A 57298-nucleotide genomic window follows, 5' to 3' on the forward strand; every position below is an offset into this window, starting at 1 on the left:
GGTCTGACGCCTGCCCGGTGCCGGAAGGTTAAAAGGAGAGGTGCAAGCCTTGAATTGAAGCCCCGGTAAACGGCGGCCGTAACTATAACGGTCCTAAGGTAGCGAAATTCCTTGTCGGGTAAGTTCCGACCTGCACGAATGGCGTAACGACTTCCCCACTGTCTCCAGCATCGACTCAGCGAAATTGAATTCCCCGTGAAGATGCGGGGTTCCTGCGGTCAGACGGAAAGACCCCGTGCACCTTTACTATAGCTTCACGCTGGCATTCGTGTCGGCATGTGCAGAATAGGTGGTAGGCTTTGAAGCGGGAACGCCAGTTCTCGTGGAGCCGCAATGTGAGATACCACCCTTATCGTCATGGATGTCTAACCGCGGTATAACAGTACCCGGGACAGCGTGTGGTGGGTAGTTTGACTGGGGCGGTCGCCTCCCAAAGAGTAACGGAGGCGCGCGATGGTGGGCTCAGACCGGTCGGAAATCGGTCGTTGAGTGCAATGGCATAAGCCTGCCTGACTGCGAGACTGACAAGTCGAGCAGAGACGAAAGTCGGTCATAGTGATCCGGTGGTCCCGCGTGGAAGGGCCATCGCTCAACGGATAAAAGGTACGCCGGGGATAACAGGCTGATGATGCCCAAGAGTCCTTATCGACGGCATCGTTTGGCACCTCGATGTCGGCTCATCACATCCTGGGGCTGGAGCAGGTCCCAAGGGTACGGCTGTTCGCCGTTTAAAGTGGTACGTGAGCTGGGTTTAGAACGTCGTGAGACAGTTCGGTCCCTATCTGCCGTGGGTGTTGGAATATTGAGAGGAGCTGTCCCTAGTACGAGAGGACCGGGATGGACGAACCTCTGGTGGACCTGTTGTGGCGCCAGCCGCAGTGCAGGGTAGCTAAGTTCGGACGGGATAACTGCTGAAAGCATCTAAGCAGGAAGCCTCCCTCAAAACCAGTATTCCCTATCAGAGCCGTGGAAGACCACCACGTTGATAGGCTGGGTGTGGAAGCGCAGCAATGTGTGAAGCTTACCAGTACTAATAGCTCGATCGGCTTGATCGTTCTCATTTACCTATAATCGCAGCACCAGGTGCTGAAGATCATCAAAAGACCAGTTCACGAAATACAACAGACAGGTTTGTTTGATCTGGTGGCTATGGCGAAGTGCCCAGAACCCGATCCCATTCCGAACTCGACCGTTAAACACTTCAGCGCCAATGGTACTGTGTCTTAAGGCACGGGAGAGTAGGTCGCCGCCAGATCTAACAAGCCTGTCAAAACCCTTCTCAATACAAAACAACAAAAGCCCCCGAAGCAGAAATGCTCCGGGGGCTTCTTGCGTTCAAAAAACCAAACGCACCACAAACAAAAAACCAGACGCACACCAGAAAAGGACCAGTGAAAAAGAAAGCAAAACACGCCCAAAAACGCAGAGAGCCGTCAGGGGGAAGTGCGCATCCCAAGGTGCGCTCCGGTTGCCCGACATCAAGCTGTTCGAGATGAAAAGCCGTTGGCAAGCAAAAACAACAACGAAACAATCACGGCAAGCAGGGCCATAACGACCCAGAGCACGAAGCCACCAAACCAGTAGAGCAGCCCGCCACCGACGAGCGGTGCGAGCGCAAAGCCGAAGACGCTGAATGAAAAGGCGCCAAAATAACTGCCCTTCATTTCAGGCACGGCCAGGCGGTCGATGATGATGCTCATTGTGGGAAACAGGATGGCCTCGCCAAGGCTGAGAACGACCATGGCGGCGAGCAGTGCATAGGGCGGATCGACCGGCGTTAGCGCAAAGCCAAGAAATCCTGCGGCGAACAAGGCGACACCGATCATGGCACGCAGGAACGGGGATATTCCGGCCGTCAGCTTGAGCAGTGGAAACTGAAAGATGACGATGGTGGTCGCGTTGGTCCCGATCAGAAACGCGTACAGAGTGGCGATATCGACGACGGACTGCTGTTGAAGATACTGCACGAGACCCGCGTCGATCTGGCCGTAGGCAACTGAAGCGAGCAGCCCGGCAATAACAAAGAGCACAAATGCGCTGTCTCGCCGCAAAACGTTTATGACGTCACCGAGCGTGAAATTGCCGGCCATCGCCGATCCCTTTAGCGGGCGCTCGATATTGAATACCACTGCCGCTGCGGCGAGATAGGCCGCATAGATCGCGCCGACCAGCAAAAATGTCGTCTGTTGACCTGTCAGGCCCGCGGCCGCACCGAGCATCGGCCCAAGGGCGGCGCCGACATTGAGTGCGAAATAGCGTACGTGCAGAGCCATATCCTTGACCTCGCGGTCCTCGACCATGTCTGTCATCAGCGCGCGACCGGGGTCTTCGACCATGGGGCGTGCGAATGCCTGCAGCAGTGTGCCGGCAAACAGCAGAGCGAGGCTGTCGGCGGTGCCCAGAATAATCATTGCGAGGACTGAAAGAGCCAGACCGACGGACATTATTTTCCTGCGGCCGAGCTTGTCGGAGTGAATAGCCCCGAGTTTCGTGGACACCCTCGGGTTAGTTTTCCTGCTGTCGTTCGAACTCGACGGGTGACAGCATCCCGTTCCGGACGTGCTTTCGTTTTGGGTTGTAGAACATTTCGATGTAGTCGAACACGTCCTGCCTTGCCTCTTGGCGTGTTCGATAGGTTCTGCGCCGTATCCGCTCACGCTTGAGCAGATTGAAGAAGCTTTCTGCCACAGCGTTGTCGTGGCAATTCCCCCGTCGGCTCATTGAATGCTCAAGATTGTGATGCTTGAGAAATGCTGCCCAGTCCATGCTGGTGAACTGGGAACCCTGGTCGGAATGAATCAGGACCTTGTTCTTGGGCTTTCGACGCCACACTGCCATGAGCAAAGCCTGCAACACGACGTCGGTTGTCTGGCGGCTGTGCATTGACCAGCCGATGACACGACGTGAGAACAGGTCGATGACAACGGCCAGATAGGCAAAGCCTTCCTGGGTTCTGATGTAGGTGATGTCGGTCACCCACGCCCTGTCTGGAGCCTCCACATCGAACTGGCGGGCCAAGGTATTGTCGACCACGATCGAGGGCCTGCCGCCATAGGAGCCGGGCCGTCGCTTGTAGCCGATCTGCGCCTTGATCCCGGCAAGCCTCGCAAGACGAGCAATGCGGTTGGCACAACTGGTCTCTCCCTGATCGAGAAGGTCGTCATGGAGCTTGCGGTAGCCATAGACCCTGCCGCTTTCCTTCCAGGCATTGCTGATGAGCTCCGTCTGACGTGCATCTTCCAACGCCCGCTTGCTCAGCGGATTCTTCAGCCACGCGTAGAAACCGCTGGGTCGGATGCGCAGGCAACGGCACATTGCCCGAACCGTGAACTGCTGGCGATGCTCGGCAATGAACGCGTATCTCACTTTGCATCCTTGGCGAAATACGCGGTGGCTTTTTTTAAGATGTCGCGCTCCTCGGTGACGCGCGCCAGTTCCTTCTTCAGTCGCCGGATCTCTGCTGTTTGATCCACATCGTCCGATCCCGAGGGCTTAGAGAACTTCTTTTTCCAAGCATAGAGCGAATGCGGGCTCACGCCGAGACGCTTCGAAACCTCCGCAACGGGGTATCCCCGCTCGGTAATCTGCGCGACCGCATCACGCTTGAACTCATCACTGAAATTGCCAGACCGCATCATGGCCTCCTTGCCTCAAATTTAGGGAAGAAGGCGTCCAGAAATCTAGGGGCTATTCAGAGAGATACCCGACATAGAAGCCGAAAATGACGCCAGCAGCAGTGGCCAGAGCCAGAAAGAGACCGACTTCAAATTCATTGAGACCGAACTTCCGATACAGAAGGATGGCCAGAAAGGGCCAGATCATGAACAGCGCGAACCGGCCCGCAAATGTCGAGAGGATCACAAGCCAAATTGTAAGATTGAACTGGCGAATTGCGGCGAGCATGTCTGTCGGCCCTTGTTCACTCCGACGAATCGCGCCGGCACGTGCGAGCGGCACGTTAGTGCTGTTGGCAATGGCGGCAAACCCGATTAATGCGGGTAGCAAAGGCGCCATCAGACGAGGTTAGAACCATGCCACGCTTCCACTCCTACGATCCGGCGCAGGGCCATGGGCTGCCCCATGATCCGATCAAGGCAATCATAGCGCCGCGACCGATCGGCTGGGTGTCTTCAATCGATAAGGAAGGTCGCGCTAACCTCGCGCCCTACAGTTTCTTCAACATGTTCTGCTCGGCGCCCCCGATCCTGATTTTCGGGAGTGAGGGACGCAAGGATTCCGTGAACAACATCGAAGCGACGGGTGAGTTTGTCTATAATCTGGCCACCCGGCGCCAAGCCGAGGCGATGAACATAAGCTCGGGTACTTTTGCTCCGGATGTCGACGAGTTCGAAGAAGCCGGGCTGGAAAAGCTAACCTCGAATGTCGTGGAGCCACCGCGGGTTGACGGCGCGCCGGCAAGCTTTGAATGCAAGCTGCTCGAAATCAAGCCGCTCGTGGATCTGGATGGAAACCGGCTGGCGCCCGAACTTGTGATCGGGCAGGTGGTGCGGGTCCATATCGACGCCGATTACCTCACCGATGGACTCTTTGATATTGAAAAGGCAGGGACAATTGCCCGGTGCGGCTATCGTGGCGACTATGTGGAGGTAACGTCGGTCTTTGAGATGATGCGCCCGGTGGTTGGACGGTAAGACTTCATTAAGCGCTGTGGCTAAGCTTGCCCCCATCCTGTCCAAAATTGGTCGTGATCGTGCGGCAGGACAGGAAATCGATACAGTTTCTCCAAATCATCACGGCTGCAATGAAAGTTTCACGTCGCCATTTTATGGGCACTGCTGGTGCGTTTGCGCTGGCCGGAGGCCTGTTTCCTAGCGCAGCGCAGGCCGTTTCCCTCATGGATCCGTTCAATCTGCCCACGGCGGTCGATGGCGGCGTCATGAAAATGGGGGATGGTATCGCCTATGCTGGCGGACCGCGTGGCAAGCTCGATGTCTATGTGCAACAGAACCCCAAGGGCAACGCGCCGGTCGTGATGTTCATCTATGGCGGCGGCTGGAGTCGGGGAGAGCGCTGGGAATATGATTTCGTAGGGCGCGCACTTGCATCGCGGGGTTTTGTTACGGTCATTGCCGATTACCGGTTGGTACCGGAGGTCACCTATCCCGCCTTCCTCTATGACATTGCGGTTGCGGCCAAATGGGTCGAGGACAACATCACCACTTTCGGGGGCAATCCCGACAAGCTGTTTCTGGCCGGCCATTCGGCCGGGGCCTACAATGCAGTGATGCTAGGTCTCGACCCCACCTTTCTGCGTGAGGCGGGATCGACGCTCAAGGTTCGCGGCATTGCCGGGCTTGCGGGGCCCTATGATTTCTATCCGTTTGAATTCAACGAAGTGCGCGAGGCATTCGGCTATGCGCCCAACCCTGAGGGCACACAGCCGGTTCGGCTTGTGACGCCATCGGCGCCGCCAATGTTTCTGGCAGCGGGAAATCTCGATCTGATCGTCAAGACCGATAACACGACGGCATTGGCCGCCAAATTGCGCGAAAACAACGTGCCGGTTGATGAGCGCTATTACGACGGGATTGGGCATATGGAGATCGTTACGGCTCTGGGCGCGATGCTGCGCTGGCGCGCGCCGGTTCTTGATGACGTTGTGAACTTTTTCGCCAGCCTGGGTGCGCTTGACGCTTGAGGGCATCGAACCGTTTTGGAGCCAGAACGCATGAAACCATGTGCCCCCTTCAAACGTAACAAGAGGCATGGGTCTTAAAACGCGTGCCCTTGTATGGGCGGGAGTACTTATTTTGGTGGCAATTTCGGGACTTTTCGGAATTGCTAATGCGTTTTCGCCCGTCGGCATTTTCAACGCACTGGTGCCCAAGGATGGCGGCGTTACAGTCGAGCGCAATATGCCGTTCGGTGTTCACCCGCGGCAAAAGCTCGACATCTATCGGCCTGCCAATGATGAAACCGGGCTTCCGGTCATCTATTTCAGCTATGGCGGCGGTTGGGAAGCCGGTGACAAGCAAGAGTACGGCTTTGTCGGTCGGGCTCTGGCAGCACGCGGATATGTGACGGTCATTGCCGACTATCGGTTGGTGCCTGAGGTCGTGTTTCCCGATTTCATCGCCGACAACGGGTTGGCCGTCCAATGGATCGCCGACGCCATTGGAAGCTATGGTGGGGATCCGGGCCGAATGGTTCTCATGGGGCATTCGGCGGGAGCCTACAATGTCATGATGTTGGCACTCGATCCCGAGTTCGGGGTCGATGTTTCAAATGTCAGGGCCATAGTGGGCCTGTCGGGGCCGTATGACTTCTACCCGTTCGACGTCTCGCAATCCCAGAATGCGTTCGGCGATTTTCCGCAGCCCGAGCAGACCCAGCCGGTCAATCTCGTGTCGGGAGGCCTGCCACCGGTGCTTCTGGGCCATGGAGACAAGGACGAGACGGTTTTTCTGCGCAATTCGGTGGCATTGGCCGAAAAGATGACCGAGAACGGGGTCGACGTTTCGCTCAAAGTCTATGAAGGGGGCAATCACGCCGATACGCTCGTGTCATTGGCGATGCCGCTCCGCTGGCGATATGGGGTACTTGAGGACGTGCTGGCGTTTCTCGACGACCACACAGTCTCGATCCGGATTCGCTAGCGTTTAAGAAAGCGCTCCAGGCGCTCAAGTCCAACAGCGATTTTTTCGGGCTTTGCGGCAAAGCACCAGCGCAACCATCCTTCCCCTTCAGGTCCGAAGGCGCTACCAGGCGCCAGGCCCAGCCCGTAGTCGGCGACAAGGGCTTTGGCGGTTGCCATATCGTCCCGCTCACCGTCGATGCGGAAAAAAGCGTACATGGCGCCACCGGCATCGGGAATGTCGATGCGGCCCATTTGTGACAGGCCATCCAGCAGAGTGTAGCGAGACGCTGCCAGGCCGGACTTGAGCGCGGCGATGGTTTCCTCGCCCCTTGGATCAGTCAGCGCAGCCAGACCGCCCTTCTGGATGAACGATGGGGCACAGGAGGTGTTGTACTCAATGACTTTCGGCACGTCGGGCATTATTGCCTGAGGAAGGGTCAGCCAACCCAATCGCCAGCCGGTCATGCGCCAGGACTTGGAAAAGGAATTGACGCGAATGATACGGTCTTGAGGTTCGGCATGTCGGAGCATGGAGGGGGCGGCATTGCTGCCATCAAAAACAAGTCGTTCGTAAACCTCGTCGGTCAGAACCCAGATGCCGTGCCTGCGGCAATGCTCAAGGATCGCCTTTTGCGTTTCCTCATCGAGAGTGAACCCGGTGGGGTTGTTGGGGGCGTTGACGATCACCATTCGTGTTTCGGGGGTGATCGTGTCGAGCAATCGGTCGAGGTCCAGCGACCATTTGCCATCGACAACGCTCAAGGGAAAGCGAACGATGTCGGCTCCCAAAAGCCGTGGTGCTTCGGCGATGTTTGGCCAGATGGGGGTGATGACAACCACCCTGTCTCCAGGCGAGACGATGAGCTGGTTTGCAATCATCAGGGCCGAGACACCCGAACCGGTGATGGCGATCCGCTCGAGACTGGACGCTATGCCTTGCAGCTTGCTTTCATAAGAAGCAACGGCCTCGCGTAGTTGCGGTAGGCCAAGATTGTGGACATAGAAGGTTTCACCCTCGGCCAATGCCTTTTGGGCTGCTTCGCGGATGAAGGGTGGCGTTACTTCATCTCCCTCGCCGAACCAGAATGCGGCGATGTCGGTTCGGCCCATGCCGGCATTGGCGATGTCGCGGATGCGCGAGGACGAGAGGGCCGAAACCTGAGGCCGAGCAGTGGCAGACATAAGAGGACTTTCGCTCAAGCATTGGACTGACGGCGAGCACCGATAATGGTGGCGGCGACAACACCGATGGCAACGATTGCGATGATGATGGTGGCGAGCGCGTTGACGTCTGGCGAAACGCCGAGGCGGATTTTCGAGAAGATCACCATGGGCAGCGTGGACGACCCCGGCCCTGAAACAAAGCTCGCGATCACCAAATCGTCCAGAGAGAGCGTGAAAGCCAGAAGCCAGCCCGCAATAAGCGCCGGGGCGATGATGGGCAAGGTAATATCGAAGAACACTCGCAAGGGCGTTGCGCCCAGGTCCATCGCCGCTTCATCGAGCGAGCGGTCCATATCCACGAGGCGCGAGCGGACGACGACGGTGACATAGGCCATGCAGAAGGTGGAGTGGGCGATAGTAATTGTCGTAAAGCCGCGACCGCCGGGCCAGCCGATCAGCGCTTCCATGGACACAAACAGCAAGAGGGACGAAAGGCCGGTGATCACTTCGGGCATGACAAGAGGCGCCGAGACCATGCCGGTCAGCGCCGTCTTGCCGCGGAACGTTCCGATCCGGGTGAGAGCGATACCGGCCAGCGTGCCGAGCACTGTGGCAATGGTGGCGCTGACAGCGGCAATCTGCAGGCTCAAGAGCCCAGCGGCCACCACCTGCGAGTCATTGAACAGCGATGCGTACCAACGCAGGGAAAATCCGGTCCACACCGTGACCAACCGGCTTTCGTTGAACGAGAACACAACAAGCGAGACGATCGGCGCATAGAGGAACACAAATCCGATGATCGCTATGATGATGGTGAAATATCCGCGCCTCATGCCTCTTTCTCCACAACGGCGTTTTGCGCACGGCTGAGGAGCATGATCGGGACCACGAGGATCACCAGCATAACGATGGCGACGGCCGAAGCGACCGGCCAATCTCGATTGGCAAAGAACTCGTCCCAAAGCACGCGTCCGATCATCAACGTATCGGCACCACCCAGCAGCGAGGGGATGACGAATTCACCGATGGCGGGGATAAAGACCAGCATTGAGCCGGCAATGACGCCGGGCATCGAAAGTGGAAGCGTTATGGTCAGGAATGTCATGAAGGGCCGCGCACCGAGATCGGCAGAGGCTTCGATAAGGCTCTGATCGAGTTTGACCAGCGCAGTGTAGATCGGGAGGATCATGAAGGGCAGGTAGGTATAGACGATACCCACAAACACAGCCCCTTCGGTCTGAAGCATGGTAATCGGCTCATCGGTGATGCCGAGCCCGATCAGAGCGTTGTTGATGATGCCGTTGCGGCCCAGAAATCCCATCCACGCATAGACCCGCAAAAGAAATGACGTCCAGAAGGGAAGGATGACGAGCATGAGCAGCAGGTTGCGGTATTTGTCGTCGGACCGCGCAATGAACCACGCCATGGGGTAGGCGAGGACCAACGAGATGACCGTCGAGATCGCCGCGATGCGAACCGAATTGATGTAGGCGTTGGCGTACAGCGCGTCCTGCAGGATGAACAGGAAGTTCGAAAAATGCAGCGTGATGGACAGGGATTCGTCGGCACCCCAGATGAACATGGGCAGATAGGGCGGCTGGCCCAGCGCAAAAGCGCTGAGAGCGATCTTGAAGACGACGAGCAACGGGATCAGGAAGAATATCGCCAGCCATAGGGAGGGGCCCAGAATTACCGCGCTGCGTCCGGAAATCCCCAGCCGGCGCAGACCGTTGGTGATGAATGTCCACGCCCTGCGCCGGGGAGATGTGAGACCGCCCGTGCTCATGAGGTCAGCACCGCCCCGGCATCGGGCTCCCAGGAGATGAAGACCTTTTCGTCCCAGCTGATGGATTCCGGATCATAGCGTGAGACATTGGTCTGCGAGACATGGATGCGCTTGCCGCTGTCGAGCACGATGCGGAAGACGCTCATGTCACCGAGATAAGCCACGTCCTCAACCAGCCCATGGGTGACGTTGGCATCACCATCGGGGCGTTCGCGCGACAGCACCATCTTTTCTGGTCGGATGGCGTACCAGAGGGTCTGTTCGGGCGCGCAATCGACACCGTGAGAGACATAGATATCGCAACCGGCCTCGACCGAGGCATCGATACGGATGTGATCGTCCTCGTCTTCTGTGACCACCCCTTCGAACATGTTAACTGATCCGACGAACCCGGCAACGAAGCGGGAGTTTGGGAACTCGTAGATCTCCTGTGGTTCACCGATCTGGGCGATCTTGCCGTCGTTCATCACCCCGATGCGGGTCGAAAGTGTCATGGCTTCTTCCTGATCGTGGGTCACCACGATGAAGGTAACGCCAAGGCTCTCCTGGATCTTGACCAGTTCGTACTGGGTTTCTTCGCGCAGCTTCTTGTCAAGCGCGCCGAGGGGCTCGTCAAGGAGGAGCAGCTTGGGGCGCTTGGCCAGTGAGCGCGCCAGAGCGACGCGCTGGCGCTGGCCGCCCGAAAGCTGGTGCGGCTTGCGTTTGGCGAAGGGCTCGAGACGGGTGAGCTTTAAAAGCTCTGCGACACGGTCAGAAATGTCGGACCGCGCCATCCCCTCACGCTTGAGGCCGTAGGCGATGTTGTTTTCAACACTCATATGCGGAAAGAGCGCATAGGACTGGAACATCATGTTGATGGGGCGCTGATAAGGAGGGACATTGGCCATGTCCTGACCGTCGATCTCGATGGAGCCCGTGGTGATCGATTCGAACCCGGCCAGCATGCGCAAAAGTGTCGACTTGCCCGAGCCCGATCCTCCGAGCAGGCAGAAGAGTTCACCCTTGTAGATGTCGAGAGACACATCGTCGACGGCGTAAACGTCGCCGAATGTCTTTGTGACGTTGCGAATGCGCACAAACGGTTTGGCGCCCGCATCACGCCAGGGGCGCGCATCGGCGGCGATCTGAGGCTTTTTCAAAAGAGGATTTCCCCATCCCCGAACAACGGAATTGGCAGGGCACCACAATGTGCCCTGCCATGCAAGTTTGGTCGCTCAGACCCCGGTCTTGATCCGAGTCCAGGCGCGGGTCAAAAGCCGGTCATATGACGGTGAGCGGGCCTTGAGCGGGAAGAGATTGGCCATCACTTCGTCAGTCGGATAGATCGCCGGATCCCCAAGAACTTCGGGGTCGACGAGTTCGTCGGCGGCCGCATTGGGGTTGGCGTACCAGACATAGTTGGTGATGTCGGCAGCGATCTGGGGCTCGAGGATGAAGTTGATGAAGGCGTGAGCCGCTTCAGGGTTCGGCGCATCGGCGGGAATGGCCATCATATCGAACCAGATCGAGGCGCCCTCTTCGGGAATAACGTAGGCAATCTCAATGCCTTGGTCGGCCTCGGCGGCACGATCGGCGGCGATGAAAATGTCACCGGAATACCCCACGGCCAGACAGATTTCACCATTGGCGAGATCGGAGATGTACTGGGAGGAGTGGAAGGAGCGGATATAGGGACGGATCGAGCCGATCAGCTGCTCGGCTGCTTCGAGATCCTCAGGGGCTTCGGAGTTGGGATCAAGGCCGAGATAGTTGAGCGCGGCGGCGACCATTTCGACCGGGGCGTCCAGGATCGAGATGCCGCAATCGGCAAGCTGGGCGGCGATTTCGGGGTCAAAGAGCAGGTCCCAGCTTTGAAGCGGGCCGTCTTCGCCCAGACGTTCGGTGATCGCGCCGATGTTGTAGCCAATGCCGGTTGTACCCCACATGTAGGGGACCGAGTATTGAGCGCCGGGATCGTGGGCATCGACGATGGCCATGATGGCGGGGTCGAGGTTTTCGAGGTTCGGGATCTTGGACTTGTCGAGCGTCTGGAATAGGCCTATCGGAATCTGGCGCTCAAGGAAAAAGCCTGACGGAACAACAACATCGTAGCCCGATGAGCCGGCCAGCAGGCGGGCTTCGACGATCTCATTGGAGTCGAAGACGTCGTAATTGGTGGCGATGCCTGTCTCGGCGGTGAACTTTTCGAGCGTGTCTTCGGCGATGTAGTCGGACCAGTTGTAGATATTGACAGTCTGGTCCTGTGCAACGGCCGAGGTGGCCAGCAGGGAGGCGGTAACACTGAGGAAAATCAATGGCTTGTGCATAGTGACGGAGGTCCCCTTCCGATAAGAAAAAGAGATGGTGACAATGTCGTGCGACTGCTCCGGAGTTACCTCTTGGCGGCGTCAACCACACGGCACTCCCTTCGCCGCTTCACCAATCGAGTACGAGGATCAAACCCCGCGCGCGGACCCGACCGCTAGGCATAAAAAGGTCAATTTCCGCATTACAGGCAAGCGCGATCCCTGAAAAGCGAAATTATCGGCAATGGACGCCTCAAGCGCCAAAATCTTTCCATGCCGGCACCACGAGGTCAACATGGCGGCAAAAGCGGTGGACCAAGGCGAACGGGACCACAAGATTGCGAAACATTGACACCTTGATGACATGGCATGAAAACGCCCCCGCGACGCATGTGGTCGCAGGGGCTGAAATCGTGCACTGAAACTTTGCTCTAGTCGGCTTCGTTGGCTGGCTTGGCGTTGAGCTGGCCGTATTTTTCCACGCCGATCTTGTCGAGGAGGTCGAGTTCGGTTTCGAGGAAGTCGGTGTGGCCTTCCTCATCGGTCAGCAACTCTTCGAACAGGCGCTGGGTGACGTAGTCGCCGAGGTCGTTACAGATCTTGCGGCTCTCGCGGTAAGACGCGATGGCGTCGAGTTCGCCGGCCAGATCGACCTCGAGCACTTCCTTGATGTTCTGGCCGATGCGCAAGGGTGCGACGCGCTGAAGATTGGGATGGCCCTCAAGGAAGATGATGCGATCGATGAGCTTGTCGGCGTGATGCATCTCTTCGATGGATTCGGCCCGCTCCTTTTCCGCGAGGCGTTTGAAGCCCCAATCGTCGAGCAGGCGATAGTGAACCCAATACTGGTTTATGGCCCCCAGTTCGAGAAAGAGCGCTTCGTTAAGCCGCTCGATGATCTTTGCGTCGCCTTTCACTTTCACCTCCTTGGCGCGTGGACTTGCGCAGGGTTTTCATTCTGGACCTAACGTCTACCAGATTGGCGGCGTTCCCGGCCAGTTTGAGGTGATAAGTTTCGGTGACCTTGCCGATAATGTCCACAATGTTTGGCACGCAACCGCAACATTGTCCGCGCTTGCCCAACTCGCGATAGATGTGGGCAGGCACGACAAGCTGCCAAGGATCCTCGTCGAGAATGTCGACGACGATGTCCTCGATGTCAGTTGTCGATATCAGGTTGCACTGGCAAACAAGCATGGCTAACGCAATGTGAGGGCTACACTCAGGTTTGCCCTATACATACGATCCCAAAGGTGATTGTCAACGTCAGCTTTCGTCGCAGGCGTGCAGAACGGTGTTCACTCCCCTGTGTCGTCCGGCGCCTTTGGTGCTTCAGGCTTGCTCTTGTTCCAGGCGATAAAGAAAATATAGACAGCATAAGCGGCCAACCCGCCAAAGATCAGCGCCCAGCCGAAATTGCCGTGATAGATGTCAACGGCGGCGATAATCGCAGGAATGACAACCACCAGGACGCGGCGCCACATGGGGCGAAACCAGGGGTGGTCGGCGTCGTTGTTCATAGTGATCTCCTAACTGTCCACACAACTTGGCGGACATTTATGCTTTATCCCTCGGGGTTGAGGTAATTTGAAAGCGTTTCGGCGCGCCGGGCGGTTTCATCGAGCATGCAGCTTGCGTGAGCAATGGAGCGCATGGAGCCGTTGCCCCACATGCCATACTCGAAACCGCAGCTTTGATCGCGATAGGTAATCCAGGTCCTCTGGGCTTGTTGAAGCGTGGAGAACAGATCGGTTTCGAGGGTTTGCTGGAGCCTTGTGTAATTGGCGTTGAGTTGGCTGTCCCACCAGGCGGTTTCTCGCGCCATGCACTCGACCATGCCAATTGTTGTATAGCCATCCTCCTCAGTGTCCATGCACACATTGGAAGCGGCACCAACGCATTGGGTCTGCCTGCGGACCTCCTGCGGGTTCTCGGCGGCGCGTTTGGGATCGGAAAGTTCGGCAATGCAGCCGGTCATCAGATCGGCGTCGGCGGTGGTGAAAGTCGTCGCATCCTGCGCGGTGGCGGGCAGGGCGATCAACAAGATGGCGGCAATGGCCAGCGGTTTCATAGGGCGTTTCCTTTTGTCGTCGGTTCGGCCGTTGCGGTTTTCAGTGCGGCGTGATGCGGGCGACGAGCCAACGGGCGTTGGAAAAATATTCGCGATGGAGCAAGAGGCCGATCGTTCCGATGGTGACAATAATGGCCAGCCAGCTTGAAACGAACCACGCCACCATGGGAATGGCGAAGTAATAGGACCGGATGCCCGAATTGAAGCGCTGGGCAGCCATGGCGTTGATCCGCGCTATGGTTCTTATTTCTTCGGGCGGAGCGGGCTTGGCGTGATCGAGCGCGCCGATAAGGATGCAGAAGTGGTTGAACTGGCGCAGTGACAGGGTGAACGCAAGAAACGCGTAAACGAACAAGAACAGCAAGACGACATTGTGGAGCTGCAGATCGACCTCGGAATAGGCGGGACCGAAGGTGATGGATGATAGCGCGGGCAAGAATTCCTGCAACTGCCCGATGACTGTAAAGAGCGCGAGGATCAACAGCGCGGTAGTCGACGCAAAAAACGAGACCGAGCTCATAATATTGCCCGACAGGATTGCATCGAGCGGTGTATCGCGGCGCGATGCCTGGGTGACCCAGTTGAACCGCTGCTCGTTCATCAATGCCGACAGCGAAGGGCGGCTGCGGTCCAGCAATCTGGACGCTAGGCCGTAGGAATAGAGCGCCAAAAGCGGAAGCATGGACGCGAAAAGCGCAAAGCCGTTTATCTGCACCAAATCATCACTCCCATGCCTTTTGGTCAGACGATAACCGCTGCGTTGCGTCGTGGCGACAGCAAATCATCGCAAGGGGAATCAGGATTTGAGCCGTGCGGGTGGAAAGGTGTATGGGCTCCGGCTTTCTCCGGGGACGTTCTGATGCCTGATGAATTGCATCAGTCGGCGCGGCGGTCCAAACACCGCAGCAGGAACATGACAAACAGGACGGTGGTGGCAAGGGAAATGACCGTTGCAGGAAGCGGGGAGAGGGCAGTAGGCGAAATTCCGGTCATTTCGCCGATCCAGAAGGCGGGCACAATGGCGGCCAAGTAGCGCCAGGGCGGGGCAAACAGCGCGGCCAGGGGCGCGAGCAGAGCCAGATTGATGAGCTTGGTCAGGGCGAGGCCCTCGACCTTGTTGGCGGCAAAGGCGAGAAGGAAAAGGGCCGAGAGAACGGCATGACCCGCAGCTATGATCGCCATCAGAAACGGCGTTGTCCAAAGCAGGGCGGGCAACACGAAAAATCCGATGCTGACTGAAACGATCACAGTGAGCACGATTGTTACGACGAGGCGGTAGGCGATAATGCCGTTCCGGCCAATAGGGGTGGTTTCGAGTACCATCAAGACGGCCTCGTCGCGGTCGTCAAGCAGCATGAAGCCGGTGACCCAGCCAAGCATGGCTCCGGGCATGAGGACGGCAAGGGCGCCGAGCAATCGGGCCATGCCCGTAATCCCGAATGTTTCGGATGCCGCGGTTTCGGCCAGCGGACCGAAGACCACGATCAACGGAACGGGCAGCATGCTCATGACGATGCCGATCATGAGCATGGGGTCACGCGACACATTGAGTGCGTCGGCGCGCAACAGGCTGGCCATGGTTTTTGGGGAGAAGGCGCTCATTTTCTGCCCAATTCGGTTTCGAGGGCGCGGTGGGCGTAATAGAGCGCGGCGGTGGCTGCGAGCGCGGCGGAAGCGAGCGCGAGCCCCAGGTTAGGGCCTGTGGCACTGCCATGGCCCAGGGCTGCGAGGATCAACAGGAACTGTGCCACGGGAGGGAAAACGAGCAGGACTGCAGGCAGGGGATCGAGAAGCGCCAGTCCCGAGGGGGCAAGCGCCGGGGCCAGAAACAGTGCCGAGCCGAGGAGGTAGGCGTTGACGGAGTTGAAGCGCAGGGCGATGGGCACACCGATTCCAATGTAAAACATAGAGGTGAGGGTGACGCCGGTCACAAGCAGCGGCCAATTCACGGACCCCGATTTTGCCAGCGTAAGAACGATGACCGCGGCCAGCGCCAATGCGGTGAGTGTTATGGTTTTGGCCAGCAGATAGGTGCGAGCAGAGACTGGGGAGATGGCCAGCGCGGCACGGATCCCTTCGCCCTTTTCCAGCAGCATGAGTCCGCCAAGGAAGAAAAAGCCCAGCGCTGAAGGATCGGAAAAGATTACCAACGCCAGCACCCAGGCGGGCAGGTATGGGCCGGCGAAAAAGAGGAGCGCGGCGTAGAGCGCGATGACCGTGCCGTATGCGGCGTGAATGCCGTAACGGTATTGCAGCCGCAGATCGTGGACCAAAAGGGCACGGAGCGCACTCATTTGCCGCCGCCGGCTACGGCAACAAAAATATCGTCAAGGCTGGCTTCGCGCGTGTGGAGCGAAACGATATCACCGGTTTGCAACAGGTCTTGGAAGGCGGCATTGCCTGCCAGCCCCTCCATGGCGAAATGCTCGGTTGTCAGTGCGCCATTGCGACGGGCAGTGGCCACAAGCTCGGGCTTTCCAAACTGCGCCATAAGTTCTGCGGGGCGGCCTTCCAAGGCTATGCGGCCATCGACAAGAAAGCCGACGGTATCGCAGATTTCGGCGGCTTCGCTCATGTTGTGGGTGGTGAGAAACACCGTCTTGCCGCGGTCGCGGAGTCGGGCAATGAGATGGCGCGTGGTGCGGGCGCGGGCAGGGTCCTGCCCGGTGGTTGGCTCGTCCAGAAACAGCAACGGGGGATCGTTGAGCAGGGCACGGGCGAGATTGAGCCGCATCTTCATACCCTTGGAAAAGGTCTCGATCCTTTGATCGGCGGCATCGCGCAGATCGACCATATCGAGAACCGTATCTGGTGACAGCGGTGCATCGGCAAAAAGCGCTGCGAAAAGAGCGAGGTTCTCGCGCGCGGTGAGCCGGCCATATAGCGCCGGCAATTCAAAGCTCACGCCGATGCGTTCGTAAAAACTACGCCCCGAATGAGCGGGCGCTTCGCCGAAAACCGTTGCTGTGCCGCCAAAGCCCACCAGCAGGCCCATGAGGATTTTCTGGGTGGTCGACTTGCCAGAGCCCGACGGTCCCAAAAGGCCATAGACCGAGGCTTCGGGGACCGTAAGGGAGACGCCGTTGAGGGCCGGGCCCGGCGCGCCCTTATAGCTGAAGGTGAGCCCCGAAACCGAGATCATGGCGCGGTGGCCGTCAATTTCTGGACGAACATCTCGCGTAACAGCGCGCAGCTGGCTGAAAACTGGCTGGCGCTGAAAAGGTTTTGTTGCAGAACCAGGCTGACGAGAAGGGTTAGGATGGCAGCGATATCGTGCGGATCGACCGGTCCGATCAGACCCTTGGATCGGAGCCCGTCACAGAATTCCTGGATGAAGAGGAGGTCCTTTTCCTCCTCATGGGCCATGCGCTCGGGGGGCATTTTACGCAGCAGCGCTGCAAAATCGTCTGGGACGGAGGCGATGGCGACTAGGGGATCGGATCTGAGCTTTTCGACCAGCAGATCGAAGAACCGGCCCGCGCGGTCGGTGACAGGGCCATCGCATTGGGCAAAGAAGGCGAGGGTTTCGGCCTTGTGCATCTGGTCGCGCTGATCGGCGATGGCCAGAAACAGTGCCTCCTTATGCTCGAAGAATTTATAGAAGGTGCCTTTGGCGACTCCGACGTCCCTGCAGACATCATCGACGCGCATGCCGCGTAGACCATATTGGGTGAAATGCGCAAGGCCGGCAGCGAGAAGCTGGGACCGGATCAGTTCGTTATCGGCGGCCGTGAAGTGACGAGGCATGATAATTCGCTATGACGAATTTTGTCACTCAGTCGTAGCATGCACGGACGCCACTTGCAAGGCGGCGCCGGTGGCCGCATGTGTCCGCTCAGCCGACCGTGCTGGGATACTGGCGATGGAGGCCTTCGATGCCGGCCAGCACGTCGGACGACAAGGTCAGATAGTGGGCGTCGATATCGGTCTTGAGTTGTTGCATGGACGTGGCGCCGATAATAACCGAGCCTATGAAGGGGCGGGTCAGACACCAGGCGATTGCCATCTGGCAGGGATCGAGGCTGTGCTGTTGCGCCAGCTCGATATAGGCCTTTGTGGCAGCCTCGGATCGGGGATTGAGTCGCCACATGGCGCCGAGCGCGCCGCGTGTACCTTCGGGCATTTTGCCATCATTATATTTGCCGCTGAGCAGCCCGGCCGCGAGCGGAGAGTAGGCCAGCAGGTCGATATCCTCAAAGGCGCAGACTTCGGCGAGGTCGTGGTCGAAATGGCGGCGGAGGAGATTGTACTCGTTCTGGATGGTCGCCACCCGCGGCAGGCTGTGAGCCTCGGCAATTTTGAGATATTCGGACGTGCCCCAGCTCGTTTCGTTGGAGAGGCCGATGGCGCGAATCTTACCGGCCTTGACCTGGGCATCGAGGGCTTCGAGCACCTCAGCCATGTTGTCCCTTACGACACGAGGGTCTTGGCCATAGGGATCGAAGGTCCATGATTTGGAGAAATTGTAGTGGTTCCGGTTGGGCCAGTGGAGCTGATAAAGGTCGATGTAATCGGTCCTGAGGCGCTTTAGGCTGGCGTCCAGGGCGAGGACGATTTCCTTGCCGTCTATGGGACGTCCGTTCCGAATCCATTCATGGCCGGGGCCGGTAATCTTGCTGGCGACCACCCAATCGGCGCGGCGGCCATTGGCGGCAAACCAGTTGCCGATGATGGTTTCGGTCGAACCCTGAGTTTCGGCGCGGCCAGGAGTGGAATAAAGCTCGGCGGTGTCGAGGAAATTGACGCCGTTATCGAGCGCATAGTCCATCTGCGCATGGCCTTCGGCCTCGGTGTTCTGTTCGCCCCAGGTCATGGTGCCGAGACAAATCCGGCTCACGGAAATGCCGGTGCGGCCGAGCGTGCGCTGTTGCATGTGGAAAACCCAAAGTGCTTGAAAATTGCAAAGAAACGGAAGGGACAGAACCTCTGACCCATGTGTAACCGGACCGGAGCGAAAGTGCAATCTGGGGGATGAGCGGGCTGTGGCCGGCACCTGTCAAAAAAATGTCGTCTAAGCGATCACAAGGGGTATGCAAACGCAATTTGCGCCCCTATATAAGCGGCGTCCAAGCGGTTCGCCCGGCGCACCGCACACGTGATGGACATCATTGGCGCGGGGTGGAGCAGCCCGGTAGCTCGTCAGGCTCATAACCTGAAGGTCGCAGGTTCAAATCCTGCCCCCGCAACCAATATTTTCAAGGACTTAACCCAGATGGCGGTTAGTCCTTTTTTTATGTGTCCGCGCTGTGTCCGTAAATCAGGGGCGCTCTGTTCAGATGAACCGGGGTTCAAGCGTCATCCCGATCTGCTTTGCACCGTCAAGTTTTTCTGGCTAGGGTGCCTGAGACTATCGGGGGGCCTATGGCTGATAATAACAAAAACAATGGCGATCTTGCTTTTACCGCTGACCTTTTCAAGGCGGCGGACAAGCTTAGGGGCAATCTGGAGCCGAGCGAATATAAGCACGTTGCGCTTGGGCTGATCTTTCTCAAATACATATCTGATGCCTTCGAGGCTCAGCGGGCCAAACTGCTCAAGATTGATAATGCTGATCCCGAGGAGCCGGAGGAATACATCGGCGACAACGTCTTCTGGGTGCCGAAAACAGCCCGCTGGTCGCATTTGCAGGCAAATGCGAAGCGCCCCGAAATCGGGCTGTTGATCGATCAGGCTATGGATGCCATCGAGAATGAACCCTCAAATGAAGGCTTGAAGGGCGTTTTGCCCAAGAATTACGCTCGACCCACGCTCAACAAGACGATGCTTGGCGAGTTGATTGATCTCTTTTCCAACATCGGCATGCACGACAGCACAGACAAGGCACGGGACGTTCTCGGGCGGGTCTATGAGTATTTCCTGTCGGGCTTTGCCGGTTCAGAGGGCAAGCGTGGTGGTGAGTTCTTTACACCGCGTTCGGTGGTACGCACTCTGGTGGAAATGCTCGAGCCGTTCCAAGGGCGTGTCTATGACCCATGTTGCGGTTCGGGCGGCATGTTCGTGCAATCGGAGAAGTTCATCGAGGATCACGGCGGTCGGCGCGATGCGATCTCGGTCTATGGGCAGGAGATCAATCACACCACTTGGCGGCTGGCCAAAATGAACCTCGCGGTTCAGGGGATCGATGCCGACATCAAATGGAACAACGAAGGCAGCTTTCATCGGGACGAGCACCCGGATTTGAAGGCCGACTTCATCATGGCCAACCCGCCGTTTAATATCTCGGATTGGGGCGGCGAACGGTTGGCTGAGGACGCACGTTGGCGCTTTGGCACTCCGCCCAAGGGCAACGCAAATTTCGGCTGGCTGCAGCATATATATCATCACCTTGCCCCGCGTGGGACGGCGGGCGTGGTGCTTGCCAATGGTTCAATGTCATCTCAGCAGTCGGGGGAAGGCGAAATTCGCAAAGCGATGATCGAGGCGGACGCTGTCGACTGTATGGTGGCGCTTCCCGGTCAGTTGTTCTACTCGACACAAATTCCGGCCTGCCTCTGGATACTGGCGCGGGACAAAAGCGCAAATGGTCACCGCGACCGACGCGGCGAAATCCTGTTTATCGACGCGCGCAAGCTTGGTTTCATGGTGGACCGGGTGCGGCGGGAATTTTCGCCCGGCGACATTGCAACGATTGCGGACACCTACCACCGTTGGCGCAACAAGGATCATGCCGAGGCTTACGCTGATGAACCGGGTTTCTGCAAATCAGCGACACTCGATGAGGTACGACAACATGGCCATGTGCTGACGCCGGGGCGCTATGTTGGGGCGGCGGACGCCGAAGATGATGGAGTGCCGTTCGAGGAGAAGTTCGCAGAACTACGGGAAAAGCTGCAAGCTCAGTTTGTTGAGGGACGGGCATTGGAGGAGGAGATTGCGCAGGCATTGGGGCAACTCGATGCCTGACACGTTCACTTTGAAAGAAATTTGCACCCTGATCACGAAGGGTACGACCCCGACCACCGTTGGCGGTCATTTTGCGGAGCACGGTATCAACTTTATCAAGTCTGAGAGCCTTGCCTATGACGGAAGTATCGATACGGGCAAGTTTGCATTTGTGGATCTTGCAACACACCAGATGCTCAAGAGGTCACAGATCGCAGAACACGACATTCTCTATTCCATCGCCGGGGTCCATCTTGGCAAATGTGGATTGGCCACAGCAGCAATGCTCCCAGCCAACACCAATCAAGCTGTTGCAATTCTTCGAGTGGACCCTCAGAAGGCGTCACCAGCATATATTTCGTACTTCTTGCGCAATCCCAAATTCGTGCAAAGCGTGCTGAACAGCGTCGCTCAGTCGGCTCAGCCCAACGTCAATCTTGGAGATATTGGGAGATTTCGTGTTCCAAGGCTGCCGTTATCGGCGCAGATAGAGATAGCCGACATCCTCGGCTCCCTCGACGACAAGATCGAACTGAACCGGCGCACCAATGAAACCCTCGAAGCGATGGCGCAGGCTATTTTTCGAGACTGGTTCGTCGATTTCGGCCCCACACGCCGCAAGATCGACGGCGCGTCCGATCCTCTCGCCATCATGGGTGGAGTGGTCACCCATCCCTTCCGCGCGCAGGAACTGGCCGACCTGTTCCCGGATCGGCTCGGGGACAACGGGCTGCCTGAGGGGTGGACGCTAGGGCATTTAGAAGATGTTCTGGAACTAGCCTATGGCAAGGCTTTGAATAAGAAGGACCGTCGCCAAGGCTCCTACCCGGTGTATGGCTCCGGTGGCATAGGTGGTTGGCATGACACTGCCCTTGTTCAAGGACCGTCCATCATCGTTGGCCGTAAAGGCACGGTGGGAAGTCTCTATTGGGAGGACCGCGATTTCTATCCTATCGATACCGTATTCTTCGTAAAGTCCCAATGGCCAATGGCATACTGTTTCTACCTGTTGCAGACATTGGGGTTGCACAACATGAACACGGATGCCGCCGTACCCGGCCTGAATAGAAACAATGCCTATCGGTGCGAAACTCCGATTGTTGGGCCAGAGATCATAGGGGCGTTTCAAAGCATCGCTGGACATTTGCGGCAGAAGATTGCGGCAAACAATGAGCAAGTCCGAACCCTCGCCAACACCCGCGACTTGTTGCTCCCCAAACTGATGTCCGGTGAAATCCGCCTTCGCGACGCCGAGAAGCTGGCGGAGGACGCGGCATGAGCAGCTTGACCGATATCGATAAACGGTATCTGGAAAAGTTGTTTGGCATGCCGTCTGGCTACGTTCTCGACTATAGCGATGCTACCTATGGCGAGTTCTTCGGTCGCCACAACATCGATATTCACGGCAGGAAATATCAGACCTATGGGACCTCCAAGGCGAAAAAGATGCGCGCATTCTGGGAGCAAGAGCCAGACAAAATTGTAGCGCCCGTTCTCAATGAAATGCTCACTGCCCATGAGGTTGATTGCGACCTGAATGACAAGCCGCTCGATAAGCGTCTTTTCGAAAAGTGCAGTGAGATCATCACGAAAATATCGGGTGGATCGATAACCACCACGACTGAAACAGTCGATGCGTTCCTTGAGAGGGAATTCACAATTCCCAATCTCGACAGGCTACCGGTTGAACCGATGGTTGCTTCGATCATTCAGGCGCGTTTGGCTGAGGCTCGGAAAGCACTCAATGCGGGCGCTAGTCTTTCGGTCATCTTCTTGTGCGGAAGCGTGCTCGAAGGTGTTTTATTGGGTGTAGCACAAAGCAATCCTGTCAAGTTTAACAGATCGTCTGCCAGCCCGAAAGACGAGCACGGCAAGGTCAGACCGTATCATCAGTGGACGTTGTCTCAGTTTATCGACGTCGCATGCGATGTTGGAATTTTAAAGCTGGACGTCAAAAAATTCAGTCACGGATTGCGGGATTTCCGGAACTATATTCATCCTTACGAGCAGATGGCGTCGGGCTTCGCACCCGATGAACATACGGCAAAAGTCTGCTTTCAAGTGCTGAAGGCTGCGCTAGCCAGCGTTGCAGGGACGCGCTAGGCGCGCAGAGGGGATATGAGCGACGAAGTTACTCAATACATCCAGCCGGAGACGAACTTTTCCCACACTGGCTTTTCCGAGGCGCTTGTCGAAGATGCTGCTGTCGCGATCCTGACCCAACTTGGTTACGATTTCCGCCCCGCAACCGAAATAGCGCCCGATGGCACGGCTCCGCTCCGCACGGCCTATGCAGACGTTGTGTTGGAGAGCGTGCTGGCGGACGCGGTGGCCCGCATCAATCTCGATGTGCCGTCCGAGGCACGAGAGGCCGCGATCCGGGAAGTTCTCCGAAGCGAAACGCCTTCCCTGATCGAAGAGAACCGGCGCATCCATAAGCTGATAGCCGAGGGCATCGACGTCGAATTTGCTGCCGGGGATGGCGCGTTTCGTGGTGCGAAAGTCTGGTTGATCGATTTTGACGACAGCGAGAACAATGACTGGCTTGTCACGACCCAGTTCACTGTGGCTGAGAACCGCCGGACGCGACGGCCCGATATTATCGTCTTCGTCAACGGGCTTCCGCTCGGGATCATAGAACTCAAGAATGCAGGTAATGAACAGGCGACCATCGAGAACGCTTATCGCCAATTGCAGACATACAAGTCGCAAATTCCCGGTCTGTTTCGTACCAATGCCGTGATGGTGGCATCCGATGGGATGTTAGCACGCATCGGCTCGCTGACAGCCGATGAGGATCGGTTTATGCCTTGGCGCAGCGCGACCGGCGCTGCTGACGATTTCACACCACACGGCCCCCGTGAGATGGAAACGCTGTTGCGGGGGGTGTTTGACCGCGAACGGTTCCTTGCGCTGATCCGGGATTTCACAGTCTTTGGTGATCGCGGCGATGGGCCGATAAAGATCATCGCGGGGTACCACCAGTTTCACGGCGCACGAAAGGCACTCGACAGTGCCGTAGAGGCTTCGCGGCCCGACGGTGACCGCAAGATCGGCGTGATCTGGCACACGCAAGGATCGGGTAAGAGCCTTCTCATGGCCTTTCTCGGTGGTCTGGTCGTGCGCTCGGAGGCGCTGGAAAACCCCACCCTCGTTGTGCTGACCGACCGTAACGATCTCGACGACCAGCTTTATGGCACTTTCAGCCTGTGCAAGGATTTGATCCGCCAGACACCACAGCAGGCCAATAGCCGGGACGAATTGCGGCAGTTGCTCGACCGCGCATCAGGTGGAGTGATTTTCACGACGGTGCAAAAATTCTCGCCGGAGAAGGGCGAGGAGACATTCCCGGTACTGACTGACCGGCGCAATGTCATTGTCATGGCCGATGAAGCCCATCGCAGCCAATATGGTTTTGATGCGCGCCTCGACACAAAGACCGGTCAGCGGCGATATGGCTTTGCCCACTATATCAGGCAGGCACTGCCCAACGCCTCCTTTATCGGGTTCACCGGCACACCCATCGAGGCCGATGACGTCAATACGCCTGCGATCTTTGGCAACTACATCGACATCTATGACGTCACCCGAGCCGTCGAGGACAAGGCGACGGTGCCAATCTACTACGAGAGCCGTCTTGCCCGCATTGAACTGGACGATGAGGAAAAGCCTCGGATCGATGCAGAGATAGAAGCAATCCTTGAAGACGAAGACTTAACTGCACAGGAAAAGCAAAAGGCCAAATGGACGACAATCGAGCGTCTGGTCGGCGCTGACAAACGCCTCAAGCAGATTGCTGCCGATCTGGTTCAGCATCTTGAGACCCGCATCGAAGGCATGAACGGCGGCAGGGCAATGGCCGTCTGCATGAGCCGCCGCATATGCGTCGAACTTTACAAGCACATCATAGCGTTGCGTCCAGACTGGCATTCCGATGATGATGAAGAGGGCGCGATCAAAATCGTGATGACGGGGTCGGCCTCCGATCCCGAGGACTGGCAGCCGCATATCGGGCCCAAGCGCCGCCGCGATCTTCTGGCCAAGCGCGCCCGCAATCCTGATGACCCGCTCAAGCTGGTGATCGTCCGTGACATGTGGCTGACAGGCTTTGACGCCCCGGCGATGCACACGATGTATATCGACAAGCCCATGCGCGGCCACGGGCTGATGCAGGCCATCGCTCGCGTCAACCGCGTGTTCAAGGACAAGGCGGGCGGGCTGGTTGTCGACTACATCGGCATCGCCAGCAACCTCCAGAAGGCGATGGGGCAATACACAGCCTCGGATCGCTCCAAGACCGGCATTGATGAGGAAGAAGCCGTTGCCGCGCTCAAGGAACAGTTCGAGATCGTGCGTGCGATGTTTCACGGGCACGACTACTCGCTCGGCATCACCGGCACGCCTCAGCAACGGCTTGTGGCTCTCGCGGATGCAATCGAGTGGATAGGCCAATGGCTCGATGAACAGTCACAGCGCGAGGAGACCATCGAAGGCAAGAAGAGGGCGCGGCGGCGGTTCAATGATGCAGTGCTGGCCCTCAGTGTTGCTTATGGCCTCGCATCGGCCAGCGATTATGCCAAAGCCGTCCGCGACGATATCGGGTTCTTTCAGGCCGTTCGTGCTGCGTTTTCGAAAACGTCTGTAACTGGCAAGCTGACCAGCAGCGCCAAGAATTTCGCTATCGACCAGTTGATGAATGCTGCAGTTGCCAATGCCGAGATCGTGGACGTCCTGAAAGCTGCGGGCATCAAGTCGCCCGACATATCGATCTTGTCCGAGGCTTTTCTAGCTGAGGTCCAAACAATGGAGCGCAAGAACCTAGCGCTTGAAGCCCTCAAAAAGCTCATCAATGGCGAAATCACAAGCCGGTCGAAATCCAACGTCGTTGAAGCCAGGACGTTCTTTGCGCGACTTGAGGAAGCAGTCGCCCGCTACCACGCAAACGCCATTTCCACGGTCGAGATGATCCAGTTCATGATCGACATGGCCAAGGACATCCGGGCGTCGGTGGCGCGCGGAGACGAGTTAGGACTATCCCAGGAAGAACTCGCCTTCTATGACGCACTCGCGGCGAATGACAGCGCGGTGGAAGCGATGGGAAACGAGCAGTTGAGGATCATCGCTTCTGAACTGGTTGAAAGCATGCGGGCGTCGGTGACAATCGATTGGCACAAAAAGGTCAGCGCCCGCGCGAAAATGCGAACGCTCGTGCGCCGCATACTCAAGAAATATGGCTACCCGCCCGATCTTGAAGCGGAAGCGATCCATACAGTCATTGCGCAGGCAGAGGCGCTGTTGCGGGAAGTATCCCCGGCGACGGCACCCTAAGGTTGAGGTATGGCCCAATGAGATTTTTCCAGATTGCAGCGGTGGCAGTGGTGTTCTTCTGTACTGTGGTTCCCGCATCGGCTGAACAAATCTCTCGTTGTGTGTTGGAGGTATATTCCGCAACCTTCTTGGACGAACCGTGTAACTTTTCAAGCGGTCCAGACGGCAGTTTCACGATGGGCGTCGGCAACACCGAAAAGGAAGTGTCTCTCTATTTCGTCTATCTAACCGTCGATGAGGACGACCCAAACGCGGGCTTCGCCTATTGGAACGGCTTTCCGCCAGAAAATCGTGCACATGATCAGCTCGGTGCGCTGGAAAGGGAAGGGGCGTGCTGGGTGAATGAATTCGTCCGCATTTGCGCTTACCGATGAACCTGGGTTCATCAGTCAGAAAGCACGCGATAGACAGATGCGCGGCCAATGTTGAGTTGGCGGGCGATCTCGGTTGCCCCCAAACCCTGCTGCCTTAGTTCTACAATCTCGACTTTTCGATTGCGTACCGTCGGCTTACGCCCCTTATACTTGCCCTCTCGCTTCGCCTTCTGGATGCCCTCGCGCTGGCGCTCCAGCATCATTTCTCGTTCGAACTGCGCCATTGCTCCAAACATCGTCAACATGAGCTTGCCCGTAGGCGACTTTGTGTCGACCTCGCTGCCGCCGAAGTTGAGAATGCGCAGACCAACTCCTTTGCGCTCCAACTGGTCCAGAATTGCAAGAAGGTCGGCGGTGGACCGTGCAAGGCGATCCAGCTTTGTTACAACGAAGGTATCGCCATCACGAACAAATCCCAGCGCATTTTCAAGCTCGGCACGCTGCGAAACAGACGATACCTGCTCTTCGAAAACTCTCTCCACCCCTGCGAGCGCCAAATCTCGTCGCTGAGCCTCCAACCCTGCAACTTGGTCAGCCGTTGATGTACGCGCGTAACCCACCAGCATTATTCGCTCCTGTCTCTTTAGCATCTTAGATATTATAAGACATTTGTCTCACAATGTCATAACTATGTGTATGAGACGCTGTGCGAAAAATTGGCCATGTCTCGCTAGACCCCGCCCTATCGAGAACCGACAGCTACTCTGAGCCAGAAGACCTTTAAGTGGAAACGGCAGGCTGGGAGCTTGTGTGGTTTGCGTTCACCGTCCACTATTGCTCGGGGGGGAAATTCATGCAGTTCAAGAAAAACGGTCCAGACATTCCCGAGCGCCTACTGCAGGCCCATGAGGACGGGCGTGTAGTTTTCTTTTGTGGGGCTGGTATTTCATACCCGGCGGGTCTTCCCGGGTTTAAGGGCCTCGTCAAACGCATTTACAACGAACTGCGGCTGCATCCTACTGCCGTCGAGCAAACTGCCTTAAAGAATAAGGCCTACGACACGGCAGTTGGTCAGCTCGAAAGTAGGGCGGTGGGAGGTAGGTTCAAGGTCCGGAAAGCAATCGCCGACGTACTGACCCCTAGGTCTACAGCACCGCGAGCGACATCCACACACGAGGCGCTGCTCACACTGAGCAATGGTGGGGACGATCGCTGTCGTTTAATTACAACGAACTTCGACCGACTTTTTGAGGAGGTCATTCAGCGCCGACGCTTAAGCCTAGAGACGTACCGTGCACCCCTTTTGCCAATCCCGAAGCGCCGCTGGGATGGCCTCGTCTACTTGCACGGCTTATTGCCGCAGACAGCAGACCCATCGGAGATGGACCGTCTGGTCGTTTCAAGTGGAGATTTCGGGCTCGCCTATCTCACCGAAAGGTGGGCTGCCCGGTTCGTCTCAGAGTTATTTCGAAACTACATCGTTTGTTTTGTTGGATACAGCATCACTGATCCAGTCCTCCGCTACATGATGGACGCACTGGCTGCTGACCGGATGCTGGGAGAGGCTCCGCCAGAGGTATTTGCCTTTGGCAACTATGGGCGCGGGAAGGAAGAGCAGGCCGCGAATGAGTGGCGTGCAAAAAACGTCACTCCCATACTCTACCAAAATCATAACAATCACGCCCACCTTCATGGCACCTTGAGCGCCTGGGCTGAGACATATCGCGATGGGATCAGAGGACGAGAAAGCATCGTGGCTCGCTATGCGCAATCGAAGCCGCTCGGAAGTACTCGACAGGACGACTTTGTGGGTAGAATGCTCTGGGCCCTTAGTCACCCTTCTGGCATCCCCGCAAAGCGGTTCGCAGAGTTGGATCCCGCTCCGCCGATCGATTGGTTGGATACCTTTGCTGAGACACGTTTCCTGCACCGCGATCTCTCGCGCTTCGGCGTTTCACCAAACGCGGAAGAAGACGAAAAACTTTCGTTCAGCTTGATTGCCAGACCAAGTGCCTATTCGCATGCTCCCTGGATGCGGCTAATACAGCGATCATTCGACCGTTATTCTCAGTGGGACGATGTCATGACGCAGGTCGCGCGGTGGCTACTGCGCCATCTCGACGATCCGCAGCTTTTGCTCTGGGCGGCAGGTCAAGGCGACGAGGTACATGAACAATTCACGTTTCTTCTAAAGGGCGCCTTAGAGAAGACACCGCCGTCGCCACCTATGCGCAAGTTATGGCAGCTCGTTCTGTCAGGGCGGCTACACACCGACTTCACTAGGCGGAGCTTGTATGACTGGGCGAAGCACCTAGCTAGCAGTGGACTTACGGCGTACTTGCGCCTGGAGCTAAAGGAGTTGCTCGCGCCACGGGTCCGGCTGCGCAAGCGCATTCAATGGCCGTCAGATGACAGCAATGACGGCGAACAGCGGAATGAGTATGTTCGTGATCTAGTCGATTGGGAGATAGTGCTAGCGGCTGACTATCCACACTCCGCCTTGAAGCACCTAGCCGACGGTGAGGCATGGCAAAATGCTCTCCCCGAGCTACTTTCGGATGCAACAGAGCTGCTGCGCGATGCGATTGACTTAATGGCGGCGTTGGAGGGTGCGGACGCGCGTTCGGATGGCTCTCACTGGCATCAGCCATCCATCAGACCCCACGCACAAAACCGAACTCATCATGATTGGACGGCACTCATCGATTTTGCGCGCGACGCATGGCTTGCGAGCGCAGACCGTGCGCCCGATTTGGCTGCGCGAGAGGTTAGTCGTTGGCTGGACATTGGCTATCCAGTATTTCGCAGGTTGGCGTTTTACGCGGCAACCGAAAAGCCTTCACTGTTCCCGCCCGAGTTTGGCTATCAGCTATTACTGGCTGACGATGCATGGTGGCTCTGGTCAGTCGAGACCCAACGAGAGACATTCCTACTTTTGGCTTCCGTGGCAGAACGTCTGCCAAAGAACAATGAGCCGTTGCAAAGAGCAATTCTGGAAGGTCCGCCGCAACGCATGTTCGTCGACGATCTTGAGCGAGAACAATTTGAAAGAATTTCTGAACGTGAAATATGGCGGCGTCTCACAACTTTCCGAGATGTTGGCGGCCAACTTATTCGCGACGCCGCTATCGCACTCGAGAAGCTGTCCGAAGGCCATCCCGACTGGGGAGCGGCGACGGAGAGAGATCATTTCCCGGTTTGGATTGAGAGCGGCAATAGCTGGCGGGAATACGAAACCGTGCCTGCAAGCCGTCGAGAAATGGAGCAGTGGCTGCAGGAGCACTCGGAGGTGGACGACCTCCATCGCGAAGACGACTGGCGCGAGCGGTGCCGCCTTGACTTCCCCCGCACCGCTACCGCTTTAATTGCCCTGTCGTTAGCAGGTACATGGCCGACTGATAGATGGCGACAAGCGTTGCAAGCGTGGTCGGAAGCAGATTTGGTTGGGCTGTCATGGAAGCACCTCGGCCCCGTGCTCGCCGGGGTGAGTGACGATTTCGTCTCCACTCTCAGTCGTCAGCTTGCTTGGTGGCTGAAGGCGGTAGCGGGCAATGCGAGCGCGGACCCAAAGCTTTTCTTTACGCTCGTCGACAAGGTGCTTGCCGCTTCGGTTGATGAGGACGAGGAGGAGGACGAGGAGGAGGACGAGGAGGTTGGAGGGCGACATGATTTCATCACGCAAGCTATCAATCACCCGGTAGGTCTGCTTACAGAGGCCATTCTCGAACGATGGTACGCATCGGGGCTTGAGGATGATCAGGGCTTGTCCGACGCCTTCCGTGGGTATTTCGATCGGCTTTCCAGTTCGGAGCCTCCTTTTAGGCATTCCCGCCTTCTGCTTTGCGCGCACGTAATCACGCTGTATCGGGTCGACAGCAAATGGACAAAAGAACACCTACTTCCGCTCTTCGACTGGCAGACGAACCCGGTATCTGCCGTCCGAGTGTGGAAAGGCTTTTTGTGGTCTGCTCGTATATACTGGCCGCTTCTGGACGCCATTCGACAGCCGTTTTTACAGACCGCTCTGCGCTACGAGGCACTGGACGAGCATGCTGAACGATATGTCGCCTTGCTAACCTATGCTGCGCTTGAACAAAGCAACATTTTTTCGAGAAGGGAGCTGGCCGCGGCCACGGCGGCTCTCCCGGTTGAAGGCCTCGAACAGGTCGTTCAAACGCTCGTAGATGCTCTCCAAAGCGCGGGGCCGAAAAGCGCGGAACAGTGGCAGAACCGTATCGAGCCTTACATAAAGCACATTTGGCCGCAATCGCAGAACGCACGGGTGCCCCGGATTTCGAACGCATTTGCTCGGCTGGCTATAGCTGCAGGTGCGCAATTTCCGGCTGCGGTCGACACCCTTAGCGACTGGTTTCTGCGATCGGAGAATATCGATTTCACGCTGCACCGCTTGTCTGAGGCAGGTCATCCAGAGAAATTTCCGGAAACTTCCTTAGCTCTGATGGATGCTGTGGTTCCCGATCAGCCGGCATGGTCCGCCAACGAGTTGAGGAATTGTCTCGCCTCTTTGAAAACTGCGCGCGCCGAACTGGCCGACGACGCTCGCTTTGTTCGCTTAGTGCCCGACTCGAAACTCTATGAGCAATTGCAGTGCCTTGCGATCCGCCGTGTTAGGATTCGGATGTGTGCGATGAAGATCCACGCCTGGGCGCTGGCGACCGATCTTTCCCAGTCTTTGGCCAAGCGCCGACAGCGTCCCAACCAGGCAAAGGTGCGCTCGACGACCCAGCGGCGCGGTAAGAGCTCGAACCCCTTGGCAGTGTCGGAGCGTTTGACGATTTGCAGATCCCAGCGGCCTATCTTGGCCAATGAACCGCGTAATTTGGGGCCAGCATAGCCACCATCGGCGAAGACATGACGCAGCCAGGGAAAGCTCGAACGGATCGATTGGAGCACGGTGGCAGCACCGTCCCGATCCTGGACATCGGCACTGTGGACGACCAGCCCTACCATTAAGCCCAGCGTGTCGGTGACGATATGGCGCTTGCGACCCTTGATCTTCTTTCCTGCATCATAGCCCCGGACCCCGCCGCTTTCGGTGGTCTTGACACTTTGGCTGTCGATCACGCCCGCCGAGGGTGAAGCCTCACGCCCTTCGCACTCGCGGGCTATCATCACCAGGTGATGGTTGATGATGGCGAGCAAACCGCTGTCACGCCAGTCATAGAAATAGCGCTGCACCGTCGATGGTGGCGGAAACTCTCCTGGCAGCAGGCTCCATTGGCAACCGCTCGAGGCCATGTAGAGCACAGCATCCATCACGGACCGCAAATTCGTGGTCCTCGGTCGACCGATAGATCGCGCAGGCGGCATGAGGGGCGCGATGATCGCCCATTCCTGGTCGGTCAGATCGCTTGAATAACGACGCCCACGTCGCGCATACTCGTGTCGGGCAGTTTCGGTCCAGGCCATTGTGTTCTCCGTTCAGTCTCGCAACCGAACTGAATCACAACCTGCTGAAACTGCTCAACTCTTTTCGGGTTGGGCTCTTAGAGACAGCCATTCGCCAGAGGGGGTTGGCTGTATAACGGGCTTCGTCGCAATCACTGTCTCGCTTATCACTATCGCAAGAACCAATGCGGTTTCGGCATCCGCGAGTATATCTCTCTGCGCGGCTTCTCGTGCCAGCCGACATTAAAGGCGTTGTCCAAGCTGAAAAAAGTCAGGCGGTGATAAGACAGTTTGTCGTGAATGTACCACGCGAGCTGTTTCCAGCTATCGCGCTCAGTCGCATTCGCGTTGAAAGATGGGATTACGACGCAGGCTGCGGCACCTTTATGACCAGCCGCATCGCGGTGGTCCCATATATGGTATGCGAAATTCTTTTCGTTTGATGCGCACTTCAGCCCGTTGCGCGCGCCAAAGTCATTTAGTCTCGCCGACCGAAAGCCAGACCGAACTACGATAGGGCCGAACTTCGCGGCCAAGGGCTCAAGGATTTGTTCGCACAATTGCGTTCCTGTCTCGATAGCGAGATCAGGATCATCGGGCACGTTGAGGATGCCGTATGCAGCGCCAATTTCAGAGTACAAGAACTGCCGCATGTAGAAATGCTCAGACAGCCTCACACGCCCCAGTTTTTCAAGCTTCCAAAAGATATCTTTCATGTCGATAGGATAGCTTAGACTATTGGCTATTCTGTGTTTTTTCGCGGTTCAGCGCGCCCCTTAAAGCTGGCCGCCTGCACCTCCGACAACAGACCGATGCACCCGGGTTCAATCATCGAAGAATGACTTCACCTCGGCCCAGTCCAAGCCTGGAAGTGCGGGATATGGGCCGACATATTTCCCAAGCGAAATTTGCCGTGCATTCATGTCAGGCAGGCTGCTCGTCACCATGTGGTCTTCGCCCTGGCTGTCGATTGGGACGATGACGGGCTCGCCATCAGCCCGAGCAGCGACGTAGTATACGGCACCGGAACGCGAATAGCTGCTGCCCCAGGCGCCTACCATATTGCATCCTATGATGTCCCATTGGCCAAACCCTCGGGCACGACAACGTACTGCGGAGAAATTCTCCTGATCGAAGAAGAAATTTCCTTCGTCGCGATCCAGCCGCTGGATGTAGTTTAGTTCGACGGCGTCGCTGACGCGGTTTCTGTCGTCGCGCGTTGCCGCTTGAATGTCGTCCGGTTCGATCTGCAGCCAATCTCGCGAAAGAGCATCACAGCGGTGGTCCCACCCCTTATCCCACGCATATGCCATCCATTTACTGGCCTCGACGCCGAGTTCCTCACTCAAACTGTCAGCCGCCAACTGTTCCTGCTCGCGCTCCCAGGCGATTTGTTCATTGATGTCCCCTCCAGCAAACGCTTGCTGCGCCTCCTGATAGATTTCATCGTATCGTACGAGTGTTTCACAATAGGCAGCCAGGGAAGATGGGCGTTCAAGCACCACAAGGCTGGCGTCGGTTGAGATAGGGGCACTGGTCTCGTCTGGAAGCTCGTCGGCCCTCATCGCAAGGACGGCATCTTCGACGGCTGTGGCGTTTTCTGGCCCCTCGTCGGTAGCTCCATCTTCCGATAGTGGGGACATCCACTCAGCGGCGATTGGCATAACAAAGATGCTCGCCAAGACAACAAGCCAACCTTTCCCCCGTTGCCCCCGCCTAAATATTCCCAGGAAGAGACCGTAGAAAAATGCCAGAGTGCTGACGAAAGCTATAGTGATACCAAGAATATGCATTGGCGCCCCTCAAAACCGTATTTTTTATACTATACACTCTGAAAAGCGGTAGTTCACCCCTCTATGCCGTAAGTCCCCGCCGTATTTTAAGTACGGCATGGACACCAAAGCCCGCGTCGGCCTTAGAATTCAGGCTATTCGAAAAGAAAGATTTGGCTCCCAGGCGGAGTTGGCTGAGGCTATCGGTCGAAGTGTGGAGACCGTCTCCGCGATCGAGCGTGGGAAGAGCCTGCCAAACTTCGAAACGCTCGAACGACTGGCTCTTGCCTTGGACGTACCGATTGAGCTACTCCCCGAAAATGGGACGCTGACGTAAGCTACGAATTGTTGTCTGCTGGTCTTCGACGATGGAGATCAGAGATGTCGAAACGAAAGCAGCATTCGCCCGAGTTCAAGGCGAAGGTCGCCCTGGAAGCATTGAAGGGCGAAGAGACGGTATCGGAATTGGCGAGCCGGTTCGGTATCCACCCCACGATGATCCACCAATGGAAGCGGGCGTTACTCGAAGGGGCATCGGGTGTGTTCGAGCGTGGCGGGCGCAAAAAGCCAGAGATTGACGATGAACAGGTCAAGGATCTGCACGCCAAGATCGGAGAGCTGGCCGTCGCCAACGATTTTTTGTCACGAAAGCTCAAGCCCTGGGGCGGGAAGTGAGACGGGGGATGATAGAACCTGATCACCCCGTTCTCTCGATTGGCAAGCAGTGCACGCTGCTGTCGCTCTCGCGTTCCTCGTTCTACTACACGCCGAAAGGCGAGACCGAGATCAACCTCGCGCTAATGCGCAGGATCGATGAGCAATTCCTGGAGACACCCTTCTTCGGAGTCCGGCAGATGACCTGGCACCTGCGCAATGAAGGGCACCTGGTGAACGAGAAGCGCGTGCGGCGGCTGATGCGGCTCATGGGGCTGATGCCAATCTACCAGAAGCCCAATACCTCGAGACCGGCCAAGGGACACAAGGTTTGGCCGTATCTTCTAAAGGGATTGAGGGTGGAACGTCCGAACCAGGCCTGGGCTGCGGACATCACGTATCTTCCGATGCGCCGGGGCTTTCTCTACCTGGTGGCCATCATGGACTGGCACACCCGCAAAGTCTTGGCCTGGCGCATCTCGAACACGCTGGAGGCAGACTTCTGCATCGAAGCATTGAACGAGGCGGTCCACAAGTTCGGCCCACCCGAGGTCATGAACACCGATCAAGGCAGCCAGTTCACGTCCTTTGCCTGGACCGATCGGTTGCGACGAATGGGAGTGCGCATCTCCATGGATGGCAAGGGGCGGTTCCTCGACAATATCTTTGTCGAGCGGCTCTGGCGCACCCTCAAATACGAATGCGTCTATCTGCACGCTTGGGAAACTGGATCACAGGCTCGTGCTGGCGTCCGCGACTGGATGGAATTCTACAATCATCGACGCCCTCATTCCGCCCTTGGCGGTAAACCGCCTGCCGTGATCTATTGGCAGCGCATTGAGCAAAACCAACCCGACCAGCAGGTGCAACGAGTAGCTTAATTTACGCCGAAATCTGTCCAGCGATTGGGGGGTAGCTCAGATACGCGAGTTCTTTCATTTGCCCGAGAAGGATCTTTCGCCGCGAAGGGACGCAATGGTGGCGCAAATCAACGCTAAGCTCCTAGCGTTCTCGGAGCAGAAACTGGAAACAGCGCTTGAGGTCATCAGTGCACTGGAACGCGCGCGATAGTCGCGGCGATGTGCCAATATAAGTCCCCCTATGGCTGTGACATCCATTGCCAAATTGCCGCGCAAACAGTTGGCCGTAATTAGTTCGTGAGGAAACGCCAGCGCTGCAAAAGAGCAGGGTCATACCTTCGCGCGCATTCACTGCGGATCGTGGTGGAAAGCACAGGGTTTATTTTGCCTGCATGCTGAATTGCTGATCGATAAACGTAGGCGTCTATGTGTTCTGATACCCCATGTGCTGCTGTCCAAGATCTAAGATAATTGAGCAAATGCAGCACTGCAGCCTCCCGGCGCTCTGGTCTCACCCAGGATGATGTACGCGTTAGCTTTACCAACTGCTTGGTCCTCTCCTGGAATTTTTTTCGTGCCTTTTCAGAGGGGGAGATGTTGGTCGTTCCGCGCCGTTTCCGTATCTGGAAACCAAGGAAATCAAATCCGTGGTCATATCTTCGGACCTTCTTATATGGGTGCTTCAGCCTGAAATAGCCGTACGAACAGCGCTCAAGTGAACGCTCCAAGGTTCTCTGCACCGCTTTCACATCATGCTTCGTATTTCCCAGCACGGCGATGTTATCGGCGTAGCTGATGAAGGCGTCCTTGCAGTCTCCCAATGCGACTGCATCGGTCAGCAACAAGGCTACAATGAACTCAGCGATTGCTGATGAAAGAGGTGAGCCTTGGGGAATACCCGCACGGCTTAGAAAGGTTAGGCTGACAGGATCCGTCCTGGGGATAGTGTGGACATTGTCAACGATGTTGAACGTGTCCGCTAGGACGGTGGAAAGAATGACTTCCGTAGGTAGTGGGAGCCATTCCGAAATGGCCGTTGCCGCATCCATACCGCGGCGAAGGCGACCATCAGGGGCAGCGCCGACGTGCAGGTAGAATTCGCGAATATCGCACTCAAGTGCGAACTTTGCCGAACCTTCCACAAATCGGTCTGCAATTTCTAAAGCCGCACGGTCCCTGCCCAACCGTTCAAACTGAGTTGGACGCAGGTGAGGCTCGATAAACGGCCGAAGTGCCATGACGCAAAGATATTGGCGTGCTTTATGGCGAAGGCCAAAGCTTAAAATTGGTCGATAGCCGCGACCGCCCTCCTTCTTCTCAATTTTCAACCTGACTATCTCGTCATCAGCCTGCCAAACGTCTAGTTGATCGGCAAGCTCCACCAAGAAGGTCCGGTGCACTCGATACTTTGGCTTCAGCCGTCTATTGGCCATATGCAGCGCAACCAGCTTGGCTGCGCGCGAGCGCATGAGGACCCGTTGTTTTTGCATGGCTTTCCCATGTTTCCCGCGTTCGACATTCTTTCGTAGGCTCTCGATCAGCCGGCCGGTCTGCTTATATGCCTGGCGTATCGCAAAGCGCGCGCGTTGATCGAGGTTGCTCGGACGTGGTGCACCCGGGTTCATCATTCACCTCCAAAGGTGATTGCTGAAAAAATTAAGGGTAGGGAAGTGGAGCTCAGCGCTTGGAGATCGGCTGAATTTCTTGCTCGGCCAACCATTGTTTAAAGCGGTCGACGTTGTAAAGGACGCGATGCCCCATCCTGGCAAAAGGTGGCCCTTTCCGGGCAGTGCGCCATTTCGCGAGGGTGGTGGGATGCACCCCCAAGCTTGAAGCGAGCTCCTCTGTGGTCACATAGCCTATAAGAGCGCCGGATGTTTTATGGGCAATAGGTTGCCGTCTGTTGGTATTCATTGTCGTTAGCCAGCGTTTTGTTGGTACTGACTAAACATCTACTGGCCGTGATTGGCGTTGGCACGGACATTGTTGTCTGCACTGGTGTCCGTAGTGTTACTCCAGCGTCCGCTTTGCGCGCCGCGCTACCATGCGCTCTTCGTCACGGCGTGATCCCTTTTCTATCTTCCCTTCTGCGCCGTCGCTTTCTGCGTCTGTCCTTACAAGCTCATCTTCTTTAAAGAGCCGGTCGACACCTCTTCGGTTGCTCTCGTTGTCGATGGGCAGCTCGTCATAAGCCTGATATCTTGTCATCCCTTCATTATTGGCCATGAGCTTCCGTACGCCCTCATAATCGGCACGATGTATGGCCGGCCTGTTGAATTTCCCGGTTCCATCCTTCATTTGGTTTCGTTCTGAGTTGGTCGCGGTCCGGACCTCTTCGGCAAAAGTTACACACCTTCGCAATGCCCATTGGGGAATGCCGTCGGACGGTCTGGTAAGGCCGTCGCCGCTGGGGGCGTCTGAAATCGCATGGCCTATAGCCGCGACAGCGTGGAGGACGTCCTCAATCTCGTTTGCGAATTCAAAACAGGCTTGCATAGCCCATTCTGGGATTTCGTTAGTCCATCGAACTTCCCCGTTCGCCTGACGTTTGCCTAGTCCTGATTTGCCTATGGCTATTGCCGCATACCGGATGTCTCCGGTTTCTCCCCATAATCTGCGCGCGTCCGAGTAAGCATCCCTGTCGAGCGCTCCCTTTGCTCGCGGCCCATGATGTTTTTCATCTTTCATCGCTGCTCCCCCCGGGTACTATCGCCCCTTGCATTTGAGTATACCTGCCCGACAAGTTCCGTTGCTGCCCGCAGGGGATCATCGGCCAGGTGAGCGTATCTATGGGTCGTCTGAGACTGTGTGTGACCAAGCAGGGCCCCGATGAGCGGAAGTGAGGCGCCTTTTCCCACCAGCAGTGACGCGTAGGTGTGCCGAAGGTCGTGAATTCTGACATCAAGAACACCGTGGGGTATGTTGGTGACGAATTGCTGTGCGGCAGATAGGACTTCGGCTATTTTAGGCTGCCGCTGGAGCTCTTGTTCCAGCGTTCTGATAAGCGCCGCGGACTGAGGATGCGCTCTCCATAAAGCAACCGTTGCCTTTTCACGCACTGATTGCCAACTGCGCTTGATATCGGTGAGCGATTGGTCAGGTGTACGACCTGGAAAGACAAAGCGTTGGGACGTTTGCTCAGATTTGACCCGCCTGAGCAGCTTGAGGGTTTCGGTACTAATTGGCACGCGGTGCTGTCGCTTCTGTTTGGTATGGTGCGAGGGCTTGGTCCAAATGCCTGCCTCCAGGTCAAACTCTCGCCATTCGGCTCGCAGCACCTCACCTTTGCGGGCGCCAGTCAGCATCAGCAATCGTATCGCGTCGGCGCTGACACGCTCGGATAGGCTGCCCAGAGCGTCTGAGATGGCTTTCATTTCCGCGTCGGAAAGGAACCGCTCCCGAGGGTGCTCCAAATTCTTCCGCACTCCAACCGCAGCGTTCTTTTCAATCCACCCCCAGCGAATGGCCAGGTTAAGCGCCTTTCTCAGAACCTCAATGGTGCGGTTGGCTCTAACCGGACGGTCCTGCGATACCCAACGATGCAAGGCGTCGACATCATGAGGTGCGAGCTCTTCCACTTTGATTTTTCCCATCCGGGGGAGGATCAGTTTTTGCCACATCGCATCGTCGTCCGCCGCAGAGCGCGCGCGCTTGCTGGGCAAGTGTTCTTGAGCGTATTTCCGATACAGGTCGTAGACCGTCGGTGCGGTACGTGCCCTATCCTTTATTTCTAGTGGATCAATGCCTTGATCGATATTGCGCCTCAGTTCGGCAGCGTACGTCCTGGCTGCCGATACCGACCATTGGGGATATTGCCCAAGAGTGGTCCGGCGCTCCCTGCCGTTGATGCGGTAGTTCAGAACAAAGGATTTTGCTCCGGCCTGTGTAACTCGAAGTCCGAAACCGCTAAATCCATCGCAATAAATTATGCGACTGCCTTTGCTAGGCGGCTCCGCGTTCTTGGCAATCTTGTCGGTAAGCCTATCTGCCATGTGTCCGCACTATGTCCGCCAATAGTTGACCATCTGATGCGCTACTATGCCAACTGACGCCATTTGATGCCAGCAAATTTCACTATTTTACTCAACTGTGTAAGTGAAAATCGCTGTTATTGGGCGACCTCCCGGCCAGAGATGGCTGCGGGCTCATAACCTGAAGGTCGTAGGTTCAAATCCTACCCCCGCAACCAAATTCCTACGCGTTTCCAAACCCTTAAGTGCCGCCCTCCGGGGCGGCGTTTGCGTTTGCGCAGCCCGTGGAAGCACTGTGGAAGCAAGAGGGAAGGAAGTCCTTCATATCGCTTCGTAAATCGGTGCCTGCGATCAAGCGCTCTCCCTTGTGCCATACCCTGTGACAACTCAAAGATCGAACACGTCACGCACCTGTTGCCTGATCTTGGCGGAGTCGATCGCGCCGTCTAGGCGGTTCTCTGACGTCACAAGGCGTTCGCCTTTATCGTTCTCGGCGCCGTTCGGCTCTAGCCCCAACACCTCGTCGTACCAATTGAGTTTCTTCGCCCATCTGCTCACGTAGGTCGGATCCGACAACATCCCTAGATGCTCCCAATAGACCGTCACGCCCGTTGCCGGGTCTTCGGCCGTGAAGTCAGGATAACGCTCGATCCCGTCGGCACCGCGAAGTGCCTTCTCGTATTGATAGTCTATGCCCTCCGCGTTGAGTGCATCCGCCACCACAACCTCTGAGATCGAACGAACAAGTTCGCCCCGTGCCGTGCGATGGATCAGGCCACGTTCAAGGAACGCCCCACTCGGATCGGCCAGCATCTCCGGCGCAGCAAAGAGGTTAGTGTAGCGTCGTGCGACCTCCGAATACCTGGAGGATGTGTATGTTCTGAGGTCCGAGGGTTGCCCCTGCACGAACAGGACGACGCCGTCGACCTGACGGGTCAGGGCGGTGTAGATCAACTCCCTGCTCAAGATGAAACAGGGCTGCGGTATCACGACGAACACCCGGTCGAACTGGCTGCCTTGGCTCTTGTGAACGGTCAGTGCATAGGCGAGTTCGAGGGCCACGGTGCCATCGTCTCCGAAGTCCCCCGGCCAATAGACGAAGGTCCTTCCTGGCTGCGTCCCAAATTCCACGTCTAGACGCTCTGGCGTTCGCCCATTCCAACGGTTGCCGAACCGCGTCTCACCTACGACAATTCCAATTTCTCCGTTCGATACCAAAGCCCTCTCGCGGCCGAGTACGCCTCTCAGGGCATTGGTGGTCGACATCACCTTGTCGCCGTAGATGATCCGCTCCGCTCCATTCGGGCGCGGGGTGCGTGGGCGGCGCGCTTCCGCAAAACGTAGCGCTTGCTTCCGGAAACGCTCGTGGAGGAAGCGGTTTAGTTCTTCGACCCCGTGTCCCTTGCCACGAACGGGTGTCAGCAATTGCCATGCCTCGCAGCGCTCCGACGCCCCCAGCCGGTTTCTTTCCGGCCACGCTGCGTTGAAGAAGACGCCGCTCTCACTGGCGACACCCCCGAGCGAGACCCCGAAGCCTCGTTCGTCCTCGTCGGTTGCGATTTCCGGGACGTGTTGGACGAGTGCCTCCAAAAGCTGGTCCTTAAGTTCCTCATCTGTCTGCCAGCAGCGAACTTCGACATGGCCGTCGGTCTCGCCGAGGGTCATGCGAGCCCAGATCTCGTCGGCTCCGGGATCTGGCGCTTCGTCGGTGAACCACGAAGCCAAAAGCAAGTCGTCACGACCTTTGTTGCCTTTGCCGGTCTGTCGGCGATGTACCGTCAGCTCTGTGTAGCCGGGCCCCACACGAGGGAACGGTGGCTCTCTATCGCTGTCCCATGGCCGGAGCACTCTCGCTAGGTCCACGAGAGGCCGCCCGGCCCCGATCGGCGGGAGCTGTCTGTGGTCGCCTACAAGGATGACCCGCTTCGGCCCCTTGAGCGCATCGAAGACTGCAGCAAGCATGTCTTCCGTGACCATCGAAGCCTCGTCGATGATCACGGTCCCAGCGCTCTCGACTTTTGGGGCGTTCGAGAGGCGATACTGCTGCGTCTCCGGGTCGAAGCGATCGGGTAGCAGGAATTGCGCGATGGTCAGAGCCTTCAGCCCCTCAATGTTCCTTTGCATCTGAACTCGTGCCTTGCCTGTCGGTGCAAGCAGCAGGATTCCGTCGCCGCGCACTTCCGGCAGATCGCAAAGCATCTGGAGTAGCCGAGTTTTGCCTGTCCCGGCAGGTCCAAGGAGCAGCGAAAAACGCGCCGAAAAGAGTTCTTCGAGCGCGGCTGCCTTTTCCCTCCGCGCCAACTCCTCGACCGCAGTCTCGTCATGGTCGTCGGGCATTTCGCCAAGCGACTGATTGACAAGGTCTCGCCACGCGTGACCCGTCTCATGTCGCCGGCCTTTCCTGCGTCGGCTCACCTGCTGGCGAAGTAGATCGTCAATCTTCTGTCTTTGGCCGAACTGCCAGGCGCGGGTTCCATCTGACAACGATGCGTCGACGATCACTGGTGCCATGACTGGATCCAACAGCGGCAACAAGTCCGTGCTGGGCCGACAAGGCGGGTCGAGTTCGAGCTCTCGGATCCCCTGCAGAACCTGATCGACAGGCAGCAAAGTGTGGCCCCTCGCCTCTGCTGTTGATTTCCGCTGAGAAGTGACCCGGTTCAGGGAGATTTTTCCACTGAGAAGTGACCCATGTTTGAACGCTATCCTGCTCGTTTTGGGCGGGAGATTTAGGAGTGTTGGACATGGCGTTTTTGAGCGTTATCCGGCGCTGGCATTTCCGGGACGGTTTATCGATCCGGGAGATTGCGCGGCGCACGGGCCTGTCCCGGAATACCATTCGCAAATACCTTCGGACCGATACGGTTGAGCCGAAGTTCCAGGTTCCAGATCGGCCAAGCAAGATCGATGCTTTTGCCGAGAAGCTGTCAGGCTGGCTGAAGGCCGAGAGCCGCAAGCCGCGCAAGCAGCGGCGCACCATCAAGCAGATCCATGCTGATCTGGTGAGCCTCGGTTTCGAAGGCTCTTATGGTCGTGTGGCGGCCTTTGCCCGTCGATGGAAAGAGGAACGCCAGCGCGAGCAGAATGTGAGCGGCAGGGGCGTTTTCGTTCCTCTTGTTTTTGAGCCTGGCGAAGCTTTCCAGTTTGACTGGAGCGAGGATTGGGCACTGATCGGGGGCGAGCGGATCAAGCTCCAGGTCGCCCATACCAAGCTCTGCTACAGCCGGGCCTTTATTGTGCGGGCCTATCTGCTCCAGACCCACGAGATGCTGTTTGATGCCCACAACCATGCCTTCCGAGTTCTGGGCGGCGTCCCGCGCCGGGGCATTTATGACAACATGAGGACGGCCGTGGACAAGGTTGGCCGTGGCAAGGCACGTCAGGTCAATGCCCGGTTCTCGGCCATGGCCAGCCACTTCCTGTTCGAGCCCGAGTTCTGCAACCCCGCTGCCGGTTGGGAAAAGGGTATGGTGGAAAAGAACGTGCTCGATATGCGGCACCGGCTTTTCCAGCCCTTGCCACGTGCAAACTCGCTCGATGAGTTGAACGTCTGGCTCGAGCAGCGCTGTGTGGCTCTATGGGAAGAGATTGCTCATGGCGCGGAACCGGGTTCGGTTGCCAATTCCTGGTGCATCGAGACGCCGTATCTGATGACCGTGCCGCGGGCCTTTGACGGGTTCATCGAACATACCAAACGGGTCTCGCCCACCTGCCTGGTTCACCTCGAGCGCGTTCGCTATAGCGTTCCGGCCTCGTTCGCCAACAGACCGGTCAGCGTCAGGGTCTATCCGGACCGCATTGTCGTTGTCGCTGAAGGCCAGGCGATCTGCGAGCACAAGAGGATTATCGAGCGGCATCATGGGCAGGGTCACACCGTTTATGACTGGCGCCATTATCTGGCGGTGATCCAGCGCAAGCCCGGTGCCCTGCGCAATGGTGCACCCTTTGCCGACATGCCCGATGGATTCCGGCAACTTCAGCGCCACCTTCTGGGCAAACCCGGTGGCGATCGTGAGATGGTCGAGATCCTGGCTCTGGTTCTCCATCACGACGAACAGGCGGTGCTGGCCGCGGTCGAGATGGCGCTGGAGGCCGGGGTGCCCACCAAGACCCATATCCTCAACCTGTTGCACAGGCTGATCGATGGCAAGCCGGGAACGGTGCCGCCAGTCAGGGCACCGCAGGCCCTTGTGCTGGGCAAGGAACCGCAGGCCAATGTCGAGCGCTACGATACCCTGCGCGCGGACAAGGAGGTGCGCCATGCGTCATGATCCGGCAAGCGCGGCCCTGATCATCATGCTCAAGAGCCTCAAGATGGCAGGCATGGCCCAGGCAATCAGCGAACTCACCGAACAGGGATCTCCGGCCTTTGAATCGGCCGTTCCGATCCTCTCACAATTGCTCAAGGCCGAGATGGCTGAAAGAGAGACGCGATCCATTGCCTATCAGCTCAAGGTGGCGCGCTTTCCAACCTACAAGGACTTGGCTGGCTTTGATTTTGCCAGTAGCGAGATCAATGAGGCCCTGGTGCGCCAGCTTCATGCCGGCGCCTTTATCGACAAGGCCGACAACGTGGTGTTGGTGGGCGGGCCGGGAACCGGCAAGACCCACATCGCCACGGCACTGGGCATTCAGGCCATCGAGCATCACCGCAAGCGGGTTCGCTTCTTTTCGACCGTCGAACTGGTCAATGCGCTGGAGCAGGAAAAGGCCCAGGGCAAGGCCGGGCAGATCGCCAACCGGCTCATCCATTCCGATCTGGTGATCCTTGATGAGCTCGGATATTTGCCCTTCAGCGCTTCAGGAGGAGCATTGCTCTTCCATCTGCTGAGCAAGCTCTATGAGCGCACCAGCGTCATCATCACCACCAATCTCAGCTTTGCCGAATGGGCCAGCGTATTCGGCGACGCCAAGATGACGACCGCGCTGCTCGACCGGCTGACCCATCACTGCCATATCCTCGAGACCGGAAACGACAGCTTCCGGTTCAAAAACAGCTCGGCCCAAACCGTCAAAACCAAAAAGGAGAAAACACCCGGCTTGACCACCTGACCAATCCCAAATCATATCCATGAGGCGGGTCAATTCTCGGTGAAAATACCGGGTCACTTCTCAGCAGAAATCAACACCGGAAGAACTTCGGGACGCAAATGCGGATGGCGCGCCAGCAACCCAAGAGCAACCATCATGTGCGTCTTACCACCACCCATGGCTTGGGTAAGCTCGAAGACCGCTTGGTCTGATTTCCCGGAGAGACGCAGCATGCCCTCCTTGAAGAGCTGCTCCATTCCGTGCGTTACGAAGTTACGGGCAAAAAAGTCGCGCCCGTCACCATTATCAGCGATCAAGTCAGCGAGGTTTTCGATGCCCTCAGCCATCCGATAATCCTTGATCACCGGATTGAATGTGCAAGCTTGCTTGACTGTCTTGATCACTTGGACTGCTCCCCACGCTTCGTCTCTTCCGCAGCGTTTGGGACCGTATGACCGTGGCGACCGCAATAGTCCAAGATCATGACTTCGACCATGTTGGCCAGCGACCGATGCTCTTGTTCGGCCGCATTCCGCAGCGCGTCCTTGAGGGTTGGATCGAGCCTCAAAGTGAGCGTTGCCGTCTTGTTGCTGGCCATCATGGGGATCCGCATGTGCTGCAAAAGTAATGCAGAGTGCAGTATCGCACGCTAGCGCGTCACGGGAAAGCCCTGAAACCTGTATGGATTGATCCCTTCCGCTCATCCCGCAAGCGCATCTTTGAGGGACGCAGCCACCGCGTCGGCAGCCATCCGCACAGGTTCCGCCGCGAGATGGGCGTAGCGGGCGGTAGTCTGGACTTGCGTGTGGCCGAGGAGCTTGCCGATCATCGGCAAACCCTGACCCGAGGCCACGGCCGTGGACGCGAAAGTGTGGCGCAGGTCGTGGATGCGCACGTCCTTGACACCAGCGCGGGCGCGCACGCGCTGCCAGAAGGGCTGCAGATCACTCAGGCGCTTGCCCGGCAGGGTGCCGAAGATGACCCACGGGTTGCCTTCGATGCGCTGGGCGTTGCGGAGCAGCTCGACGGCCGGCTGTCCGAGATGGACGACCTTGGCGCCCGACTTGGAGTCCGGCAGGCGCAGAACACGCTCGGCCAGATCGACGTGCGCCCATTGCAGCGTCATGATCTCGTTCAGCCGACAGCCGGTCAGGATGAGCAGGCGGGCGGCGAGAATGGCCGAGGGCAGTTCGATCCCCTCCGCCTCCATCTCGCGCAGCACCTCACCGATCCGGCGCAGTTCCGCCGCGCTGAGAAAGCGCTCGCGCTTCTCCTCGGGGTACTTCCGGATGTGCTTTCGCGGGTTGGTGCCATCCGGCCGCAGCCCCCACATCTCGGCGAGGCTGAACATTTTCGAGACCACTTCGAGGCAGCGGTTTGCCTGATAGGGGATGTGGCGCAGGTCGTGGTGGAACTTCGCCACGTCTGCCCGGGTGATGCCCGTGACCGTGATCTGCCCGAGCGCGGGCAGGATGAAGCGTTCGAGGTTCCGGCGATACTCCTTGGCCGTGCTCGCCTTCACGCGGATCGCGATGTGCTCCTTGTCGAACCGCTCGGCCAGCTCCTTCACCGTGATCGCCTTGCGCCCCGCGTCCCGCTCGGCGGCGGGGTCCGCGCCATTACGCGCCGCAGCGACAATGGAGATGGCGCGGTTGCGCGCCTGCTCGCAGGTCAGGACCGTGCTGGGCCCGAGGCTGATCCGCCGGGATCGGCGTCCGGCGCGATACTGGACCACGTAGCCCTTGCGCCCGCTCGGCAGCACACGCAACCCGAAGCCAGGGATCTCACTATCCCAGACGAAGTATTCGGCGGAGCGGGCTTCTGCGGCGTCGACGAGGCGTTTGGTGATCCTGGGCATGGCGCTCTTCGGTGGTTCTTTCGCCGTTCCACAGTGCTAAAGCGCGGGCGACAGTCAACGAACACATTGAAATTGCGAAGAAAAAAGAAGTGGCTCGCATTTCCGCGCAGGGCGTTTCGGCGCACTGGCGCGCGAAATCGACGAGCCCAGCGAATCAGAACGCAGGTTCCGCACCCCGTGGACCGCTGTTAGGCTCGGGGAAAAGAAACTGGCGATCCGATGGCTTCCAAGACCACCCTCAATGCGAAGAACCTCGAAGCGCTGGGCGCCGAGCGCCTGGCGCAACTATTGATCGAGGTCAGCACCGGCAACGCGGCCGCCAAGCGCAAGCTGCGGCTCGCGCTGGCCGGGGCCCAGAGCCCGAGGGAGGCGGCGCGGGAGATCACCAAGCGGCTGACCAGCATCGCCCGCGCCCGCAGCTTCATCACCTGGAAGAACCGCAAGGCGCTGGTCACCGATCTCGAGACCCAGCGTCGCGCCATCGTCGAGCAGATCGCGCAGGCCGATCCGGACGAGGCGCTGGCGCTCATGTGGCGGTTCATCGCGCTCGCCACGCCCGTCTTCGAGCGTTGCGACGACTCCAGCGGCACTGTCATCGGCATCTTCCACCAGGCCTGTGCCGATCTGGGGCAGCTCGCGGCAACGGTCCGGCCTGATCCGCAGGCGCTCGCCGGCACTGTTCTCGATGCGCTTCAGGACAACGGCTATGGCCAGTATGACGGCCTGATCGGCATCATGGCACCCGCGCTCGGCGACGAGGGGATGGCGGCCCTGAAGGCGATGGCCGAGGATCTCGGTCGCTCGCCTGTGCCGGTTCCGCCGAAGGACCAATGGAAGGCGGTGGGCTGGGGCCCAGGCGGCACCAGCTACGAGCACGAGATGCGGGCGCGCGAGCGCGCGACCACTGTCGCCATGGCGCTCAAGGACATCGCGGACGCGCAGGACGACGTCGACGGCTTCATCGCACAGTACGATCCGAAGACCCGGAAGGTGCCGCAGATCGCGGCCGAGATCGCGCAGCGTCTCCTCGCGGCCGGCAGGGCGGTCGAGGCGCTGGAGTTCCTCGAGCGCGCGGAGCTCGGCGACGGGTTGCGGGTTCCGCTGGCTTGGCAGGACATTCGGCTGCAGACGCTGGAGGCGCTGGGTCGCGGCGAGGAGGCGCAGACGTTCCGGTGGGACTGCTTCGAGCGCACGCTCTCCGACAGCTACCTGCGGGCCTATCTCAAGCGGCTGCCCGACTTCGACGACATCGAGGCCGAGGAGCGAGCGATGGCGCACGCCATGGCCTATCCGAGCCTTCTTCACGCCCTGCAGTTCTTCCTCGACTGGCCGGCGCTGGATCGCGCCGCCGAACTCCTCGTGGCCCGGCACGATGAGATCGACGGAGATCACTACGAGTATCTCGCCCCCGCGGCGGAGGCCCTGTCAGAGCGTCATCCGCTGGCCGCGACGCTGGTGCTCCGCGCGATGATCGACTTCACGCTCACCAGATCCCGGGCGAAGCGGTATCGCTATGCCGCCGAGCACCTGGTCTCCTGCGCCCGGCTCGCGCGGGACATCCCGGACTTCGGGGCGTTCGAGACGCACGACGCTTATGTCGCCCGGTTGAAGGAGGAGCACGACAGGAAGTTCGGCTTCTGGTCGCTCACCGCCGCCTGATGGTCCTTCTGCCGACTTTGTAGTTGCGAAGATGTACGGCCGGTTTGTATTCAGTGCGTGAGGTTCAAGCAGTCGAGAGGCAAGAGAAAATGGAAATCGAACAAGCGCTTATTGCTTCCCTTGAGAAAGCAATGAAGGAAACAATTGATGAGAAAATTGGTGATGCAGTAAAGGATTTTGAGCTCAATGTCGGCTATATGCATAGCGCGCTCGCTCAGAATCTAGAATCGGGCGCAAAGTCTGCGATGAAGGAAGTCATCGAGCAGCAAGTCGATTTTTCGCGGCTCATCACAAAAGAGCTCATAACCACGGCCATGGCTGCTGCCATTAAGGAGATCGTGGAAGAACAAGTCGACGTTTCGAAGTTGATCACACAGGATCTGGTCAAAGGAACTCGCTGAATGGACTGATCAGCGGTCGGACCAGTGTGTCACGAAGGCCATTTTGTGGTCGCTTGACGTGCTACCGGAAAATCAGGTCTCGGCCCCTTGGAAGCATTGTGGAAGCACGAGGCCGAAAAGCGCGGCGTAATTCCGACAGATTGTGCGAAGCGGAGCCCCGGCTCCGGGATCGGCAAGTGTCGGAAACTGCGCAAGAACTCGCGTTGCCGAGTGATTGTTCATGTTTCGTTCGACACGACTCATAACCTGAAGGTCGCAGGTTCAAATCCTGCCCCCGCAACCAAAAACAAAAACCCTCGCTTGGAACCATCGGTCAGCGGGGGTTTTGTTTTGTGCCGCCGTACAAGCTGCCACTTCAATAGAATTGATCACCTAACTTTGCTGGTCCAAACCGTCACCTCGGTGGCGGTAGTGTCATAACAGCAGCTGCTTGTCGTCTTACTCTTAAGGTGCTGTCCGAGCAGTCGGGGCCTCGGCGGTCGCACCGCCATGCATGGCGTCGTTCCATTCGGCCAGAAATCGAGCACGTTTGGCTTGATCGAGCGTGACCAGCAGGGCCGGGCTGAGGTTTATTGGTCTGTAAAATGTTGCTCCGCCAGATTGGTCGGCGGCAATTACGCCCGCGGGTGGCGGTCGGTCGAAGCCGAAAAAGAATGAGGATTCCGCGGCGACGCCCTGACCTCGAGAGCTGAGCAGGTAATCAATGAAGCGCCCTGCGGCATCGCGATTTGCGGCATGGGGTGGAATGAGCGCGGCGCGCGAGAGCACGATTGTGAAGTCGTGGGGCAGGACGATCCCGATGGGCGCTCCGTCCCTCTTGCGTCCGTAGGCGTAGGACCCAAGTAGATTGTACCCGATCAACAGTTCGCCGGTTTCGATGCGGTCCAGGATGCCGCCGGTCGTAGGCTCAAGAACGGCGCGAGCGCGTCCAAAACCTTCCAGTAGCCGCCCGAACAGGCTCGATTGCTGGGAGTCGAAAAAAGCAAAGAGATAACCGATACCCGACAGGGTAATGTCATAGGTGCCGACCTTACCATCATAGGTGCCAGGCTTGTTGCGCAACAACTCGACAAGGGCGTTTCGGGTCAGCGGGATATCTTCGGATGGCACCAGACTGGAATTGTAAACAATAACGGCCGGTTCAAAGGAAAATCCGAAGGCCTCATTTCGCAGATTTGCCCAGCCCGGCATATTGGCCGTGAGGGCGGATTCGTGATGCTGCGCGCATCCGTCGTTGGTCAGACGCGCGATGTGATCGACCGATGATGATATGACGATATCGGCAAAGCCCCTTCCTGCGGAGCAGGCCTCCATTGCTGCCGCAAAGACGTCATTGGTCAGCGAATCCGCGTATTCGATCGTGATATTCGGCTCAATGCGTTGGAAATCGCGAATGAGCGGTTCGATCGCGGCAATATCGGCGGATGCCTCTATGACGAGCGTTTCAGTCTGGCCAGCAGGGGCAGGGAAATGATATTCCTCGCGGGCCTCTAGCGGCGCGACGAAACTCGCGAACATCGCGCTCAACAATAGCCATCTCATCGCCGGTCATCTTTCCTGGGAAACACCAATAAAATTCCGAAATCGCCGTTTTCGGCGTTCCGCAAAAGGAGACGCGCTTTGTGGGCCCGCGCAACATCTGCAACAATTGCGAGCCCCAGCCCCGTTCCTCCTCCTGCGCCTGTAACAAATCGTTCAAGCAGGCGATCCCAATCGTCGGGTGCGATGCCGGGACCATCGTCATAAACCGCAAGCGTAGGCCCTTCCTCAGTGTTTGCGACACATATGGAAATGCGGCCAACAGCACCGTGCTTTATCGCGTTCTCGACGAGATTGCGCAGCGCCTCGCGCAGGGCAACCAGATCGCCGAGCACGATGACGGCATCTTTGGGTACATTCAATTTCACTGTCAGGTCCCGCCCTGCGAGGTCGAGCGCCGCATCGGCGTTGGAATAGTGCACGACCTGACGCAGATCTATTGGTTCGGCCTTCACGACCTCGGCGCGATGGATAACGGTCGCGTGGCTGAGGAGCTGGTTAGCCAGTCGTCCAGCCTCGGAGGTCCGTTTGCGCAATCGCGCGGCGGCAGCGGTGCGCGCATGATCATCGCGTGCCCTGTCAAGGAGTTCGATCTGGGCGGCGATGCCGGTCAGCGGGGTTCTGAGCTGGTGTGCCGCTGTCTCAATATAGCGTTGCATGGCATCGAGACGATGTGACAGCCTGCCCATGAACCGGTTGATCGCGTCGACCAGCGCATCGACTTCGACCGGCGCTTCCACGTCGAGCGGCGTCAAATCGTTCGGGTCGCGGTTCTGGAGCGCACGTTCGAGGCGCCGCAGCGGATTGAGCCCGGCCTTGACTGCGGCCATAAGCACGATCAGGGCCAACAGGCTCATCGCGAGGACGGGCAGCAGGGCGCCCAGCGTTAGTTCCAGTGTCAGCGCGTTCCGTGCTTCGCGTGTTTGTGCCACCGACACGCGAACCCATCCGGTTGCGCCCTGTTCGGAAATATAGCGCCACACAGAGGCCAGCCGGATATCACGGCCAAGAAACCCTGCGTCCGTGGCGTGGGCTTCATCGCCCGGGGTGATGTCACCGTGAGAAACAGGGAGGTCTTCGTACCCTGTGATAAGCGCTCCATCGGGAGCTGCAACCTGATAATAGACCCTGTCGGTGCGGGAAATCGAAAGCGTTTCGAGCGCGGAAAGCGGAACGTCGACGGATATGGCGCCACCCTCTGCGCTTACAGTATCGGCAATCTGGCGGGCGGCGCCTATGAGCAGCCGGTCATAGGCCTTGTCGGCGGCTGCCCCGGCATAGGAATAGGCCGCATAGGTCAGCGCTCCGGCGCCTGCCAGAAGCACAAGCGCGATCGCACCGCTCAGCCGCCAGAAAAGAGAAAACCGGCGGCGAACCGTTTGCGCCCCTTCAATCATGGTTGGGCGTCCGGAAGGTCAAGTATCTGGTAGCCAACCCCGCGCAGTGTCTGAATTTTGACATTGGCGCCGGCAAGTTTGCGCCGTAGCCTTCCGACGTAAAGCTCAATGGCGTTGGGGCCCGCCTCGTTCTCAAACCCATAGAGCTGGTCGAGCAGTTCATTTTTGGAAAATGCCTTGCCGGGATGCCCCAGCAAGACCTCGAGCAAGCAAACCTCTCTGCGCGTAAGCTCGACGGACCTGCCTGCAACAGAGACGGCGCGGGTGGTCTGATCCAGTGCGAGATTGCCTGCAGTCAGAATGGATACCGCGCTTCCCTGACGCCTGCGCATTAGCGCACGTGCTCTTGCTTCAAGTTCGCGAAAGTCGAACGGCTTGACAAGATAGTCATCAGCGCCGGTGTCGAGTGCGTCGACCCGATCATCAACGAGTGCTCTTGCGGTCAGCACAAGAACGGGCGTTGTAGAGCCACGGCTGCGCAGTCCCGACAGCAGGTCGAACCCGCTCCCGTCGGGAAGGTTGATGTCGAGCACGACAAGCGCATAATTCTGGACAGCCAGCGCGTCCTCGGCGTCCCGGCGAGACTTCTCCCAGTCCACAGCATGCCCCATGCGTTCAAAGGCATGCACGACGGCCTCACCAACATCGTCAGTGTCCTCAATGACAAGAATTCGCAGTTCTGCCTCCCTGACAGGTTGATGACAGCTAGTTTGATCTAGTGTCGCTCTTGAGGAGCTGCCATCGGCCGATAGTGTCACAAAGACGCTTTTTCGACCATTGGCAACAGGGAGGAACGGACGAGCAAAGACGCTCTGTCCGAGCGGTTTACTTATGGCCATCCTCCGGGTTTCCTCAATGGAAACAAACAAATGTGGAGGATGACACGTGAAATTTTCTCTGAGCTTCAAGCTTGGTGCTCCGGCGGCTCTGGCCGCCATGTTGATGGCTGGCCCGGCGCTGGCTCTCGACAGTCTCAAGATCATGGCGCCTGCGGGGCCGGGCGGCGGCTGGGACCAGACTGCGCGCACTATCCAGGCGACGCTACAGTCCGAGGGTCTTGTATCCAACATCCAGGTTGAGAATGTTGCCGGTGCTGGGGGGACCATCGGCCTGCAGCAGTTCATCAACACATCGGCCGGGGATCCGACCGCGACGATCGTTGGCGGCTATGTGATGGTCGGCGCGGTGATTGCCAATGAATCACCTGTCGGTCTTGAAGATATCACCCCTCTTGCCCGGCTCACTGGTGAGTATGTCATTGTCGTCGTTCCGGCGGCGAGTGAGATTCAGAACGCTGACGACCTGGCCGAAATGCTCCGTGACGATCCCGGTTCGGTCACCTGGGCCGGCGGCTCGGCCGGCGGCGTCGATCACATCGCAGCCGGCATGTTTGCAAAGGCCGCGGGTATCGATCCGGCACTGATCAACTACATCCCCTATTCGGGTGGCGGAGAGGCCCTTGCTGCCATTCTCGGCAATCAGGTGACGGTGGGTGTTTCGGGCTATTCGGAATTTTCCGGACAGCTTGATGCCGGCACGGTTCGCGCCATTGGGATCACGGCCTTGGAAGCCCAGGAGTATACCGATGCTCCGACATTCGCAGAACAGGGTTACCCGATCGACGTCCAGAACTGGCGCATGATCGCCGCAGCGCCCGGTATAACCGATGATGAGCGGGAGGAACTTCTGACCACGATCCGTACGATGGCCAATTCGGATGCCTGGAACGACGAACTGCGCACCAAGGGTTGGGTCAATACCTATATGGACGGCGACCATTTCGCCGATTACCTCGCCGCGGAGATCGTGGCTACCACAGCGATTCTCGAAGAGCTGGGGATCGTCGAGTGAGCTTCCCTGATACCGATACGGGGGAGACCGGCGCAAGCCGGTCTCCAGACCTGCGCAAGACGGCCGATATGGGGGGGCTGGCGATTGCGGTCGGGCTGTTCCTGTTTGCGGTCCTGATTGCCTGGGATGGATCGAGCTATCCCGTCCGCCGATCCTACGCCCAATTCGGCCCAGAGATATTTCCCTACATCATCGCATCCGGTCTCGCCATGTTCGGGATCGCGACAGTCGTCATGGGCCTGCGCAAATCCTTCCCGCAACGGGAGCCGATGAACTGGCAGGCAGTGTCCTGGGTTGTCGCGGCGGTGATTGCGAAGATCGCGCTTTTGTACGCGGGGGCGGGTTTCATCATCGGGGCAGGCGCCCTGTTTGGTCTTGCTGCCCGGGGACTGGGACGCAAACCGCTCTGGCTGACTTTTCTCGTCGGCGTCTGTGTAACAACGCTGCTTTATGTGCTGTTCCGGCATGGGCTTGGCCTTTCACTGCCCAACGGGCCACTGGAGCAGGCCATAAACACTCTGTTCAGACGGTAAGGAAGTCCAGTCATGGATACGTTCATATTGCTGTTTGATGGTCTTCTGGTTGCCGCACAACCGATGAACCTGATGTTCGCACTGATCGGCGTGCTTCTGGGCACAGCGGTCGGTGTCATGCCCGGCATCGGGCCTGCGCTGACGGTTGCGTTACTGCTCCCGATCTCGCTTTCGTTTGGAGCCACCGGCTCGATGATCATGTTTGCCGGCATTTACTACGGCGGTATGTATGGAGGTGCGATTTCCTCGATCCTGCTCAATACCCCTGGGGAAACCGCCTCGATCATGACAGCGGTCGAGGGGAACAAGATGGCGCGCGACGGTCGTGGCGGCAAGGCTCTGGGGGCTGCTGCCATCGGGTCGTTTTCCGGCGGTATGGTCGGCACGCTCGGGCTGGCGATTGTTTCCCCCTTCATGATCATGGTTGCCCTGTCGTTTGGGCCGGCAGAGTATTTTGCGCTGATGGTGCTGTCGTTTGTGACGGTGTCGGCGGCATTTGGCGGCTCGGTTGCACGCGGCCTGACGGCCCTGTTTATCGGTCTGGCCATTGGTCTTGTGGGCATCGACAAACTCACCGGGCAGCCCCGGCTCAGTTTTGGCATTCCCGAACTGCGCGATAACATTTCGATAGCGGTTGTCGCCGTGGGCCTTTTTGCCATCGGGGAGACGCTTTTCATTGCATCAAAAAAGATCGCTGTGGTTGATAAGGTCGAGGCCATCAGGGGCTCGGTGTGGCTCAGTCTCACCGATCTCAAGCGCTGCCTGATGCCATATGTTCGCGGGGCGGGGCTTGGCTTTCTGTTCGGTCCGTTGCCAACCGGCGGAGCGGAGATTCCCACATTTCTGTCCTATTCGACCGAACGCAAATCGGCGAGAGGCGTCGCCAAGGAGGAGTTCGAGGGGCCAAAGGGTGCCATTGAAGGGGTTGCAGGCCCCGAAGCTGCAAACAACGCTTCAGCCGCCGGTACATTGATTCCGCTGCTGACGCTTGGCCTGCCCACTTCGGCAACCGCCGCGATGATGCTGGCAGGATTCCAGCAATATGGGCTGCAGCCGGGTCCGCTTCTGTTCACCAACGACCCTGCACTGGTTTGGGGGTTGGTTGCCTCTCTCTTCATCGCCAATGTTATGCTGGTCGTGCTCAACCTGCCCTTTGTGGGCGTCTGGGTGCGCCTGCTGATGATCCCGCGACCATGGCTTTATGCGGGCATTCTCACCTTTGCCACGTTGGGCATTATCGGTTCGCAAGGTTCGGTCTTCGCCCTGGTTCTGCTCCTTGGCTTCGGTCTGATCGGCTTCGTGATGCGCAGGTTCGGCTATCCACTTGCACCTGTTCTCGTCGGAGCAATTCTGGGGCCGTTGGCCGAAGAGCAATTGCGCCGCGGACTGATGATCAATCAGGGCGACTGGACGTTTCTTCTGACCTCTCCTGTTGCGCTGACGATCTACGCCATCGCCGCTGCAGCGGTCTTTGGCCCGGTCATATGGCGATTGCTGGCCACCGACAAATCCAAGACCGTGTTCGCGATGGACGGCGACTGAGCGAGTGCGGTCGTCGCAATGAGCCGATGGCCCGGCGGGCTGCATTTTTGCATCCCGCCGGGCCATGCTATCTGCTGCATTTCTTGTCGATGTTCGACACGCCGAGCTATCCGCCGGCGCTGTTGTGCTCAGGCCCGATCGACGCTGCCGAACCCTGGATTGTCGCCCGATGCCTGGCTGGCGCCGGCAGCTTTTTGTCTATGTGCTGGAACAGCGCTGATGATGTCATGCCGGAAAATCCGGCACTGGAATCGCGGGGGATTGTCGTTCCTAACGCGGCAACAACACTGCGGCCGAGACCGCCTTCATTCCAGCTTTCGCAGGCAGTATTCCCGGCACAACCACCATGGTCATCATGCTCGGTGGCCTGGTGATGCATGGTATTGTGCCCAAACCGCAACCCGGGCGGGTGAACTTCGACTTGTTCTGGGCCATTGTTGCGACCGAGCATTGGTCCTCGCCGCGCTCAGGGAGGACTACTGTTCGTACGTTCCGGCCTAGAGGGTTCTCATATCTTCATCGACAGCGATCGGATCTAGCCAAGCCTCGTGGGTCATCTCAACGATGTCACTCATGCGGACCTGACCGTACCCGAGCCGGACCACATGCGAATGGGCCGCCAATCCGGGCTGGAACGCAGCAAAAGTCACGCCGGCGTCCTGCGGGCTTATTTGATGACTCAGTATCCGGCCTGCCGATGGCCGGGATATTGTTTGCCGGGCAGGAGGTTTCGCTCATCGTGCTGCCGCTTATGCTCTTCCACCTCATCCAGTTGGCGGTTTGCGCGATCATTTCCCGGCGCATAGCTTCCCGCCCGATTGCTGCCGAGTTCGCCACGAGCATCTCTGACCGCTAGCAACTCTCTCAGAGGCGACCGGCTTCGATGATCCGTTGCAGGAATTTGCGGGTGCGCGGGTTCTGCGGGCTCGAGAACAGGGCTTTGGGCTCGGCTTCTTCCACGATACGGCCGCCATCGAGAAAGCAGATGCGGTCGGCGACGTCGCGGGCGAAGCCCATTTCGTGCGTGACGATGACCATTGTCATGCCGTCGGACTTGAGCTTGCGGATGATGGCGAGCACTTCACCGACCAGTTCGGGATCGAGCGCGGCGGTAACTTCATCAAACAGCATCACTTCCGGCTGGGTGGCCAGAGCGCGCACGATGGCGACGCGTTGTTGCTGGCCGCCGGAGAGTTGCTCGGGATAGGCGTTTTCGAACTCGGCCATGCCGAAGGCGGAGAGCAGGTCACGAGCGGTGGCCAGCGCTTCGGGTTTGGAAATGCCGTGGACCTTGAGTGGGGCGAGGGTGATGTTTTCCATCACGCTCATGTGGGGGAAGAGATTGTAGGACTGAAAGACGATGCCGATCTTGCGATAGACCCCGTTGCGGCCCCAGGAGGGGTCGTCGAGGGATATGCCGTCGAGCGCGATGGTGCCGTAGTCGAACTCGGTCAGCCGGTTGATGCAGCGCAACAGGGTCGATTTGCCCGAACCGGACGCGCCGATCAGGCACACTACTTCGTGGGGGGCGATAACCAAGTTGATGTCGTCGAGGACAAGGGTCTCGCCATAATATTTGGTGAGCCCGGTAATTGTTATGCGGTCGGTATTCACATGGCCCCCTGCAGGCGGCGCTGGCGGTCTTTTTTCGAGATGTAATCGGTAAGGCGCGCCATGGGAATTGTCGCGACGAGGAACAGCAGCGCGGCGGCGATCAGCGACGAATAGTTGAAGGTCTGGGCCGTGTAGATCTGGGCCTCCCGGACGGCATCGCGCACGCCGATGACCGAGAGCAGTGCCACGTCCTTTTGCAGCGCGACAGCGAGGTTCAAAAGCACGGGCATGACGTTGCGGACGGCTTGGGGCAGGATGGCGTAGCGCATGGTCTGCCACTGGGAAAGGCCGAGCGCGGTGGCGGCGGCGCGCTGGCCGTCATGGACCGCTTCTATGCCCGAGCGGTAGATTTCGGCCGAATAGGCGGCGTAGGAGATGACCATTGCGGTTGCGCCCCAGAACAGGGCGGAATTGGGCAGACCGGGCAGGTTGAGGGCCGGAATGCCGAAGCCGAAAATCAGGACGAGCAGCAGGACCGGCAGGCCACGGAACAGATCGATATAGACGACGGTGAACACCCTCAGGGGCGCGAACCACGGACCGGTCAGCGAGCGGAACAGGGCCAGCACCAGACCCCACGCCATGATGGCGAAGAGGCATATTGCCCAGACCTGAAGGTTGAGCCAGAAGCCGCGCAGCACCTGCGGGAAAGACGCCGCCATGGCATTGAGATCGAAAAATTGCCGGGCGATGCGCGGCCATTGTTCGGCAGAGGTCACTGTATAGGCAACAGTGCCGAACACGACGGCAATCATGGCAATCGAGATGAGGCCGGGCAG

General features: G+C 58.0%; 53 protein-coding genes, 1 tRNA gene, 2 rRNA genes and 2 pseudogenes (2 of these 58 running past the window's edge). 23 read left to right on the forward strand and 35 right to left on the reverse strand.

The genetic code is table 11. The features are described 5' to 3' along the window. Together OF122_RS03445 and rrf are read left to right on the forward strand one after the other, a co-directional pair. Positions 1–1055, forward strand: a 23S ribosomal RNA gene (locus OF122_RS03445); it begins 1675 nt to the left of the window's first position. A gap of 84 nt (positions 1056–1139) precedes the next feature. After that, positions 1140–1255, forward strand: a 5S ribosomal RNA gene (gene rrf, locus OF122_RS03450). Between the two features lie 223 nt (positions 1256–1478). Here the strand turns inward: rrf and OF122_RS03455 are convergent. The 3 genes from OF122_RS03455 to OF122_RS03465 all read right to left on the reverse strand — a co-directional run bounded on the left by OF122_RS03455 (position 1479) and on the right by OF122_RS03465 (position 3903). Then, positions 1479–2498, reverse strand: a complete 1020-nt coding sequence (locus OF122_RS03455) for an MFS transporter (protein ID WP_264226450.1) — start codon at positions 2496–2498, stop codon at positions 1479–1481. 7 nt (positions 2499–2505) lie between these two features. Next, positions 2506–3635 (reverse strand): IS3 family transposase gene (locus OF122_RS03460; protein WP_264224916.1). Its coding sequence is split into 2 segments (ribosomal slippage): positions 2506–3392 and positions 3392–3635, totalling 1131 coding nucleotides; the frame shifts between segments, so codons are not numbered across the junction. 52 nt (positions 3636–3687) lie between these two features. After that, positions 3688–3903, reverse strand: a complete 216-nt coding sequence (locus OF122_RS03465) for a hypothetical protein (protein ID WP_264226451.1) — start codon at positions 3901–3903, stop codon at positions 3688–3690. A 128-nt stretch (positions 3904–4031) separates the two neighbouring features. Here OF122_RS03465 and OF122_RS03470 point away from each other — a divergent pair, with 128 nt between their 5' ends. The 3 genes from OF122_RS03470 to OF122_RS03480 all read left to right on the forward strand — a co-directional run bounded on the left by OF122_RS03470 (position 4032) and on the right by OF122_RS03480 (position 6617). Continuing rightward, positions 4032–4652, forward strand: coding sequence for a flavin reductase family protein (locus OF122_RS03470; protein WP_264226452.1), 621 nt, complete (start codon positions 4032–4034; stop codon positions 4650–4652). Positions 4653–4762: 110 nt separating this feature from the next. Continuing rightward, on the forward strand, positions 4763–5659 hold the full coding sequence (locus tag OF122_RS03475; RefSeq protein WP_264226453.1) for an alpha/beta hydrolase: 897 nt from the start codon (positions 4763–4765) through the stop codon (positions 5657–5659). Between the two features lie 115 nt (positions 5660–5774). Then, the gene (locus tag OF122_RS03480; RefSeq protein ID WP_264226454.1) at positions 5775–6617 is read left to right on the forward strand and encodes an alpha/beta hydrolase; all 843 of its coding nucleotides are present in this window, start codon (positions 5775–5777) and stop codon (positions 6615–6617) included. Here OF122_RS03480 and OF122_RS03485 read toward each other — a convergent pair. From OF122_RS03485 to OF122_RS03550, 14 genes are all read right to left on the reverse strand, one after another. After that, a complete protein-coding gene (locus OF122_RS03485; RefSeq protein WP_264226455.1) occupies positions 6614–7780 on the reverse strand; it encodes a pyridoxal phosphate-dependent aminotransferase in 1167 nt (388 codons plus the stop codon). The two genes, OF122_RS03480 and OF122_RS03485, sit on opposite strands and share 4 nt — an antisense overlap. Before the next feature lie 14 nt (positions 7781–7794). Beyond that, complete coding sequence (locus tag OF122_RS03490; protein WP_264226456.1) at positions 7795–8595, reverse strand: ABC transporter permease subunit; 801 nt, start codon at positions 8593–8595, stop codon at positions 7795–7797. Then, positions 8592–9548, reverse strand: coding sequence for an ABC transporter permease subunit (locus tag OF122_RS03495; protein WP_264226457.1), 957 nt, complete (start codon positions 9546–9548; stop codon positions 8592–8594). Before OF122_RS03495 ends, OF122_RS03490 begins: the two co-directional genes overlap by 4 nt. Then, entirely contained in the window at positions 9545–10687 is a 1143-nt protein-coding gene (locus OF122_RS03500) for an ABC transporter ATP-binding protein (RefSeq protein ID WP_264226458.1), read from the reverse strand. Before OF122_RS03500 ends, OF122_RS03495 begins: the two co-directional genes overlap by 4 nt. Before the next feature lie 75 nt (positions 10688–10762). Next, positions 10763–11854, reverse strand: coding sequence for a polyamine ABC transporter substrate-binding protein (locus OF122_RS03505; protein WP_264226459.1), 1092 nt, complete (start codon positions 11852–11854; stop codon positions 10763–10765). A gap of 410 nt (positions 11855–12264) precedes the next feature. Beyond that, a complete protein-coding gene (bfr, locus tag OF122_RS03510) occupies positions 12265–12750 on the reverse strand; it encodes a bacterioferritin (RefSeq protein ID WP_264226460.1) in 486 nt (161 codons plus the stop codon). A 381-nt stretch (positions 12751–13131) separates the two neighbouring features. Continuing rightward, positions 13132–13353, reverse strand: coding sequence for a hypothetical protein (locus OF122_RS03515; RefSeq protein WP_264226461.1), 222 nt, complete (start codon positions 13351–13353; stop codon positions 13132–13134). Between the two features lie 44 nt (positions 13354–13397). Beyond that, positions 13398–13904: a lysozyme inhibitor LprI family protein gene (locus OF122_RS03520; RefSeq protein ID WP_264226462.1), complete on the reverse strand. Its 507-nt coding sequence runs from the start codon at positions 13902–13904 to the stop codon at positions 13398–13400. A gap of 40 nt (positions 13905–13944) precedes the next feature. Continuing rightward, positions 13945–14619 (reverse strand): DUF599 domain-containing protein, encoded by a 675-nt coding sequence (locus OF122_RS03525; protein ID WP_264227591.1) that lies wholly within the window; start codon positions 14617–14619, stop codon positions 13945–13947. Between the two features lie 161 nt (positions 14620–14780). Beyond that, on the reverse strand, positions 14781–15506 hold the full coding sequence (locus OF122_RS03530) for a hypothetical protein (RefSeq protein ID WP_264226463.1): 726 nt from the start codon (positions 15504–15506) through the stop codon (positions 14781–14783). Then, a complete protein-coding gene (locus tag OF122_RS03535) occupies positions 15503–16198 on the reverse strand; it encodes an ABC transporter permease (RefSeq protein ID WP_264226464.1) in 696 nt (231 codons plus the stop codon). Before OF122_RS03535 ends, OF122_RS03530 begins: the two co-directional genes overlap by 4 nt. Then, a complete protein-coding gene (locus OF122_RS03540; RefSeq protein ID WP_264226465.1) occupies positions 16195–17046 on the reverse strand; it encodes an ABC transporter ATP-binding protein in 852 nt (283 codons plus the stop codon). The genes OF122_RS03535 and OF122_RS03540 overlap by 4 nt, the downstream gene beginning before the upstream one ends. Next, a complete protein-coding gene (locus tag OF122_RS03545; RefSeq protein ID WP_264226466.1) occupies positions 17043–17651 on the reverse strand; it encodes a TetR/AcrR family transcriptional regulator in 609 nt (202 codons plus the stop codon). The genes OF122_RS03540 and OF122_RS03545 overlap by 4 nt, the downstream gene beginning before the upstream one ends. 88 nt (positions 17652–17739) lie before the next feature. Then, positions 17740–18777, reverse strand: coding sequence for an aldo/keto reductase (locus OF122_RS03550; protein WP_264226467.1), 1038 nt, complete (start codon positions 18775–18777; stop codon positions 17740–17742). 239 nt (positions 18778–19016) lie between these two features. On the opposite strand from OF122_RS03550, the gene OF122_RS03555 reads away from it, so the two are divergent. The 6 genes from OF122_RS03555 to OF122_RS03580 all read left to right on the forward strand — a co-directional run bounded on the left by OF122_RS03555 (position 19017) and on the right by OF122_RS03580 (position 26488). Beyond that, a tRNA-Met gene (locus OF122_RS03555) sits at positions 19017–19093 on the forward strand. A gap of 172 nt (positions 19094–19265) precedes the next feature. Beyond that, positions 19266–20807, forward strand: a complete 1542-nt coding sequence (locus OF122_RS03560) for a class I SAM-dependent DNA methyltransferase (protein WP_264226468.1) — start codon at positions 19266–19268, stop codon at positions 20805–20807. Next, entirely contained in the window at positions 20800–22065 is a 1266-nt protein-coding gene (locus tag OF122_RS03565) for a restriction endonuclease subunit S (RefSeq protein WP_264226469.1), read from the forward strand. The genes OF122_RS03560 and OF122_RS03565 overlap by 8 nt, the downstream gene beginning before the upstream one ends. After that, the gene (locus tag OF122_RS03570) at positions 22062–22889 is read left to right on the forward strand and encodes a hypothetical protein (RefSeq protein WP_264226470.1); all 828 of its coding nucleotides are present in this window, start codon (positions 22062–22064) and stop codon (positions 22887–22889) included. Before OF122_RS03565 ends, OF122_RS03570 begins: the two co-directional genes overlap by 4 nt. A 15-nt stretch (positions 22890–22904) precedes the next feature. Continuing rightward, positions 22905–26114: a type I restriction endonuclease subunit R gene (locus OF122_RS03575; protein WP_264226471.1), complete on the forward strand. Its 3210-nt coding sequence runs from the start codon at positions 22905–22907 to the stop codon at positions 26112–26114. A gap of 17 nt (positions 26115–26131) precedes the next feature. Next, entirely contained in the window at positions 26132–26488 is a 357-nt protein-coding gene (locus tag OF122_RS03580; RefSeq protein ID WP_264226472.1) for a hypothetical protein, read from the forward strand. Positions 26489–26499: 11 nt separating this feature from the next. Here the strand turns inward: OF122_RS03580 and OF122_RS03585 are convergent, their stop codons facing one another. Then, positions 26500–27054 (reverse strand): recombinase family protein, encoded by a 555-nt coding sequence (locus OF122_RS03585; protein ID WP_090597038.1) that lies wholly within the window; start codon positions 27052–27054, stop codon positions 26500–26502. Between the two features lie 227 nt (positions 27055–27281). Here OF122_RS03585 and dsr1 point away from each other — a divergent pair. Beyond that, positions 27282–30992 (forward strand): annotated as a pseudogene (dsr1, locus tag OF122_RS19660) (anti-phage defense-associated sirtuin Dsr1); the annotation flags it as partial. Positions 30993–31021: 29 nt separating this feature from the next. Here the strand turns inward: dsr1 and OF122_RS03595 are convergent. The 3 genes from OF122_RS03595 to OF122_RS03605 all read right to left on the reverse strand — a co-directional run bounded on the left by OF122_RS03595 (position 31022) and on the right by OF122_RS03605 (position 33630). Further along, positions 31022–31858: an IS5 family transposase gene (locus tag OF122_RS03595; RefSeq protein ID WP_264224526.1), complete on the reverse strand. Its 837-nt coding sequence runs from the start codon at positions 31856–31858 to the stop codon at positions 31022–31024. A gap of 149 nt (positions 31859–32007) precedes the next feature. Further along, a complete protein-coding gene (locus OF122_RS03600; RefSeq protein ID WP_264226473.1) occupies positions 32008–32553 on the reverse strand; it encodes a hypothetical protein in 546 nt (181 codons plus the stop codon). A 108-nt stretch (positions 32554–32661) separates the two neighbouring features. Continuing rightward, entirely contained in the window at positions 32662–33630 is a 969-nt protein-coding gene (locus OF122_RS03605; RefSeq protein ID WP_264226474.1) for a hypothetical protein, read from the reverse strand. Between the two features lie 97 nt (positions 33631–33727). On the opposite strand from OF122_RS03605, the gene OF122_RS19725 reads away from it, so the two are divergent. Further along, positions 33728–33946, forward strand: a complete 219-nt coding sequence (locus OF122_RS19725; protein WP_408636299.1) for a helix-turn-helix transcriptional regulator — start codon at positions 33728–33730, stop codon at positions 33944–33946. A gap of 44 nt (positions 33947–33990) precedes the next feature. Then, a protein-coding gene (locus tag OF122_RS03610) for an IS3 family transposase (RefSeq protein ID WP_408636244.1) occupies positions 33991–35144 on the forward strand; the annotation gives its coding sequence in 2 pieces (ribosomal slippage) (positions 33991–34267 and positions 34267–35144; 1155 coding nt in all). A gap of 269 nt (positions 35145–35413) precedes the next feature. Here OF122_RS03610 and OF122_RS03615 read toward each other — a convergent pair. The 5 genes from OF122_RS03615 to OF122_RS03635 form a co-directional block, all read right to left on the reverse strand. Beyond that, positions 35414–36748: a reverse transcriptase domain-containing protein gene (locus OF122_RS03615; RefSeq protein ID WP_264226475.1), complete on the reverse strand. Its 1335-nt coding sequence runs from the start codon at positions 36746–36748 to the stop codon at positions 35414–35416. A 52-nt stretch (positions 36749–36800) separates the two neighbouring features. After that, positions 36801–37037 (reverse strand): helix-turn-helix domain-containing protein, encoded by a 237-nt coding sequence (locus OF122_RS03620; protein ID WP_264226476.1) that lies wholly within the window; start codon positions 37035–37037, stop codon positions 36801–36803. A 96-nt stretch (positions 37038–37133) separates the two neighbouring features. Continuing rightward, a complete protein-coding gene (locus OF122_RS03625; RefSeq protein WP_264226477.1) occupies positions 37134–37811 on the reverse strand; it encodes a hypothetical protein in 678 nt (225 codons plus the stop codon). After that, entirely contained in the window at positions 37808–39115 is a 1308-nt protein-coding gene (locus OF122_RS03630) for a tyrosine-type recombinase/integrase (protein ID WP_264226478.1), read from the reverse strand. Before OF122_RS03630 ends, OF122_RS03625 begins: the two co-directional genes overlap by 4 nt. A gap of 366 nt (positions 39116–39481) precedes the next feature. After that, positions 39482–41605: an ATP-dependent DNA helicase gene (locus OF122_RS03635; RefSeq protein ID WP_264226479.1), complete on the reverse strand. Its 2124-nt coding sequence runs from the start codon at positions 41603–41605 to the stop codon at positions 39482–39484. 233 nt (positions 41606–41838) lie between these two features. On the opposite strand from OF122_RS03635, the gene istA reads away from it, so the two are divergent. Both istA and istB read left to right on the forward strand, forming a co-directional pair. Next, entirely contained in the window at positions 41839–43365 is a 1527-nt protein-coding gene (gene istA, locus OF122_RS03640) for an IS21 family transposase (RefSeq protein ID WP_264224548.1), read from the forward strand. Beyond that, entirely contained in the window at positions 43355–44146 is a 792-nt protein-coding gene (gene istB / locus OF122_RS03645; protein ID WP_264224549.1) for an IS21-like element helper ATPase IstB, read from the forward strand. Before istA ends, istB begins: the two co-directional genes overlap by 11 nt. A 53-nt stretch (positions 44147–44199) precedes the next feature. Here the strand turns inward: istB and OF122_RS03650 are convergent, their stop codons facing one another. The 3 genes from OF122_RS03650 to OF122_RS03660 form a co-directional block, all read right to left on the reverse strand. After that, positions 44200–44529 (reverse strand): hypothetical protein, encoded by a 330-nt coding sequence (locus tag OF122_RS03650; RefSeq protein ID WP_264226480.1) that lies wholly within the window; start codon positions 44527–44529, stop codon positions 44200–44202. Then, positions 44526–44723: a hypothetical protein gene (locus OF122_RS03655; protein WP_264226481.1), complete on the reverse strand. Its 198-nt coding sequence runs from the start codon at positions 44721–44723 to the stop codon at positions 44526–44528. The genes OF122_RS03650 and OF122_RS03655 overlap by 4 nt, the downstream gene beginning before the upstream one ends. A 102-nt stretch (positions 44724–44825) precedes the next feature. Then, entirely contained in the window at positions 44826–45983 is a 1158-nt protein-coding gene (locus tag OF122_RS03660) for a tyrosine-type recombinase/integrase (protein WP_264226482.1), read from the reverse strand. A gap of 219 nt (positions 45984–46202) precedes the next feature. On the opposite strand from OF122_RS03660, the gene OF122_RS03665 reads away from it, so the two are divergent. Then, complete coding sequence (locus OF122_RS03665; RefSeq protein ID WP_264226483.1) at positions 46203–47642, forward strand: DUF6880 family protein; 1440 nt, start codon at positions 46203–46205, stop codon at positions 47640–47642. Positions 47643–47731: 89 nt separating this feature from the next. Further along, positions 47732–48043: a hypothetical protein gene (locus tag OF122_RS03670; protein ID WP_264226484.1), complete on the forward strand. Its 312-nt coding sequence runs from the start codon at positions 47732–47734 to the stop codon at positions 48041–48043. Between the two features lie 444 nt (positions 48044–48487). Here the strand turns inward: OF122_RS03670 and OF122_RS03675 are convergent, their stop codons facing one another. From OF122_RS03675 to OF122_RS03685, 3 genes are read right to left on the reverse strand one after another with little or no spacing between them, the layout of a single operon-like run. Then, positions 48488–49561, reverse strand: coding sequence for an ABC transporter substrate-binding protein (locus OF122_RS03675; RefSeq protein ID WP_264227592.1), 1074 nt, complete (start codon positions 49559–49561; stop codon positions 48488–48490). Positions 49562–49581: 20 nt separating this feature from the next. Next, entirely contained in the window at positions 49582–50979 is a 1398-nt protein-coding gene (locus tag OF122_RS03680) for a sensor histidine kinase (RefSeq protein WP_264226485.1), read from the reverse strand. Beyond that, positions 50976–51656 (reverse strand): response regulator transcription factor, encoded by a 681-nt coding sequence (locus OF122_RS03685; RefSeq protein ID WP_264227593.1) that lies wholly within the window; start codon positions 51654–51656, stop codon positions 50976–50978. Before OF122_RS03685 ends, OF122_RS03680 begins: the two co-directional genes overlap by 4 nt. A gap of 259 nt (positions 51657–51915) precedes the next feature. On the opposite strand from OF122_RS03685, the gene OF122_RS03690 reads away from it, so the two are divergent. The 4 genes and pseudogenes from OF122_RS03690 to OF122_RS19730 form a co-directional block, all read left to right on the forward strand. Continuing rightward, entirely contained in the window at positions 51916–52830 is a 915-nt protein-coding gene (locus tag OF122_RS03690) for a Bug family tripartite tricarboxylate transporter substrate binding protein (protein ID WP_264227594.1), read from the forward strand. Then, the gene (locus OF122_RS03695; RefSeq protein WP_264226486.1) at positions 52827–53363 is read left to right on the forward strand and encodes a tripartite tricarboxylate transporter TctB family protein; all 537 of its coding nucleotides are present in this window, start codon (positions 52827–52829) and stop codon (positions 53361–53363) included. Before OF122_RS03690 ends, OF122_RS03695 begins: the two co-directional genes overlap by 4 nt. A 12-nt stretch (positions 53364–53375) precedes the next feature. After that, positions 53376–54905 (forward strand): tripartite tricarboxylate transporter permease, encoded by a 1530-nt coding sequence (locus OF122_RS03700; RefSeq protein WP_264226487.1) that lies wholly within the window; start codon positions 53376–53378, stop codon positions 54903–54905. Between the two features lie 292 nt (positions 54906–55197). Further along, positions 55198–55335 (forward strand): annotated as a pseudogene (locus tag OF122_RS19730) (tripartite tricarboxylate transporter permease); the annotation flags it as partial. Between the two features lie 67 nt (positions 55336–55402). On the opposite strand, the gene OF122_RS03705 reads toward OF122_RS19730, so the two are convergent. Then, positions 55403–55555 (reverse strand): hypothetical protein, encoded by a 153-nt coding sequence (locus tag OF122_RS03705; protein WP_264227748.1) that lies wholly within the window; start codon positions 55553–55555, stop codon positions 55403–55405. A 41-nt stretch (positions 55556–55596) separates the two neighbouring features. Between OF122_RS03705 and OF122_RS03710 the strand changes: the two genes are divergently transcribed. Further along, complete coding sequence (locus OF122_RS03710; RefSeq protein WP_408636324.1) at positions 55597–55761, forward strand: bile acid:sodium symporter; 165 nt, start codon at positions 55597–55599, stop codon at positions 55759–55761. Positions 55762–55769: 8 nt separating this feature from the next. On the opposite strand, the gene OF122_RS03715 is transcribed toward OF122_RS03710, so the two are convergent. Together OF122_RS03715 and OF122_RS03720 are read right to left on the reverse strand one after the other, a co-directional pair. Next, positions 55770–56519 carry an amino acid ABC transporter ATP-binding protein gene (locus OF122_RS03715; RefSeq protein WP_264226488.1) on the reverse strand — a complete coding sequence of 250 codons (750 nt, stop codon included), beginning with the start codon at positions 56517–56519 and terminating at the stop codon, positions 55770–55772. Next, positions 56516–57298: the 3' portion of an amino acid ABC transporter permease gene (locus OF122_RS03720; RefSeq protein ID WP_264226489.1), read on the reverse strand. Its footprint extends 111 nt past the window's final position; the window shows 783 of its 894 coding nt (coding positions 112–894); its start codon lies off the right edge, out of view — the gene reads right to left on this strand; it ends in the stop codon at positions 56516–56518. The genes OF122_RS03715 and OF122_RS03720 overlap by 4 nt, the downstream gene beginning before the upstream one ends.

The organism is Pelagibacterium flavum (assembly GCF_025854335.1).
GTDB classification, from domain to species: Bacteria; Pseudomonadota; Alphaproteobacteria; order Rhizobiales; family Devosiaceae; genus Pelagibacterium; species Pelagibacterium flavum.

Bases quoted from the DNA above. Each gene is read 5' to 3' on its own strand.
- OF122_RS03620 (WP_264226476.1), bottom strand. From the start codon at position 37,037: ATGAATACCAACAGACGGCAACCTATTGCCCATAAAACATCCGGCGCT.
- OF122_RS03515 (WP_264226461.1), bottom strand. From the start codon at position 13,353: ATGAACAACGACGCCGACCACCCCTGGTTTCGCCCCATGTGGCGCCGC.
- OF122_RS03635 (WP_264226479.1), bottom strand. From the start codon at position 41,605: ATGGCACCAGTGATCGTCGACGCATCGTTGTCAGATGGAACCCGCGCC.
- OF122_RS03540 (WP_264226465.1), bottom strand. From the start codon at position 17,046: ATGATCTCGGTTTCGGGGCTCACCTTCAGCTATAAGGGCGCGCCGGGC.
- istB (WP_264224549.1), top strand. From the start codon at position 43,355: ATGCGTCATGATCCGGCAAGCGCGGCCCTGATCATCATGCTCAAGAGC.
- OF122_RS03625 (WP_264226477.1), bottom strand. From the start codon at position 37,811: ATGAAAGATGAAAAACATCATGGGCCGCGAGCAAAGGGAGCGCTCGAC.
- OF122_RS03530 (WP_264226463.1), bottom strand. From the start codon at position 15,506: ATGAGCGCCTTCTCCCCAAAAACCATGGCCAGCCTGTTGCGCGCCGAC.
- OF122_RS03535 (WP_264226464.1), bottom strand. From the start codon at position 16,198: ATGAGTGCGCTCCGTGCCCTTTTGGTCCACGATCTGCGGCTGCAATAC.
- OF122_RS03615 (WP_264226475.1), bottom strand. From the start codon at position 36,748: ATGAACCCGGGTGCACCACGTCCGAGCAACCTCGATCAACGCGCGCGC.
- OF122_RS03665 (WP_264226483.1), top strand. From the start codon at position 46,203: ATGGCTTCCAAGACCACCCTCAATGCGAAGAACCTCGAAGCGCTGGGC.
- istA (WP_264224548.1), top strand. From the start codon at position 41,839: ATGGCGTTTTTGAGCGTTATCCGGCGCTGGCATTTCCGGGACGGTTTA.
- OF122_RS03630 (WP_264226478.1), bottom strand. From the start codon at position 39,115: ATGGCAGATAGGCTTACCGACAAGATTGCCAAGAACGCGGAGCCGCCT.
- OF122_RS03585 (WP_090597038.1), bottom strand. From the start codon at position 27,054: ATGCTGGTGGGTTACGCGCGTACATCAACGGCTGACCAAGTTGCAGGG.
- OF122_RS03660 (WP_264226482.1), bottom strand. From the start codon at position 45,983: ATGCCCAGGATCACCAAACGCCTCGTCGACGCCGCAGAAGCCCGCTCC.
- OF122_RS03490 (WP_264226456.1), bottom strand. From the start codon at position 8,595: ATGAGGCGCGGATATTTCACCATCATCATAGCGATCATCGGATTTGTG.
- OF122_RS03680 (WP_264226485.1), bottom strand. From the start codon at position 50,979: ATGATTGAAGGGGCGCAAACGGTTCGCCGCCGGTTTTCTCTTTTCTGG.
- OF122_RS03575 (WP_264226471.1), top strand. From the start codon at position 22,905: ATGAGCGACGAAGTTACTCAATACATCCAGCCGGAGACGAACTTTTCC.
- OF122_RS03475 (WP_264226453.1), top strand. From the start codon at position 4,763: ATGAAAGTTTCACGTCGCCATTTTATGGGCACTGCTGGTGCGTTTGCG.
- OF122_RS03690 (WP_264227594.1), top strand. From the start codon at position 51,916: ATGTTGATGGCTGGCCCGGCGCTGGCTCTCGACAGTCTCAAGATCATG.
- OF122_RS03550 (WP_264226467.1), bottom strand. From the start codon at position 18,777: ATGCAACAGCGCACGCTCGGCCGCACCGGCATTTCCGTGAGCCGGATT.
- OF122_RS03600 (WP_264226473.1), bottom strand. From the start codon at position 32,553: ATGAAAGATATCTTTTGGAAGCTTGAAAAACTGGGGCGTGTGAGGCTG.
- OF122_RS03545 (WP_264226466.1), bottom strand. From the start codon at position 17,651: ATGCCTCGTCACTTCACGGCCGCCGATAACGAACTGATCCGGTCCCAG.
- OF122_RS03675 (WP_264227592.1), bottom strand. From the start codon at position 49,561: ATGTTCGCGAGTTTCGTCGCGCCGCTAGAGGCCCGCGAGGAATATCAT.
- OF122_RS03670 (WP_264226484.1), top strand. From the start codon at position 47,732: ATGGAAATCGAACAAGCGCTTATTGCTTCCCTTGAGAAAGCAATGAAG.
- OF122_RS03520 (WP_264226462.1), bottom strand. From the start codon at position 13,904: ATGAAACCGCTGGCCATTGCCGCCATCTTGTTGATCGCCCTGCCCGCC.
- OF122_RS03505 (WP_264226459.1), bottom strand. From the start codon at position 11,854: ATGCACAAGCCATTGATTTTCCTCAGTGTTACCGCCTCCCTGCTGGCC.
- OF122_RS03565 (WP_264226469.1), top strand. From the start codon at position 20,800: ATGCCTGACACGTTCACTTTGAAAGAAATTTGCACCCTGATCACGAAG.
- OF122_RS03655 (WP_264226481.1), bottom strand. From the start codon at position 44,723: ATGGCCAGCAACAAGACGGCAACGCTCACTTTGAGGCTCGATCCAACC.
- OF122_RS03570 (WP_264226470.1), top strand. From the start codon at position 22,062: ATGAGCAGCTTGACCGATATCGATAAACGGTATCTGGAAAAGTTGTTT.
- OF122_RS03580 (WP_264226472.1), top strand. From the start codon at position 26,132: ATGAGATTTTTCCAGATTGCAGCGGTGGCAGTGGTGTTCTTCTGTACT.
- OF122_RS03605 (WP_264226474.1), bottom strand. From the start codon at position 33,630: ATGCATATTCTTGGTATCACTATAGCTTTCGTCAGCACTCTGGCATTT.
- OF122_RS03560 (WP_264226468.1), top strand. From the start codon at position 19,266: ATGGCTGATAATAACAAAAACAATGGCGATCTTGCTTTTACCGCTGAC.
- OF122_RS03700 (WP_264226487.1), top strand. From the start codon at position 53,376: ATGGATACGTTCATATTGCTGTTTGATGGTCTTCTGGTTGCCGCACAA.
- OF122_RS03485 (WP_264226455.1), bottom strand. From the start codon at position 7,780: ATGTCTGCCACTGCTCGGCCTCAGGTTTCGGCCCTCTCGTCCTCGCGC.
- OF122_RS03595 (WP_264224526.1), bottom strand. From the start codon at position 31,858: ATGGCCTGGACCGAAACTGCCCGACACGAGTATGCGCGACGTGGGCGT.
- OF122_RS03470 (WP_264226452.1), top strand. From the start codon at position 4,032: ATGCCACGCTTCCACTCCTACGATCCGGCGCAGGGCCATGGGCTGCCC.
- OF122_RS19725 (WP_408636299.1), top strand. From the start codon at position 33,728: ATGGACACCAAAGCCCGCGTCGGCCTTAGAATTCAGGCTATTCGAAAA.
- OF122_RS03465 (WP_264226451.1), bottom strand. From the start codon at position 3,903: ATGCTCGCCGCAATTCGCCAGTTCAATCTTACAATTTGGCTTGTGATC.
- OF122_RS03495 (WP_264226457.1), bottom strand. From the start codon at position 9,548: ATGAGCACGGGCGGTCTCACATCTCCCCGGCGCAGGGCGTGGACATTC.